Source organism: Leuconostoc suionicum (genome assembly GCF_001891125.1).
GTDB classification, from domain to species: Bacteria; Bacillota; Bacilli; order Lactobacillales; family Lactobacillaceae; genus Leuconostoc; species Leuconostoc suionicum.
The window spans coordinates 1,468,087-1,525,757 of sequence record NZ_CP015247.1 but is presented as its reverse complement, the minus strand read 5'-3'; the positions used below and the strand labels follow the sequence as shown (position 1 = coordinate 1,525,757).

Below are 57,671 nucleotides of genomic sequence, written 5' to 3'. Positions count from 1 at the left end.
TAGCTAAGTATGAATATTCTATTATATTTTACATTTAATAATCTAATGCATGTCATTGACATCGCTATTATATGGTTTATTTTGTATAAGCTCATTCAATTTGTCGAGGGCACCCGCGCTTTGCAGATATTGTTTGGAGTAGGCTTCGTTATTTTGGTTAAGGTAGTGAGTTGGTACCTTGGTTTAGTAACTCTATCGTGGATTATGGATCAAATAATTACATGGGCTCCAATAGCAGTGGTAGTTATTTTCCAACAAGAGATTCGACGGGGATTGGAAAGCTTGGGACGACGTCTGGTCATTCGACGTGCTCGTGTGGATAATTCCAAAGAACATCAACTCATTAAGAGTCTAGATGATGCTTTGCAGTACATGTCTAAACGGCGAATAGGTGCATTAATTACGATAAAACGTGATGGTAGTTTAGATGAATATATCAAAACTGGCATAAAGTTAGATGCCTACATTACTGGTCAGTTATTAATTAATACGTTTATTCCTAACACACCTTTACATGATGGTGCCGTGATTATTGATGATGATCGCATTGCCGTTGCTGCAGCATATTTACCATTATCAGAAAGTACGCGAATACCAAAGGAACTGGGAACACGTCATCGGGCTGCTGTTGGTATTAGTGAAGCAAGTGATGCAATTACAGTGGTTGTTTCTGAAGAAACGGGAGAAATTTCGATCACCCAAGGGGGAGATTTACTTCGCAATATGGACCAAGATTCTTATATGAACTTTTTTGAACATCAATTTTTGGTGCAAATTGACGAAGAAAATGTCAAACACTGGTGTCAAAAGATTGGAGGACGTTCAAAATGAAAAAAATAGGACAGTCTAAAATCGTTAATTTGGTGGTTTCCTTGGTCATCGCTATCTTACTTGCCGCTTATGTTTCCAGTACGAAACAAGGTACTGCCACCAATAGTGGTGGATCAACAAACTTTTCAACGTTGATTCCAGAGAAAAGGGCTACCCTAAAGGTGCCTTTAAATTTACAAGTTGACTCAGATAAATACGTTGTTATCGGTGCGCCGTCGACAGTTAAAGTTGGTATTGAAGGATCAGGGCCACTGGTGACAGCCGCACAAAGTCATAATGATATTCAAGCTAGTGTAGATTTACGTAGCTTAGGTGTTGGTAAGCATAACGTTAAAGTGGCTTTACGAGGTGTTAACTCTTCCCTAACATCTACTGTGACGCCACAAACAGTCACGGTGACAATTTCCCAAAAGAAATCGGCAAAACTACCGGTACAGGTTAGTTTCGATAAAAGCAAGATTGCAACTGGATACGCGGTTGGAGATACAACATCAGATCCAAAAAACGTCACGATTTCAGGACCTAAGGCTAACGTCGAAGCTGTAAGTTATGTAGATGCCAATGTGTCCCTTGATAGTGGCGTTAAACAGTCTGTATCACAATCTGTCAAGCTTGTTGCACGAGATAAAGATGGCAATGCAGTTGAGGTTAATTTCAGTGACCCAACTGCGAATGTCATGTTGGATATTGAACCTGAAGACAGTAAAAAAATGAATTTGAGCGCAACAATAAACAATGGTGACAGTGATGACTATACGATTACATTTGATCCAAAAACGGTGACGGCATATGGTTCTTCTGATATACTTAAATCGGTGGACACTATTAATATACCGGTGGATGTTGCAGATATTAGCAATAAAACAACGCGTACTATAGAGATTCCTACACAAACAGGGATTGTTGAATATAGTGTTTCAAAAGTAAAAGTAACTATTACACCGTCAAACACCAGCTCAACGAGTAGTAGTTCGACGGGGAGCACTAGCAGTAGATCTAGTTCATCATCTTCATCATCCTCTGAATCAACAAGCAGTAGTACTCAAAGTAGTGCAAGCACAACATCAGAAACTAAAGGACAGTAAAATATGTCAGAATTTAATCTTAAATATTTCGGAACCGATGGTGTAAGGGGTGTTGCAAATAAAACACTTACACCTGAGCTTGCTTTTCGTCTTGGTCGTACAGGCGGTGCAATATTAACCAGGCATGCCAACGATGAAAACAAGAAACCAGTTGTTATTGTAGGCCGTGATACTCGAATTTCAGGCGAAATGTTGCAACAAGCGATTATTGCAGGATTTTTATCAGTTGGTATTGATGTGCTGCGATTAGGCGTTATTACTACGCCAGCTGTAGCTTTTCTGGTTCAAAATCTAGAGGCAGACGCTGGTGTGCAGATTACAGCTTCACATAATCCGGCAGTTGACAATGGCATAAAATTCTTCGGAAACGATGGTTTCAAATTATCTGACCAATTAGAATATGAAATTGAACAATTATTAGATGAGTCAGAAGATACACTACCTCGTCCAAGTGCTGATGGATTAGGTGTCGTTAACAATTATCCAGAAGGCGTTCAAAAGTACTTAGAATTTCTTCAAAAAACAATTCCAACAGATCTTAACGGTATGAGGATTGCTCTTGATGGCGCTAATGGCGCTACCAGCGGTTTATTAGCACGATTATTTGCGGATTTGGGAACAGATTTTGTAACATTAGGAACAGAACCAAACGGGCTAAATATTAATGATGGCGTTGGATCTACCAACCCAGCGGCGCTTTCTGAACTTGTAAAAGAAAATGAAGTACAGGCGGGTCTAGCATTTGATGGTGATGGGGACCGATTAATTGCTGTTGATGAAAATGGTGAGATTGTTGATGGTGATAAAATCATGTTTATCACTGGAAAATTTTTAAATGAACAAGGGCGTTTAAAGCATAATGCAGTTGTCTCAACAGTGATGAGTAATATTGGTTTCTATAAGGCATTGGCAGAAAATAATATGACTAGCATCAAAACAGCAGTTGGTGACCGCTATGTTATGGAAGAAATGATTAAATCAGACCATAATCTTGGTGGTGAACAGTCTGGTCACATTATTTTTCGTGATTGGGCCACAACTGGAGATGGTCTATTAACGGCTCTACAATTGTTATATGTAATGAAAGAAACTGGAAAGAAGCTATCTGAACTGGCAGCTCCTGTTCATATTTATCCACAAAAATTAGTGAATATAACTGTCGCTGATAAGGAAGAAATTCAGCATGATCCTGATGTTATTGCCAAAATTGCGGAGGTTGAAGCGCAGATGGCAGGGGACGGTCGAGTGTTAGTTCGCCCTTCAGGAACAGAACCTCTACTACGTGTCATGGTGGAGGCACCAACACAAGAGTTAGTGGAAAAGTATACTGAATCCATCGCAAATGTTGTACGTGAAAAATCTGGACTATAAATCATACGATTACTACTGTGATCTTTAGATGAGTGGCTATAACTTTTCGAAAAGTATGGCCGCTTTTTTGATATAATATACTATAGACTACGCTTTAAAAGGAAAATAACGTGTCACAAGACAGTTTTAAATCATACATTTTAAAAAAATTTAATATCTCATTTAATGACGAAAGCCTATTAACAGAAGCTTTAACGCAACGTAACTATTTGAATGAACATCCGGACGAAAAAGGTCGTGACTACCAGCGCCTGGAGTTTCTAGGTGACTCTGTCATGCAAATGATTGTTGCTGAGTATTTGTTCAAGCGCTATCCTGACTGGCACGAAGGTCAATTGACCGAAATGCGTATTGCAATGGTTCAGACAAGATCATTTGCGCATTTCTCACGCATGGTTCATTTAAACGAAGGTATTCGTTTAGGAAAAGGTGAAGAGATGAGCGGGGCGCGGGATCGCGACTCATTGCTTGAAGATATTTGGGAAGCTTTTATTGGTGCATTGTATCTAGATCAAGGGGCAGGTGTCGTTAGACAATTCTTAAATCAAACATTATTTGCAGCAATTGATACAGACTTTTTTGATCGTTTTATTGATTTTAAAAGCCGACTACAAGAGCGATTACAGACCAAGGGGTCTGTGGATATTGATTATCAGACTGAAAAAGAGGAACAATTATCAGATAATACCCAATTATTTGAAGCGAGTGTCTCCGCTAATGACAAAGAATTAGCGCGCGGTACTGGTAAATCCATCAAAGATGCTGAAAAAGCAGCTGCCAGAGCAGCACTAAAAATACTGGAAGATAATGTCAACTTATGAAACTAAAATCACTTGAAATTAGCGGATTTAAATCATTTGCTGATAAGACAATGATTGAACTAATGCCTGGTATGACCGGTATTATTGGACCTAACGGTTCAGGAAAATCAAACATCATTGAAGCGATTCAATGGGTAATGGGCGAACAATCTGCCAAAGATTTGCGTGGGACAAAAATGTCCGACGTTATTTTTGGTGGTACCGATAAACGTGGTGGATTGAATCGCGCTGAAGTGTCAATCACTTTTGATAATTCTGATCATTATATACAATCTGATTTTAATGAAATTCGAATTACGCGAAAGTTGTATCGATCAGGTGAAAGTTCCTATTTAATTAATGGTGTTGAGAGCCGGTTGAGAGATATTCATGAATTGTTTATGGATACTGGCTTGGGACGTGAAAGTTTTTCAATAATATCTCAAGGGCGAGTTGAAAGTATTTTCAATGCGAAGTCCGAAGATAGACGTGGCATTATTGAAGAAGTTGCCGGCGTGTATAAGTACAAGCAAAATAAAGAAAAGGCGCAAAAAGAATTAACCCAGACAAGTGATAACTTATCACGTGTGGCGGATATTATTCATGAGATTGAAAGCCGAATTGATCCATTAGCGGAGCAGGCGGCAGAAGCAACAGATTATTTAGCTCAAAAAGAACGTTTTGATACGTTAGATAAGGCGCGATTAGCATGGTCAATTCATGATCTCAATGGTCAAATATCATCAACGACTAAACAAGTAGAAACACATGACAAACGTGTTAACCAGACAAAGCTAGTACTAGATGTTATCAATAAAAAATTATTAGATAAACGTCAAGAACGTGTTAGTGCACAATTGTCACGGGATAGTTTACAGGCTACAATTCTAGAGTGTACTCAAGAACGTGAACGTTTGATTGGCGCTAAAAATTTAGGGGCACAGCAAATTTCAACACTAAACAGAGATGTTGAAAGTGCTAAAAAACAGGAGTTTGATTTACAAAATCGTGTTCGAAAATTAGATGAACAAATTAGCCAAGTAGAGAAACAAAAGGACGATTTACAAAAACAACACCAGCAATTAAAAATTAGCCTTGGTCAATTTGATACAAGTGTACAAGTCGAGTTACAACGTGAAATACAAAGTAAAATTGAAGTAAATCGCCATCATTATATTCAAACAATGCAGGATATAGCGACACTGCACAACACACAAAAGAATGACGAAAAGCTATTACAGCAGCTAGAAAGTCGTCAAAAAGTGTTGTCAGCACGTCTTGATAATGAAAACAAAGAGTTAACAGCTATTCAAAGAACGTTTGACAAAAAGGTACCAAACATTGATCATGATGATGTGAACATTACAGAACTTGAAAAAAATGTAGCAGATTTAAAGCAAGACATTGGTGATGCAGCAAAAAAATATAAATCCACAGAGCAAAATTGGTACAAGGTGTTAGATGAATTGAACAAGGTGCGTAGTCATCGCGATGCGCTCAATTCATTAGACGAGTATGCCGGCTTTTATCAGGGTGTTCGCGCACTGATGAAGCCACAAACTTTAGAAAAATTTAGTGGCATTAAAGGGGTCATTGCTGAATTAATGGCTGTTCCCAGTCGTTATGCTTTGGCAATTGAAACCGTATTAGGTGGCGTGTTACAACAGGTTGTGGTAGATAATACATCAACGGCCAAGCAGGTTATTTCTTATTTAACAAAAAACCGGGCGGGACGTGTTACAATTTTACCAATGGATACCATCAAATCACGTCACTTAAGCGGTCTGGAAGCCGTGCGACACATGGATGGCTTTATAGGAGTTGCCGCGGATTTGATTGATATGCCTGAGGAAATGTCTGCTATTAAAGCCAACATATTAGGGACAACCGTTCTGGCGGAAAATCTAGATCAAGCAACTGAAATTGCCAAACGTGGACATTTTCGTTTTCGCGTGGTAAGTCTAAATGGTCAAGTTGTTAATGCTGGTGGCTCTATGACGGGTGGCGCAACGCAAAAACGTGGTGCAACCTTGTTGAGTCGCCAATCTGATATTGCTGAACTAAGTGAACGTGCAGATGAATTATCTGTTCAAGCAAGAACATTAGAAGAAACACTGCAGTTGAAACGTTCGACTGGTGAACAGTTACAAGAAAAACTACTTTTGGCACAAGAATCGTTGCGAGCGGCTCAAAATGATACTAAAAAAATCGATTATGAGTTATCGCGACAACAGGATGCTATAAAGCAACAAAAAAGAGCTGTGCAAGCTACTCAATATGAATTGAAAGAAGTAAGCGAACAACAATTAGAACTAAAAAATCGCATAGCAGAGTTTAGTATTAAAATCGAAAATATTGAACAACAGAAATTGGACCAAGAACAACTAACTGCGAAATTGGCTCATGAGCTAGAAACAGCTTCAATAAAATCACAATCAACAAATGAAGAAAAGGTCACGTTGCAAACTCAGTTTGCAACAGTTGGTGCTCAGCTTGACAGCATTAATGGCCAGTTGAGTTTATTACAGAATCAACGTGATGAACTACAGAGAGAGTATAGTATTGTAGAAGAAAATTTAAAAAATCTGCAAGAACAATTGGCTATAGCGCAAGGTAATGTAGCTAACCAAAGTATAATTGATGATATATCACGTCAACTTGATGACACACAAGAAAAGTATGACAAGATTAACACACAAATCGTGACTTTGGCGAACAGCATCACTGATTTAGAAGAGCAATTTGCAACGCAACAGGAGACTTTGAGAACGCTTATTGGATCACAAAGTCAGTCTGCAGCGCACTTGGCTCGTTTGCAGACGCAGATAGAAAATCTGCAAACGCAATTACTGACGCAGTACGATGTTGGCGATGTGGAAGCTTTGTACCAAAAAGTTGCTGACATGGATTTTCAAAATATTACCGAACAGTTGCGCTTAGTTAAACGTAGTTTAGATGAAATTGGCAATGTTAACATTGGTGCTATTGAAGAGTATGAGTCTGTAAAAACACGATTTGAATTTTTGACAAAACAACGCGATGATTTGAACTTAGCTAAAGAAACACTGCTACAAACAATTGATGAAATGGATAAGGAAGTACAAGTTCGTTTTAAAAAGACTTTTGATGCGGTCGCGGCACAGTTTTCAGATATTTATGCCAAAATGTTTGGTGGTGGTCGTGCAGAAATTAGCTTAACAGATCCCGCACATTTATTAACAACGGGCATTGATATAACAGCGCAACCCCCTGGTAAAAAGTTCCAGCAAATGAGTTTATTGTCTGGTGGTGAAAAAGCATTGACTGCAATTACGCTGTTATTCGCTATTTTGCACGTTCGACCTGTTCCTTTTGTCGTACTTGATGAAGCTGAAGCGGCATTGGATGAAGCAAATGTGGTGCGCTTTGCTAGATATTTACGTGAATTTGCTGGTGATACACAATTTATCGTTATTACGCACCGTAAAGGAACGATGGTGAATGCTAATTTGCTATATGGTGTGACGATGCAAGAAGCTGGCGTTTCTAAAATGGTCTCAGTTGACTTGGACAGAATGGAAGAAGCGGTTTCGTAATTGTATAATTTGCTGTTTAAGAGACAGCTAAATAATCAGAAGCGATTGTTACTTGGATTAGGAGAAAATAAATGGGATTATTTGATATTTTCCGTAAAAAGAAAAATGAAACGGTTGAGCAGGAGGCTGTATCAGAATCCACTGAAATTTTGAGTGAATCTGAATCTAATAGTGATGCTTCTGAGATTGAGCAAAGTACTGCTGTATCTGAAAGTACGTCAACCGTGACGCAACCGATGATGGAACAAGTTGGTTTAGTTAACGAAGACGAAGCCAAAATTTGGCAAGAGGCGCTTGACAAACAAAAAACCAGCACCCCACAATTAACAGAAACAGAAACAGAAACAGAAACAGAAACAGAAACAGAAACAGAAACAGAAACAGAAACAGAAACAGAAACAGAAACAGAAACAGAAACAGAAACAGAAACAGAAACAGAAACAGAAACAGAAACAGAAACAGAAACAGAAACAGAAACAGAAACAGAAACAGAAACAGAAACAGAAACAGAAACAGAAACAACTGAGCAACAAATTTACGATGCAGGATTGAAAAAGTCACGTACTGGCTTTGCAGATAGGTTCAACCGATTTTTGGCTAATTTCCGTTCGGTGGATGAAGATTTCTTTGAAGACTTGGAGGAAACTTTAGTTGGTGCGGATGTTGGCTTTGATATGGCTATAAAGATTAGTGACGAACTTCGAGAAGAAGTGAAATTAAAAAATGCGAAGCGTAAAGAAGACGTTCGCGATGTCATCATTAAAAAAATGGTTGATTTGTATGAGGCTGACGGTATAAATGAAGATGCCACAATGAATTTTGCACCCAAAGGACAAACAACAGTTATTCTATTTGTGGGAGTGAATGGTGTTGGTAAAACAACAACGATCGGTAAACTGGCAAGTAAGTATCAAAAAGCGGGTAAGTCTGTTTTGTTAGCCGCAGCGGACACATTTCGTGCTGGTGCTACCAAACAATTGCAAGAATGGGGTGAACGTGCACATGTACCCGTTGTTGCTGGTAAAGAAAAAGCGGATCCTGCTTCTGTTGTCTTTGCAGCAGTTGAAAAGGCTCGCGATGAAAATTATGATGTTTTATTTGTTGACACGGCAGGTAGATTACAAAATAATGTTAATCTAATGCAAGAACTAGAAAAAATGAAACGTATTATTCAGCGTGAAATTCCTGAAGCACCGCACGAAGTTTTGTTAGTTCTTGATGCAACAACCGGTCAGAATGCATTGCAACAGGCAAAATTGTTCAAAAACTCATCTGATGTCAGTGGTATTGTGTTGACAAAAATGGATGGTACAGCTAAGGGCGGTATTGTTTTTGCCATTCGTAATGAAATGCACTTACCAGTCAAATGGATTGGCTTTGGTGAAAAATCCAGTGATTTACGCGAATTTAAGCCTGAAGAATTTGTTTATGGGCTATTCAAAGAATTGGTTGAATCATGAATTTAGCAAAAAAGACCCACATCAACGAACTATTTGGTTTCTATGAAAAATTGTTGACGGATAAGCAACAAGCTTATTTACGTTACTACTTTGAAGATGATTACTCTATTGTTGAAATCGCTGAAGCGGAGACCGTTAGTCGCCAAGCAGTGTCAGATAATATCAATCGAGCTATTGAACAACTTGAAAAATATGAAAGTATCCTTCATTTGCAAGTCGATTTTGCAAAGCGACAGGCATTAGAAAAGGATGTTGAACAATATATCGAGACACATTATCCAGATGATAATGTGTTAAAATTATTGGTACAGAAGCTTTTAACGACGGAAATTGATAACTAGAAGGGAAATGTGCACAAAATAGTGTGTACAGTTTAATAACCTATGGCATTTGAAAATCTAACAGAACGCCTATCAAAGGCAATTAAAAATTTGACAGGACGTGGCCGTGTTAGTGAGGAGGATTTGCGCGCAACAATGCGGGAAATCCGGTTGGCCTTATTAGAGGCCGATGTTAACTATGACACAGTGAAAAAATTTGTGGCCAATGTTCGCGAAAAAGCAAGTGGCACTGATATCATGGAGGGTTTGAATCCAGCACAACAAATTGTTAAGATTGTTAACGATGAATTGATTGCAACAATGGGTGAAGAAGCGGTGCCGTTAAATAAGTCACCAAAAATACCAACAATCATTATGATGGCTGGTTTGCAAGGTGCTGGTAAAACCACAACAGTCGCTAAACTTGCCTACAAACTCAAAAATGAAAATAATGCCCGACCATTATTAATCGCTGCAGATATTTATCGTCCTGCTGCGATTGATCAATTAGAAATACTTGGTCGTGACTTAGATATTCCAGTTTTTTCAATGGGCACAGATGTCAACCCACGTGATATTGTTCGAGCTGGACTAGAGAAGGCTGCTGAGAATAAAAATGATTATGTGTTCATCGATACAGCTGGACGTCTTCAAATTGATGAAGAATTGATGCAAGAATTAAAAGATATTGCAGAAATTGCCGATCCTGATGAAATACTATTGACAGTTGATGCCATGACTGGGCAGAACGCAGCGGAAACGGCCAAAGGTTTCTCTGCTTCACTTGATTTAACGGGTGTTGTTTTAACAAAGTTAGATGGCGATACGCGTGGCGGTGCGGCATTGTCTATTCGAGATGTCACTGGAAAACCAATTAAATTTGTTGGTCAAGGTGAAAAACCTACTGATTTAGATGTTTTCTATCCTGACCGTATGGCTTCGCGCATTTTGGGCATGGGCGATGTCTTAACGTTGATTGAAAAAGCGCAACGCGATTTTGACGAAGAAGAGCAAACTAAACAGCTCGAAAAAATGCGTCAAAATACATTCGACTTTAATGACTTTGTTGCACAATTAAAACAAGTACAGAGCATGGGGCCAATGGAAGATTTGTTAAAGATGATTCCGGGAATGGCAAATAATCCAGCTTTAGCTAATGTTAATCTTGATGCTAAACAATTCGCTCATTTAGAAGCAATAGTTGGCTCAATGACACCAGAGGAACGTGAGAACCCTGATTTAATCAATCCTTCTCGTCGTCGACGTTTGGCGGCTGGGGCCGGTCGGCCAATTGTTGAGGTTAACCGTATGATTAAGCAATTTGATCAAATGCGTAAAATGATGAACCAAGCAACTAATGGAAACTTTGGTGGTATTGATAAAATGATGAGTGGTTCAGGTATGGATATGTCCTCAATGATGGGGGGCATGAATGGTGGAATGCCTAAAGGAAACTTTGGACAAAAGATGCAAAACTTTGCTGTCAAACAAGCAGCTCGTCGCTTACAAAAGGCGAAAAAGAAACGCGGACGTAAGTAATGAAAAGTTTAGAACGCATTTTACCAATTTTTGTATTTGTCGTGTTACTTGGATCAAATTTACTTAACCTTTCTCATTTTTCATTTGTATCAGTTTTCTTTGCTGTTTTTTGGCCACTGTTGGCAGGTGTTTTTGTCTTCGGACTCATAAAGTTATTGTGGTGGTGGGTTCAAAGATAATATACTTTTATTTTAAATATATCTAATGTTTGTTCGTAATAGACCGTTTATGTATAAAGGAATCGATAATGACACTTAAACTTATAGCATCAGATCTAGACGCAACTTTTTTACGAGACGATAAAACAATTAATGAACCACTTTTTCGAGAAGTGTTGCAAAAAATGAAAGCACAAAATATGCAGTTCATTGTGGCGACTGGCAATCATTTGCAAAAAGTTTTAGAGTACTTCAAAAACTTTGAAGGTGAGTATCAAATTATCGCCAATAATGGTGCTGAGGTGATGCTAGATGGTGAAGTGCAAAATGTCAAATTTTTGCCTAAGGAAGCATTGAAAACTATTTTTTCTGTCACTGAAAAATATCTCGATGATGTTGCGGTGGGATTGGCGTTTAATGGACAATCAACTACATACATGTTAAAGTCACAGGCAGCAATTGGTGACACCTTCAAAATTTCCTCAGAATATTTTGAAAACTTAACATTAGTTGACAGCATTGATGATGTGGTCGAACCAATTTTGAAGTCAACAATTGTTTTATCTCATAATGAAGTAGCCTATATGAACGATCTCAAATCTATTTTAGGTAAAATTGTCCATGTCACCACTTCAGGATATGGTGCGATTGATATTGTTGATTCTGATGTAAACAAAGCTAATGCATTAAAGTATATTGCTGATGCATTACATGTTGAGGCGAAAGATATTATGGCATTTGGCGATGGACTAAATGACATGGAGATGTTGGAATATGTTGGGCATCCGGTTGCGATGACTAATAGCGACCCAGAATTATTAAAGCACGATTTTGCTGTGTCTGTAGCTGATAATCAAAATGATGGTGTCCTAAAGACAATATTAGAAAACGTTTAACACACTTGGCGTGTGTTTTTTTGTTATAGTAGAAAATAAGGTAATTATAATGATAAAAAAAGACGGACACACACACACACGATTTTCTCATCACGGAAGTACAGAGCAACTTGATGAATATATTGAGCATGCTATAAAATTAGGTTTCACAGAGTATGTTGTGACAGAACACGCACCATTGCCTCAAAAGTTTTTAGAGACATTTGTTGGCCCTGATGATGCCCGTGATAATTCAGCAATGGCGGCTGATGAATTATTACTATACAAATCAGAAGTTGAGCGGATTCAAGTTAAATATGGTGATCAAATAACAATTAAAGCTGGGTTTGAGATAGACTACCTTAAAAACTATGAAAGTGACATACGTAGGTTTTTGAAAGAACAAGCTAGTTGGATTGACGAAATTGTTTTGTCTGTGCATTTTTTGCCTAATAATGATGGGATTATTGCACCTATTGATTATGACCCAGAGACCTTATCAGCATACTTTAGTGATGAACGACAAAACCCGCAAGTTCTGTTTCAACGTTACTATGATGCGGTGATGCAAAGTGTAAACTTTGATACTGGGTTAAAAATACCGGTTCGTGTTGGACATATTACCCTTATTCGTAAGTATCAAAAGTTGTTGCAATTACCGCCATTTGATGAAGTAATCAAGCAACAGATTACTGAACTACTACAGAAGATTAAGCAAAAAAATTATCAGTTAGATTTTAATGCTGCTGGTTTTAGTAAGCCATATAATGGTGAGAGTTACCCTACATTTGATATTGCTGAGCAAGCAGTGAAGATGGGGATTAAACTGATTTATGGATCAGATGCTCATAAGGTTGATGCGTTAGGATTGTATTTTGATGAGATGAATCATTTTATTGAGGAGGTTACCAAAGAATAAATTTAGAGGATAGGTATAAATATACAGATGAGTCAAAGAATTAAATATACTTCACTATTTCTAGTGATTGTTTGTAGTGCTATTTTGATTGTGGGAGGGATTATGAAAAGAACTAACCCAGTTTACAAACTATATCATTCATGGCAGTCACATTATGTTAAAAGTGTTAATGAAGGAACTTTCGTCAATGGCAGTGATGAAAAAAATAGCCAAGAGGCACTTTCAGAGTCTCAAGGCTATGGCATGCTAATAACGATGTTAGCTGCAAAAAAAGATTTGGCCACACAGGCTGATTTTAATAAGTTCGTCATATATTATCAACAACACACTATTAGTAAGCAGAATCGTTTAATGGCTTGGAAACAAAACAAGTCAAATAATAATATTCAGACGTTAGCTAAAAATAATACTGATGCTACGGATGGTGATATGGATATCGCCTATGCACTACTAATGGCTGATCAAAAGTGGCATTCGACTGGAAAATATAACTATAAAAAGTTAGCTACTAACATTGTAAACGATTTGATTAAATATAATTACAATGATGAAAATGAGTTATTGCGCGTTGGAAACTGGGCAAAAAATGATGAAAAGTACAATAATCTGATTAGAACATCGGATTTGATACCAAGTTATTTTAAAACATTTTACGAACTAACTGATGATAAGCGTTGGCAAAAAACTTATCTTAAATCTATTCGTATTTTAGAAAAACTAAGTGACAAAAATAAAACTGGATTAATCCCAGATTTTGTTTTGGTTACTGATAATAATGTCTCAAATGTTGCTCCAAATACCTTTGAAAGCGAAGATGACAACAAATATGCTTGGAATGCTAATCGGGTGCCACTTAGGTTAGCATTTGCAACGTCTAACCAAGAACTGAAAAAAATTAATAAAAAAATATTAACATTTTTTAACCAGCAAAACAGTATCAAAGCTGTTTATAATTTGGATGGTAGTTCTTCAAATGATTATAGTTCAATGGCATTCACTGCGCCGATTGCGGTTGCTGCTTATCAACAAAAATCTGAATTCCAGAATCTGTCAGAAAAACTACGAAAACAGGTATATGATGACACACTATCCAAAAACTATTACGCTGATACGTTAAAAGTATTGGCTGCATTAATGATTGACAACGAATTGAAATAACCACCAGGAGAATCTATGAGTACATTAATTTTAAGTATAGAGGGGACACTGTTACTCTTAACAATTGTTTGTTTTGGCTTAGGCAGAAAGTATCATTTTTTAAAGCAAGTATTAATCATTATATACATTATAACTATGATGATTTACTTGGGCTGGCGAATTGGTTGGACAATTCCAACGAACAGTATTTTCAGTATAATACTCGGTGTCATTTTAATATTAGCGGAAATAGGTGGATTTTGTTTGTCTTTAGTTTTCTACAGAATATTTTACAAAAAATTTCATCGTCCGATTCAGAAGCTAGATGTTTATAAAGACGGCCATTATCCGAGTGTTGATGTTCTTATTGCGACCTACAATGAAGAAGTTACTATTTTAAAGAGAAGTATTGTTGCTGCACTATCAATGAAATATCCTTCTCAAGAGTTAGTGAATATTTATGTTTGTGATGATGGTAGTCGTGGTGAAGTAAATCAATTGTGTCAGGAGTTGGGAGTTCACCATGTTGTGAGGGCAACACATGAACATGCCAAAGCGGGCAATCTTAATCACGCATTAACGGTTTCTCAAGGTGAACTTGTTGTGACTATGGATGCCGATATGGTACCGCGTACCGACTTTTTAGAAATGACAATAGGTTATTTCCATAATCCTAAAATGGGGTTTATTCAAACACCACAGACTTTTTTTAATGATGATCCTTACCAATTTAATTTATTTGCTACGAACACAATTGGAAATGACCAAGACTTCTTTATGCGTGGTATAGAGCAGCAAAAAGATGCGTTTAATGCCACCATGTACGTTGGCTCTAACGCTATATTTAGAAGAGTAGCTTTAGATAGTATTGGCGGTTTCGCAACAGGAGTCATCACTGAAGATATGGCAACTGGTATGTTGCTACAGGCTAAAAAATGGGAAACAGGTTTTGTCAATGAAAACTTGGCAAGTGGATTAGCCCCTGAAACCTTTGGAGACTTGATTAAACAGCGTGATCGTTGGGCTCGTGGTAATATTCAAGTTGCAAAAAAATGGCACCCTTGGCGTGTCAAAGGGCTCAATTTAATGCAGCGAGTTATCTATACTGATGGTATTCATTATTGGTTTTCTGGTGTATATAAGCTTGTATTTCTCATGTCACCAATCTTTTTCCTAGTATTTGGGCAATATAGTCTGCAGACAAGCTTTAGTCAAATATTAGTCTTTTGGTTACCATCATTTGTAGCGTCTCAATTAACATTTAACTTAGTAAGTGAAAAAAGGCAAACAGTTATGTTAAGTAATATCTATGAGACAGCTACTGCTCCATTCATGGCATACGGTGTATTTAATGAATTATTCTTCAAATCTAAACAAAAGTTTGCTGTGACACGTAAGGGTGTAAATAGTGAGGATAGCTTCTATAATTGGCGTACTGCTTGGCCAATTATTGTTTTGTTAGTTCTGTCTTTGCTCGGCCTTGTTAGGGGAATTTTATTTATATTTGGCGTATGGGATAGTCCATTTCCAAAAGAAGGAATTTATATTAATATATTTTGGTTGTTCTATAATTCTTTTTCTTTGATTTTGGCAAGTTATCTCTCTAATGAACGTCCTAGACTGCGTAAATCAGAACGTTTCATAGCAAATCAAACTGTGTTGATTAATTTTAATGAACAAAAGAATATCCGAGGGGAAATACTTGATTGGAATGAAGATGGTGCTCGTATCGCTTTGATGACAGAAAATGTAAGCAAGTATACTCATGGCATATTTGAAATTAATGGTATTCAATTTAATTTTAAATGCGTTTGGCAACATCAAAATAAAGACAGTCCTATTATTGGTATTACTTTTGAAAACCTCGACATATTGGCGTATGAATATATCATACAAAATACGTATGCTCAAGCATCGACGAAATATGAAGATCCACAGTATTCAAACAGATTATGGCATATTGTTGTGAAGTGGTGGATAGATACACTTCGCAGACGAAAGGCACATTAAAAATAATTAGGTACAGGATAAACTAATTTGAAACCATCGGAGAGCAGCCATGACTGACTATCACGAACAATTAAAAGTAGTTGACGATTTATATCTTGTGATGCAGCCTGTTGTCAAAGTCACTGCTAAGCAACAAAAAACAATTGAATTTTATGAAGTTTTGTTACGTTCAAGGAAAACAAAAAAATTTCCTGGAAACATATTTTTTGATTTGCTAAAAACCGCTTCAGGTAATGAAATGGTATTATCTTTTTTTGAAAGTCATTTAACAGAAATGCTTCAAAAAAATACGCGTACTATATTTTCAATTAATTTAGAAATTATACAATTTAAATTCCCAGAAACACTGCAATTTTTCGAAAATATGGGCAAATGGTCTTCAAGGATTATTGTTGAAATTACCGAAAGACCTTATAGTATAAGCGAAAAAGACATTTTTTTTAATAATGTAAAAGAAATTCGAAGAATTGGGTACAGAATTTTTGTTGATGATATTGGCAGTGGAAGAAATACATTATCTTGCGTGCAGGATAACATAGACTTAATTGATGGTATAAAATATTCTTGGGAAAACTTTAAATATATGCCGAGAAAAATAGGTATTTCACTTTTAAAAGAATGGGCACATTTAGCTCACACTAATAGTATAGTCTTTATTTTTGAGGGTGTTGATAGTATTGACAGTTTAATATTTTTACAAAATATAGGAGTAATACATCAACAAGGGTGGTATATTGGCAAACCAAAAGAGTGTATAAATGAGGCATATAAATGATAACCTATTTATTTAGTTATATAATTTTAATGGTAATCATCATGAATTTGGCGATTTCCACGCTAATCAGTATGAAGTTTTTAATGTATAGTGATTCTGGAAGCCGTTATGAACAGTGGATAAAACCTATAATTTACGTTGCCATGCTTTATACTGCAATGTCCGTTTCGTATCATTTTATTGGTGTTGTAGCTCATGAATATTTATTAGCACTTCTAATTTTTTATTTAGTAGATAAAAAACAAGCTATCATCTTAGTAATTATTACACCGTTTGTGCGAATGTTGTATATGTTGTTTGTTGATGGCCATTTAACGGTGATAAATATTGTGGCTTCATTGGCAGTCGCGGTAATGGTTATTATTTACATGGAAGTATCCGATAAGTTGATTGCTAATCAGACACTTTCTATGATTATTTCTGAAGTGCTTATTGTAGCAACAAATCTGTTCCTTGCACCATATATTCCGCATGTTGTTATATATAGTATATTTAACCAACCGACAAACTGGATTATCCGCGCTAGTGTGGCCGTAATTACACTCTTAATTGTTCGCAAGGTTTATTTTCAAGTTACAACACTGCAAAATAACAATACTGAATTGCAGAAAGAAGTATTATTCGATAAGTTGACTGGTTTCTTTAATTATAAAAAATTTGAACAAGATGTGTTAACAAATGCTGATGAAAATGTTGATGTTGGAATTGCCATTCTTGATTTAGATTATTTTAAAAATGTTAATGACACATATGGGCATGAAGTTGGAAATCAAGTACTGAGGCAGTTTTCAATTTTTTTAAGAGAAAATTTAGCTTATAAACTAAGTCCGACCGATTTGGGTATATATCGGTATGGTGGCGAAGAATTTGTATGGATATTTAATCCTAGCATGTTTACTGATGTTAAACACTTCCTGAAAAATATTCAAAATGACTTTTTGGAAATACCTTTAGGAGACAAGGGACATCATATGAGTTTTTCAGTAGGAATCAGTTTTTCAAGGCACCACAAGTATAATTTGAAGTTGACGTTTGATGCCGCTGATGACTTGTTATATCGTTCCAAAAAGAATGGTAGAGGGCATATAGTAGTTGAAAACGATTATTAAAATAGCAACCATTTATCGATTATTTATTTGATTCAATAGTAATAGCGTACTATGAAAAAGATTATATTAAAATAAGTATTGACATATATAATAATTGTTGTAAAATGAAAATAACTTAATAAATTATTTAGCTGAAGTTGGAAAAGTAGTTAATAGTCATACTGTACAGGAAGTGTTCAAGCTAACGCATTGAGATGAACGCCAGTATTATTAATGAAAACACACCAACGAGCTGAGTGGTTACAAAGCCATTCCGGAAATTCCCGATACCGAATAAGCCTGTGTTAGCAGGCTATTGAGCTTTTTTACGTAAGTAAAATTGAAATCAAGGTGGGAACACGTGAAGACGTCCTTGCAAACTAATTTAACAGTTTGTAAGGGCGTCTTTGTGTTATATGGCATTTAGGAGATAAAAATGAACGATAAAGTATTAGCGGCCGGTTCGCGAGACGAATTTGGTGAAAAATTACAACAAAAACAGAAAATTTCACAGATGATAACTACGATCCTAAATGAGGCTGATTTTACGCCGATTAATACACCATTGATCGAGCGGGAGAGTACATTTGATAAATATCAAAACAAGAATGTTTTTCGTTTGTTTGATCAGGTTGGTGAAAACTTAGTTTTACGTCCAGACCTGACCTTGCCAATTGCGCGTTTTTTATCAGCCAATCGACAACAAAATAGTATGTCCAGACTTTATTATATAGGGGATGTCTTTAGACGAACTGATAGCTTGTCGGGCGATTACAATCAAGAAACTCAGGCCGGCATTGAGCTTATTGGTGATCAAAGTTTTGATGCGGAAATTCAAGCACTAGACACGATGCTCAAATTTGCGCAAGAGTTTGGAATTGTTGATGTACAGGTGGTTTTGAGTGATGCTCGTTTTATTGATGTGGTTTTAGAAAATTTGCAATTAGATCAGGACTTGCGACAACGTATGAAGCAAGCTATTGAGCAAAAAAATGTATCGGTCTTTGAGGAACTGCGGGCCACTATTCCTGATTTCCCGGAGGGGTTAGCTGGCTGGCCCTTAGCATTTGGTGAAGATGGCGAAACAGTGATGTGGCAACTGCAAGAAATACCGGCAGTTAATGATATTATCAATGGCTGGTTGAAATTAGCTGAATATACGCACAAACATTATCCAGCAGTTGCAGTTACGGTTGATTTGGCAGCGGCTTCACCACAACCATATTATACGGGCACAATTATACGCGGTTTTGTTCCAAGTTTAGGCCGTTATTTATTTAGCGGCGGTCGTTATGATCGTTTGTTAGAAAACTTCCAGAATAAATCATTACCGGCAGTTGGTATGGGATTAAATATTGAAACAATTTTAGCTGACTGGCGACGTAAGCCTGAGGAAATGAAACCACAAGAACCTATTGTGATGGTACTTGGCAAGGGACGTGTTGAAAAAGATGCACGACCGTTATTGAAAGCGGCTGGTATTGATACTTCGCTATTAGAAAACCCAGCACGTAAATTAATATTTGATAGTGCTGACGGAAAATATCGCTTTATTTTGGTAAAACCGAGTGATGTCGTTAAATATCTTGACCGTGGCATTGGTGATGTTGGTATTGTTGGTTCTGACACGATAGCTGAGCAGGTACAGAATCATTACGATGTGCTTAATTTGCAGACAGGAAAAGCAGAATTCGTTGTCGCTGCGCCAGACGGCTTTAGCCTTGATACGCCAACGCGAAAGCGAATTGCCACAAAATACCCCAAAATTGCGACCGAGTACTTTAGTAATCGTGGGGAAGATGTCGAATTAATTAAGTTAGAAGGTTCAGTTGAACTTGGACCACTTACTGGTCTATCGGATGCCATCATTGATATCACACAGACAGGAAACACACTGCGCGAAAATCATCTGCACGTTTATGATGCTGTTGGCCCAGTAGCTACCCACATGCTCGTTCGTGCTGGCGCTCTGCTGCGTTTCCAATTAGAGCTTACGAAAGTCATTAATAACCTTGTTAATATTTTGAAAGAAGAAGAACAATGAATATTATTAAAAATGAATCACTAGAAGTAATTAAAGCACGTATTCGTCAACAAACTGAAAAAACAGTAGACCCTCAAGTTGAAGCACGCGTTGCTGACATTATTAAAAATGTTCGTACCAATGGGGACGCTGCTCTGAAAGAATATGGAGAGAAATTTGATGGCGTTAGTCTGGATAAATTAAAGGTAACAGATGAACAAATAGAAGAAGCATTTAATCAGGTTGATCCAGATGTTATTAAAGCATTAGAAAAAGCTGCTCGTAATATTCGAAGCTTTCACAAATTAGAGGTTGGTGAATCATTTGAGGATAGCCCCAGTGATGGGGTCATTCGAGGTACAAAAGTAACGCCACTATCTGCTGTTGGTATTTATGTACCAGGAGGAACTGCTGCTTATCCCTCATCAGTTTTAATGAATGCTATTCCGGCTAAAATTGCTGGAGTTGAAAACATCATTATGGTGACACCACCGCAAAAGGATGGGTTAAATCAAGCAGTGTTGGCCGCTGCAAAAATAGCCGGCGTTGATCGTATTTATCAAGTTGGGGGAGCACAAGCGATTGCAGCATTGGCATATGGTACTGAATCAATTCCACAAGTTGATAAAATTACTGGTCCTGGGAATGCTTATGTTGCTACTGCTAAACGTGATGTTTACGGACAAGTAGATATTGATATGATTGCAGGACCATCTGAGATTGGCATTTTAGCTGATGATTCAGCCAGAGCAAAAGATGTAGCAGCAGATTTGTTATCACAAGCAGAGCATGATGTAAATGCACGAGCAATTTTGATTACGAATTCTGAAACACTAGCATACGAAGTATCTGAAGAGGTTGAGGAACAATTGAAAATTTTACCTCGTGAAGCAATCGCTCGTAAGGCAATTGAAAACAATGGATTTATTTATTTGGTTGATACAGTTGATTTGATGATTGATTTGATGAATGCCGTAGCACCAGAACACTTGGAAATCCAGCTAGAAAATGCATATAACTATATTGCTAAGATTAAAAATGCCGGATCAGTATTTTTAGGTAAATATGCTTCTGAGCCCCTTGGTGATTATTTAGCAGGTCCAAATCACATTTTACCAACAGGTGGTACAGCAAGATTCAGTTCACCACTTGGTGTTTGGGATTTCCAAAAGCGTATACAATATTTGCAATATTCTGATAAAGCTTTAGCAGCCGATGCATTAGATGTTACGGTTTTAGCACGTGAAGAGGGCTTAGAAGCCCACGCCAGAGCAATTGAAAGTCGAGAAAAATAATATGTCAAGAACAGCAACTATTAAACGAGACACTTTTGAAACACAAATTGAATTAACCTTAAATCTTGATGAACAAACACCCATTAAGGTTGATACTGGAATTGGTTATATCAATCATATGTTAACCTTGTTTGCTAAACATGGGCGTTTTGGTTTACAAGTCGATGTGAAAGGTGATTTACAGGTTGATAGTCATCATACGACTGAAGATGTTGGCATCGTATTGGGGGAAGCTTTCACACAAGCGCTCGGTGATAAAGTTGGTATTGAACGATATGGTGCACAATTTGTACCTATGGATGAAACTTTAACAAGAGCTGTGGTTGATTTGTCTGGTAGATCCTATCTAGTCTTGAAAGCTGAACTTGCTGCTCCGACATTAGGCACGTTTGAAACAGAAGTTGTTGAAGACTTCTGGCAAGGTTTTGCCGATCAGGCCAAGGCCAATGTGCACATTGAAGTCCTATACGGGCGAAATACACACCATAAAATTGAAAGTATGTTTAAGGCAGTCGGTCGTGCAATGCGCCAAGCAGTTACTATTAATCCGGAAATTAAAGGGGTTAATTCCACTAAGGGGCAAATTTAAAATATTAGATGATTTTGTGAAGTTAAATCGTATAATACAAAGGAGAAATATATGGCGATTATTATCGTAGACTATGGCGCGGGTAATATTAGAAATGTCATGAAAGCAATTGAATATACAGGATTAGATGCTAAAGTTTCACAAGATCCTGCCGATATTGCTTCTGCTGATGGTCTTGTAGTGCCAGGAGTTGGCGCTTTTGCTTCAGCAATGGATAAGCTTCGAGAACGTAACTTGGTTGAACCAATAAAAGAGTTTTCAAATAGCGGTAAACCATTGTTGGGTGTTTGCTTAGGGATGCAGTTACTTTTTGACTCATCAACTGAATTTGGTGAAACGACAGGTCTTGGGCTAATTCCCGGGCAAGTAGTTGAATTACCTAAACAAGAGAATTACAAAGTACCGCAAATGGGCTGGAATCAGAACAAAGTGAGCCAAATCAACCAAATCACTCGAACAATGAATGATAAATATACTTACTTTGTACATAGTTATTATGCGGTAACGGACTCTAAATATATTGCGGCAACTGTTAATTATGGACAAGTTGATGTACCAAGTGTTGTGGTTAACAAAAATGTGATTGGTGCCCAATTCCATCCAGAAAAATCTGGACAAGATGGATTAGAAATTTGGCAAAACTTTAAGGAAATGGTAGAAAACGCATGATTTTTCCAGCAATTGATTTATTAAATGGTCAATCAGTTCGCCTTTATCAAGGGGATTATGAAAAAGAAACCACAATTAACCCAGATCCATTGAAGCAGGCAAAACAAATTGAAAGCGCTGGTTTAAAGCATTTACACTTGGTTGATTTAGATGGTGCCAAGGAAGGAAAACCAGTTAATCTAAATGTCATTCAATCTTTGCGAGAACAAACAAACTTGTTTATTGAACTTGGTGGCGGTATCAGGACTCTTGAACAGGTTAATCAATACTTAAATTTAGGCATTAATCGTGTGATTATTGGATCAGCAGCGTTGGCTCATCCGGAACTTGTGCGAACGGCGGTTGCAAAGTATGGATCCGATAAAATTGTCGTTGGTGTTGACGGCCGTGATGAAAAAGTTGCCATACAAGGTTGGCTCGAAAATTCTGATACGAGTTTTGATGATATTGTTGAAGCTATGTTATCAGTAGGTGTTTCGAATTTTGTTGTCACCGATATTGCCAGAGATGGAACCCTTTCAGGCCCTAATATTGAGCTACTATCACGTTTACAAAATAAATTTCCTAAAAGTAATATTATAGCTAGCGGGGGTATTGCCAATATTAAAAACGTTACAGATTTACAAACGAGCGGTATTCACGATATTATTGTTGGTCGAGCACTTTATGATGGCGATGTGACACTAGCTCAATTGAAGGAGGTGGATGGATGACTTTAGCCAAACGAATTGTTCCAGCATTAGACATTAAGAATGGTAAAGTAGTTAAAGGAGTTAATTTTGTCAACTTACGTGAAGTAGGTGATCCCGTTGAATCAGCGAAAGCATACCAGGCTGCTGGCGCTGATGAGCTAGTGTTTTTAGACATTACAGCAACTTTGGAAGAGCGGGATACCATCATGTCAGTCGTCGATGCTGTTTCTAGAGAAGTATTTATCCCCTTGACTGTTGGCGGTGGTATTCGAACGACAGAAGACATGGCTCGTTTAATTAAAGCTGGAGCTGATAAAATATTTGTTAACTCCGAAGCAGTAAAGAACCCAGCGTTAATTACGGACGGGGCTAAAATATTTGGTTCCCAGGCCATCGTCGGCGCTATTGATGCTAAGTGGGATGAGTCGGCTGGCATTTATCGGGTCTACGTTTCTGGTGGATCTAAGCCTACAAGTCTTGATGCTATTGAATGGGCTTCTGAATTAGTCGCTCGTGGTGCTGGTGAATTACTAGTAACAAGTATGGATGCTGATGGAACAAAAAAAGGGTACGATATTCAACTTTATAATCAACTAACAGATGCTGTGAATGTACCAGTAGTAGCCTCAGGTGGTGCTGGTTCAACACAAGATTTCATTAATTTATTTGAGAAAACTAAAATTGACGCAGCACTAGCTGCTTCGGTGTTTCATTTTGGTGAAATTAAAATACCAAATTTGAAACGGACATTGAAAGATGATGGTGTGGAGATACGCATATGATTGGAACTGAACCGGATTTCAACAAGCAAAGTCAAAATGGTTTGATCCCTGCTGTCATTGTCGACACGGAGACGAAGGCATTTTTGATGCTAGGCTATATGAACAAAGAAAGTTATTCATTAACCAAAAGTACTGGTCAAACTTGGTTTTGGTCTCGTGAACGACAAGAATTGTGGCATAAGGGGGAGACTTCGGGTAACATACAACAGGTCGTTAGCATGACATTAGATTGTGATTTAGATACCCTGCTTATTCATGTGAATCCTGCAGGGCCAGCGTGTCATACTAATGCTTACTCATGTTTTTTTAACACGATAAAGGGTGAAGGGTTAGCAGACGCTAATCAAGCAACAATTGCAAATAAATGGACTGATGGTTATTTTCCAAAAGAGTAAATACCACACCAAAAAGGAGAAATGATGCCACAACAAACAATTGAAGAACTTTATGAACAAGCACTTGATCGCAAACAAAATCCCCAAACAGGATCCTATACTGATTATCTATATCAAAAAGGATTAGATAAAATCCTAAAAAAAGTAGGAGAAGAAAGCACGGAAGTAATTCTCGGCGCCAAAAATAATAATGAAGAGTTAATTTATGAAACTTCAGATTTATTGTTTCATTTAATGGTCTTATTAGTTGAAAAGGGTGTCAGTTTAGATGATATTAAAGATGAATTAGGGTCACGTTTAGGAAAAAAATCATTATTGCATGAACGAGCTGATTGGCGAGGAGACAAGAAAAATGAAAAAGACAGTTAAAGCTTTAGCAGCTTATCAAGCAGAATTACCAGTAGAAACTGTAAAAGCAAAGTACGGCTTGCAACATTTAGCTCGCTTATCAGCTAATGAGTCTGTATACGGTCCATCGCCAAAAGTTGCTCAAGCTGTACGTGCTGTTTCAGATGATATTTTAGGTTATTATCCAGATGGGCAAGCGACAGAACTACGTGAAGCAGTAGCTAAGTTAAATCACGTTGATCCACAACATTTGGTGTTTGGCGCTGGCGCAGATGAATTGATTGAGCTGTTGACTCGTGTTGTGTTGGAACCAGGATCAAATATTATTATTCCTAATCCAACATTTGGTGAATATGCGATGCATGCACAAATCGAACAGTCTACAACAAAAAAAATACCCGTTAATGTTGACAATGGGCATGTTGATTTTGATGCGATTTTAGATGCTATTGATGATAAAACCGCTATGGTATGGATAGCTAACCCCAACAATCCAACGGGGGTATTCGAAACAACTAGCTCCATTAAGCGCTTTTTGGACAAGCTACCAGTAAATATTACGTTAGTAGTAGACGAAGCCTACTATGATTTTGTAGATGAACCTGATGCTACTATGGCACCTTTGGTAGCTGAGTATACAAACTTGGTTGTGCTACGTACCTTATCAAAGGCTTACGGTCTAGCTAATTTACGTGTTGGATATGGCATTATGCAAGATCCCCTTTATAGTGCGATGCAAGCAGTCCGTTTACCGTATAATTTATCAACCTATCAGATTGCTGGCGGCACGGCTGCTGTATTGGATCAAGAATACTTACAGAAAAATGCCCAACGTTTTCAAGTAGAGCGCCAAAAGTTCCAAGAATTTTTGACTCAAAACAAGTTTAAGTTTTATGAATCACAGGCTAATTTTATTTGGATAAAGGTTGGCGAGACGAAAAAGGTTGGTCAAAAATTATTAGAACAAGGTTTCCAAGTCAACGATCGACTTAATCCTGAGTGGATTCGTATTGCGTTAGGTACACCAGAAGACAATGCTGAATTAAAATTGGCTTTTTTGAAAGCTACAAACAAATAATTTTGTGTTATTAAATTTCACTTCTTTACATCAATATCCTTACAAAGTGTTTGCCTGATTTAATACATCTTTGAAGCGCCAGTCTTCTTGGTGGTAGGCTTGTTCCCAGAACTGCCATTCTAATTCACAACTTTTAAGAAAAAACTGTTTTGCCTGTTGGCGTTGTTGAGTTGTTGCATTTTCTGCCAAGCGATCTATCCATTCAAAGATTTTGTCGGATAGTGAAACTTCCGAATCATCATCTGCATTATCGTAAAAATCAATCCAGCTTTTGAATGGGTTATCATTTGTGTTCGCTTTCTCCCGAACTTGTTTTTTTGCAATTTCATTATAGGTCCAAGGGCACGCCTGAAAAGCAGCTAGAATATTTAATAAGGATCCGGTGTCAGCCGCACGATACATATGTGATTCGTATAGATATGCTTTAGGTGTTGGCGTGGCGTGTTGTAATCTTTCATATTCGACACCGGCAACCTCACAAAAAACATGATGGGGATGAATTTCGCTATTTAAAATAAAATCAATTGAATCAGCAAAAAATTTCATTTCATTACGATCAGTTAATTTGGTAATGGCATTGGCATAAATTTTGATAAATTCACTAAGATATTGGAAATCTTGTTCGACGTAAAAAATCAAAGCTTCTCGGGGGACGTATCCGTCCGCAATGCCACGAACAAATGCGTGATCATGAATGGCTGTCATAATTGGCGCAGCTTGGGTGCGCAGTTCTTCTGAAAACATAATTTCTCCTAAAATGTTTACATGTCCAACAAAAAAACTCTCTCTTGACTAGGCAAAAAAGAGTATCTTTTGTAAAAAGAATACCACTTTCCTACGCTAGCATTGACTAGATCAGGTTCGAAGGGATTGATAAGTAATATCATCTCAGCCAAGAAGGCACCCCTAGTGGACAGCATATATTTTTTTAATGAGATTAGCATAGCACTGAAATATTAAAATTGCAAATGGTTTTATAGCTCAGTTAATGGGCTAAAAATTTTTGCATTTAAAATTAGAATGGGTTATACTGATCCACGAAGTTAATATTTTATCTGGGGTACCGTAAGGTTGAGATAATACCCATTGAACCTGTCAGGTTAATACCTGCGAAGGAAGAATAAGTTAGATTAAGATGTCTTTTTGATGCCATCAATCACTAAATTCTTTTGTGGTTGGTGGCTTTTTGTATAGACACTTATAACTATAAAAGGTATTTTATCGAAACATACGACCTCGAAACAAGAGGAGAGATGTTTATGGAACAAGTAGAAACAGTAACAGCGGGATCAAAAGGGAAGTGGTCTTTGCGAGAAGTAATTTTAATGGCGTTGATTGGTATTGCCTTTGGTGTGATTTATTTTATTATGGATCCAGTGTACACAGCACTTGATGCTGTCTTAGTTCCACTTGGGTTACACCAATACACCATCGCAATCACTATTGGGCCATGGATGATGGCAGCCCCATTGGCTAGTTATTTATTGAAACGTGTTGGTGCGGGATTAATAGGTGAATTGCTTGGCGCCACTGGAGAAGCCTTGTTGGGCGGCTATTGGGGTGTTGCAACACTAATTTCTGGATTTATTCAAGGTATCGGATCAGAACTTGGTTTTACCTTGACAGGATATAAAAGCTGGAAAATGGGTTTGATTTTATCAACATTTACCGGAACATGCGTGACATTCATCTGGTCATTATTCCACGACGGATATCTACAATTTAATTTTGGTATGCTAGTTGGGTTGTTTATTGTTCGCTGGATTTCAATTGCATTTTTTGCCGGTCTATTAGTTTACTGGATTGTCAACTTGCTAGAGAAGTCTAAATTATTAAAAACAAATCGATAAGGTCAATAAAAGTATGACGGAATTAAAGGCCAATCATTTAGATATTAAATTTGACGATGAAATTATCTTAGAAGATATTTCACTCGAGATTAGACCAGAACAATTTATATTATTAGTTGGTTCATCTGGATGTGGTAAATCAACTTTGATGACTGCCTTAGCTGGATTATATCCTAAATATGGCGGCGAATTGTCACAGAAGGTGTCTTTGAATCATCAGTCAATTGCTCAAATCAAAGCGAACCATCGTGCTAAAAAAGTTGCCATGCTATTTCAGCATCCAGATCAACAATTTGCCATGGATCACGTAGAAGATGAATTGATTTTTTCGTTAGAAAATTTATCTTTAACTACCGAGGAAATTGATAAGAGAATTAATTCTGCTTTATCAGAAGTAGGAATTGAATCGCTACGACACCGAGAACTTTCATACTTGTCAGGTGGCGAATTGCAAAAGGTTGCTTTAGCTGAAACATTAGCGATGGGCGCAGAAATTATTTTATTGGATGAACCTTTTGCGGCCGTTGATCCAGAACATCGACAGGAGTTACAAGTATTGCTAAAAAAATTAGTTGATCAGGGGCATGGCATTTTAGTTTCAGATCACGACACAAGTGGATATGAAAACCTTATAACAGATTTATATCGTATTGAAAATCGACATATAGCACCTGTTGATTCTACAGTTTGGTCTTCTTTTTTTAAACAAGATGTAAATGATGGTATTGTTACTAATAATGACTTTAATGAGTCTGTGTTTAGTATGGCACATGTGACGGTAAACAACGGTAAGCAATCCATTTTGAAGAATAGCAGTTTTGAGTGGGCAAAAGATAAAATCACCTTAATTACTGGACCCAACGGTATTGGGAAATCAAGCTTACTGCTTACTTTTGCAAAATTACACGATTATGAGGGTTTGTTGTTGTATCAAAGGAAGCTACTCAATAAACTTCGTAAGAAAATATATGCTAGGAAAGTTGGTTTAGTATTTCAAAATGCAGCTGACCAATTTTTAAACATTACTGTTTCTGAAGAGGTTGAGCAGGCTAGAGCCCATGGCCATCACGCTGATTATTGGACAACTGAGAAGATTGACCAGTGCATCCAAAAGTTAAATTTAATAGGTCTTGGAAAGCATAGTGTTTACGAATTGTCAGGTGGACAACAAAAAAAGCTACAAATACTGATTATGTTAATTATTGCACCCGATACCTTGCTGTTAGATGAGCCATTATCAGGATTGGATACGAATTCTATTCAACATCTCATGCAAATCATTAAACAGTCGTCAAATGACCTTGAACAAAGTATTATCATGATTTCACACCAAACACACGGCATTATTCAATATATTGATTATCATGTTCACTTTAATCAAGATGGTTTGAAATATGAAAGTGTAGTTAATTCATGAATGAAACACAGAAATTACTATTAGTGTTGCTTATTTCGATAGAAATTGCGTTCACAAAATCAGTTTATCTCAATCTGTTTTTAATTATTGTTAGTATTTTGATTTTAATAGTGACTAAAAGCCATTTGAAAACTTTTGCTCGATTATTGATTGTATCAATTTTGCCGGCAGTCGGATCATTCACATCATTTTATTTTTTTGGTGCAGGAGACGAATCACAACGATTACATTTTGCACTAGTAATGACCACACGTGTAGGTGCTTATATATTCATGGGTGCGGCATTTATGTCGACTATGGTTTTGTACGAATTATTACGTTCTCTTGAACAAAATGTCAAAATGTCCGCAACCTTTGTATATGGCATTCTGGGTGCATTGAGTTTTATTCCCAAAATTATAAATTCAGTTAAAAAGATTCGGGCAGTGGGGCTGATGCGAGGCGAGATCTTGAGTTTTTGGTCGCCTAAACTTTATTTTAAAGCCATTAGTCAAGCATTAATATGGTCAAATAATTTAGCGATGGCTATGACCTCTCATGGCTTTGAAGAAGGTGAAAGCCGTAGTTACCACCGACTATTTCCAACAAAAGTTTCTGGGTGGCTAATCATTGGCGTCGTTATGCTACTTATTCAATACTGTTTATTTGTTATTAAGCTTTGGTAAATAATTGTGTTAAACTGTGATTATGAAATTAAAACAAGCAGATTTACTTTTTGTAAAAAATGGACATAGCGATTTGGATGAAGGTATTGCAGAATCAACGGGAAACTTTGTTCATGTCGCGATATTAGCCGACGAAGAAACTGTCATTCATGCAACAGCTGATTCAGGCGTTTGTTTACAATCGCTTCACCGCTTTTTAGAGAAAAATAAAAGTGCTGATGTTTACCGCACAAATGTTAAAAATACAAAGCAAATTATTATTAATGCTAAAAAGCATTTGGGTAAACCTTATAACTTTTCTTTTCAGCCAGGTACGGACAGCTTCTATTGTTCACAGTTGGTAGTGATAGCCTTTGAAGACTTTGTCAAATTTAGTGAGCAACCAATGTTTTTTGGAGACAGACGAGAACAAATTTCTGACTTTTGGGCTGCTTACTATAAGAAACTAAACGAACCTGTGCCAGTCAATGTTTTGGGAACAAATCCCAATGACATGTCTCACGATTCGCAGTTACATTACGTTGGAAAAATTGACTTATAATTTAAATTACTAAATACTAAAAAAGCCACAATACATAATGATATTGTGGCTTTTTTAGTGGTTATACGGGAATATAACGATAAAATTTTAGAGTTAATAGAACCAAGTGTCATAAATAGTGATTGGTTCGTGACGCTTTTGTTGCGTTGTCAGATACATTTCTTCTATTCGTTCGGCATCAGTGCTTGCCACATCTTTGCCTTCCAAATAATCGTCAATGACATCGTATTTAACGCCCAGCGCAACTTCATCAGGCAACTGTGGGCGTTCATCCTCAAGATCTGCAGTAGGTACTTTGTCGTATAGATGCTTTGGGGCGTGTAATGCTTCGAGAAGTTGCTTTCCTTGTCGTTTATTTAGACGCCACAAAGGGTTAATGTCTGTGCCGCCGTCACCATACTTGGTGAAGAAACCAGCTACGGCTTCAGCTGCGTGATCAGTTCCGATAACGGCACTATTATGCTCGCGAGCAACAGCATACTGGGCAATCATACGTACTTTTGGTTTAATTGAGCCGCGACTCATGTCATCAACGGTTAATCCACCAAGACGCAGTGAATCTACCAGAGCATCGGTTGCATCTTTGATATTTGTTGTTACTATTAAATCAGGTTGGATAAAATCGAGTGCGTCTTGGGCATCATTTTCATCTTGTTGCTCACCGTATGGCTGCCTAATGGCAACAAATTCGAATTTTTGATTAGTTTCAGCCCGTAATTCAGCAATAGCGAGTTGGCCAATTTTACCAGCAAGTGTGGAGTCTTGCCCACCACTTACTGCAATAGCTAAACCGGTGTAAGTGCTGTGAGTGAGATACTGTTTCAGAAAATTCACAGAGCGCTTGATTTCAAGATTTGGGTCAATAACGGGCTGAACGTGCAGATCAGCAATTATTTTAGATTGTAAAGGTCTCATTTGGTCATCTCCTGTATATTGTTTCGAATGTCATGAATTAAATTCATTTTAGCATCATATAGCTTTTGAGATAAGTCAACAGGATAGGTTTCAGGATTCAATATACGTTTATACTCATCCCATAGATCGTTTAACGAATGTTTGGCGTAGTTTTTAATTGTAATAATATCAGGCAAATCATAAACTAGGTCGCCTTTAACAAAAATATCATGTAGCATCGGTTGTGCATCGAAATTTTTAATGTTCTTAGAAATAACAGGATGATTGGGATCAAACATGTGCAACGTTTCCAATTGGCTTGGATTTTCATCATCGAAAGTCAAATAATCACCCTCAGATTTGCCATCTTTACTATCTGTTATTCGCCAAACTTGCTTTTTTCCAGGGGTTGAAATTTTTTCAACGTTGTTTGACAATTTAATCGTGTCGTCGCCGTCGATACTAACCATCTTGTATACCGCACCTAAGGCAGGTTGATCATATGCTGTGATTAATTTTGTGCCAATTCCCCAGACATCAATTTTTGCACCCTGAATTTTAAGATTTAAAATAGTGTTTTCGTCTAAATCATTTGATGCATAAATTTTTGCATTAGTGAATCCTGCTTCATCTAACATGATACGAACTTTTTTAGATAGGTACGCCATATCGCCTGAATCAATTCGAACCCCTTGGAAATTAATCTTATTTCCAAATTCACGGGCTACTTTGATAGCGTTTGGAACACCAGATTTTAGTGTATCAAATGTATCTACTAGAAAAACAACATTTTTATGTGTTTCTGCGTAGGCATGAAAAGCATCATAATCGTTGTGGTAAGCTTGAACAAGCGCATGAGCATGTGTGCCGGAAATAGGAATATTGAATAGTTTTCCTGCACGAACATTAGATGTAGCATCAAAGCCACCAATAAAAGCAGCACGGGTACCCCAAAGCGCAGCGTCCAGTTCCTGAGCGCGACGTGTACCAAACTCTAATAGAGGGTCACCATTTGTTACACTAGCAATACGAGCCGCTTTAGTAGCAATCAATGTCTGAAAGTTGATAATATTGAGCAGTAAGGTTTCCAACAATTGAGCATCTACCAGAGGTCCTTCAACTTGCAAAAGCGGTTCGTTGTTGAACATCACTTCACCTTCATAAGCCGAGCGTATTGTTGCAGTCAAATGCCAGTTTTTGAGATATGTTAAAAATTCGGTGTCGTATAGGTCTAATGATTGTAAATAATCAATATCATCATCAGTAAATTTCAGTTGATTTAATATTTTGACAATTCGTTCTAAACCACTAAAAATAACATAGCCATTATTAAAAGGCATTTTACGGAAATACGCCTCAAAAACAACGGGTTTTTGATCAATGCCTTGTTTCCAGTAAGTATAAATCATATTAATTTGGTAGGCATCCGTATGGAGCACCAGAGAGTCATCAGAATACATGTTCAAGTCCTTTCCTTCCATTATAACAATATTTTTTAGTTGTTACTTAAATTAATAAGTATTAATTTAAGTAACGACTTGATTGAAGTGACATACTCAAATATTTAATTCTTGTAATGATTTTACAAGATGATTAAATTTTATAATGCCTTAATTCTTTTAGGACTATTGAACAGTGGATTTCTAAATTAAATTTCAAAACGGGACACTCTTTGTCCTATTCTAATTGAAAAAATAGTTGTAGTATTTAAGTTATAGCAATTCAAAAAAATAGCACTGGAGGAAATAGTTTAGTAATGAACAATATGATTAAACTTATGAAGTTACCTGATTTAACAGTAATCAAGCATAGCGGTGAGGGAACACAATTCTATGCTTATAAAATTAATTTTATTTTAGAGAAGCTCAATTTATCAGAAAATATTATCAACGATATCAACCGTGATTTATATCAAATGTTGGCGAACCAAGCGAGTATCACAACAATAGAAATTCGCAATTTGTTAATTTCCTTACTTAAAAAATATGAACAGTTGGATGCTGTGGATGCTTATAATTCATACTATGTAGCAGACCAACAAAAATTCTCCGATGCTTCAGATGTTCAAAAACGCATAGAGAAACTTTTTGCCCAAGATGAGAGTGTCGTCCATGAAAATGCCAATAAGGATAGTCGCGTATTCAACACGCAACGTGATTTGGAAGCGGGAGCAGCAAGTCGTGCGTTAGGATTACAAATGCTGCCACCTTTGGTAGCCAAAGCACATTTACGTGGGGATATTCATTGGCACGATTTGGATTATTCACCAGTCACACCAGCTACCAATTGTTGTTTGATTGATTTTGAAAACTTGTTAACAAACGGCTATAAAATTGGAAATGCGTGGGTAGATTCACCACATTCTATTCAAACTGCTACTGCGCAAATGGCTCAAATTATTGCCAACGTCGCATCTTCACAATATGGTGGTTGTTCAGCTAATCGGATTGATCAGTTACTTGCGCCTTATGCACAAATGAACTATGATAAGCACCTTGTTGACGCCAAAAAATGGATTGATGCTGACCGACAAGAAGAGTACGCCAAAGAAAAGACTTGCAAAGATATTTACGATGCGATGCAAGGATTGGAGTATGAAATCAATACGTTGTACTCTTCCCAGGGGCAAACACCATTTACAACTGTTAATTTTGGATTGGGGACAAGCTGGTTAGAGCGGGAAATCCAGAAAGCTATTTTACAGATTCGTATCAAAGGACTAGGGAAAGAACGGCGCACGGCCATTTTCCCAAAACTAATCTTTACTTTGAAAAAAGGGTTGAATTTTAGTCCAGAAGATCCAAACTACGATATTAAGCAATTAGCTTTGGAATGTTCAACCAAACGTATGTATCCTGATTTATTAATGTACGATAAAATTGTTGAATTGACAGGTAGTTTCAAAACACCAATGGGTTGCCGTTCATTCTTACAAGGTTGGGAAGATGAAACAGGCGTTGAAGTTAATTCTGGACGTATGAATTTGGGTGTTGTTTCCGTTAACTTACCACGTATTTCTCTGTTTGCTAAAGGTGATATGAATCTATTCTGGAAGATTTTTGATGAAAAAATGGCATTATGCCATGATGCGCTAGCTTACCGGATTGAACGTACCAAAGAAGCTGTACCAGAAAATGCACCATTGCTGTATATGTACGGTGCCTTTGGCAAAAGATTGAAGGCTACTGATAGTGTTGATGAAGTGTTTAAAAACGGTCGCGCTACGATTTCATTAGGATATGTGGGCGTTTATGAAACATGCATTGCATTCTTTGGTCCAGACTGGGAAAAGAATCCGGAAGCACATCAATTTGCTGAAGCAGTTGTTAAAAGAATGCATGATTATTGTCAAGAATGGGAAGCAGAGAGTGGTTATCACTATAGTTTGTATTCGACACCAGCCGAATCTTTGACCGATACATTTTGCCATCTTGACCAAGAAAAATTTGGGGATGTGCCTGACATTACTGACAAGCAGTACTATACCAATAGCTTCCATTATGATGTTAGAAAGCATCCAACACCATTTGAAAAAATATCATTTGAAGAGACGTTTCCAAAATATGCGTCGGGCGGTTTCATTCACTATTGTGAATATCCTAACTTAAAGCAAAACCCGCAAGCCTTAGAAGCCGTTTGGAATTGGGCCTACGACCATGTCGGCTATTTAGGTACCAACACATGCATCGACAAGTGTTTCAAGTGTGGCTTTGCTGGTGAATTCAAGTCAACAGCGCGTGGCTTTATGTGTCCTGAGTGTGGTAACCATGATCCTGAATTGTGTGATGTGGTCAAAAGAACGTGTGGCTATCTAGGGAATCCTCAGCAACGACCAATGGTTCATGGTCGACACGTTGAAATAATTTCACGTCAAAAGAATTTAACTAAGGAGATGATTGAAAATGTCGCGACCTTTGCGAAAACCAAACAATCCGATGCCCAAAGAATGGACCGCACAAAAGTATAGTCAAAATTATGTCGCTGACTATAAAGCCTTCAATTTTGTTGATGGCGAAGGGGTTCGTTGTAGTTTATATGTGAGTGGTTGTTTGTTTTTATGTCCCGGTTGCTACAACGTTGCCGCGCAAAATTTTCATTTTGGACAGCCCTACACACAAGAACTGGAAGACCAAATTATTGAAGATTTGAGTCAAGACTATGTCCAAGGGCTGACGTTGTTAGGTGGGGAACCATTCTTAAACACAGATGTATGTCTACAGCTCTGCCGTCGGATTCGGAAAGAATTTGGCCATTCGAAAGATATTTGGTCGTGGACTGGGTATACATGGGAAGAGCTGGAACAAGAGACCTATGATAAGATGCGGTTATTATCCTTACTAGATATTCTGGTGGATGGTCGCTTCTTGGAAGAAGAAAAAGACTTAACATTACAGTTTAGAGGTAGCGCTAATCAAAGAATTATTGATGTACCTAAATCGTTGGCACAAAATGAGGTTGTGATTTGGGATAAGTTAGTGCGATGATTTATTAATAGTAATTTTTGGGAGATGTGTACACTCGTTTTTTATAAAACGAGTGTACACATTTTTTTATTGATTAATATTTACAAATGAAGTTCTTCATCAAAAAAGTGTTGGCGAAAATGATTAGGAGTTATTCCGGTTATCTCTTTGAAAGTTTTGACAAAATAGCTTGCAGTTGAAAAAGATAGCAAATTTGAAATTTCTAGTAATGTGAGATTCGAAGCAATTAACAACTCTTTTGCCGTATCTATTTTGGTTTGCCTAATGAATTGAGTAATCGTTATTTTATACTCTTTTTTGAAGGCTGGATTAAACGTCTTTTTTGAAGCATTCAGTGCCGTAGCAATGTCATCAAGTGTAATGTTTTCGCTAATATGCTCCTTTATATATTGTTTAATTCTTTGATGAAGCGGTAAGAAATTGTGAATTCTATGGTTCTGCACAATTTTAAAATAATGCCAAGTAACTTCTCTAATAACTTGAAAAAAATTCAGAAACTGAGGAGATAGTTCAATTTCTTGCACAAGCTCATTGTGCAATTGAAATGCTGATTCGACGGGGTACCCCCATTGTATAATCGCTCGGTTTAAAACGGAAACATAGGAAATAAGCGTATCTTTTTCGCCTCTAATCATGTTGTTGGAAGCAAAACGTTCACCAATTATTTTTAAACGTGACAACTTTTCAAGCGCTGTGATTAAATTGGCTTTACGTGAATAAACAATTGACTTGATAATATCGGTTTCTGTATTAAAAAATATTTTTGGATTAAAGGGTTCATTGCTCTCTTTTTTGATGTGGAGTTTATCTGAAAACTTTGTAATGTGGACCTCTTCTTCTGGCGCATCGTTAGAATTATATAAAGTATAGATAATTTGAGAAATGGATTTTAGATTTGAAAGAGAATGTAACATCATTAGCTCACTACTCGTTGATAGTGGGTCGTCGTATTTAAAAGAGAAGCAAACGATGCTTTCTTCATTGACATGGCAAGTTAAAATATGACCAGAATTATAGTCTAGCGATTGATAAATGTGATTTGTGAGCAGCTCAATATTATCAATTAATAAATTCACAACATTTTTATTGGAATTATTAGTAGATTCATCTAAGTAATTTACTTGTTTTGTGGCAATGTCAATCAAAATAACATCAGCATTTAAAATGTTTGCTAACTTTTTAATATCTTTCATTACTTCTCCCGGAAATTACATTTAATCGTTAAACGTGTGGTTAAGATTTGTTCTCTCTTTATAAAATATTATTATTCATAATTGTATAAAAACTATTAAGTAATAAATATAACATCAGGAGGCAAAATATCTTTTTTTGATATAAACTACCTTTTTTTATCATGAAATCATAAAAGAATTCATACATAATATGAAGTACTTGTGATCATACAGCTTAATTTAGAGAGAATAATCACATGTAATTTGTAGAGAAAGGTGGATGACTAATAGAGAATCATATTTTATATTTACAGATTCTTTAATTGGTGAAAGTCATAATATATTTTAGCCTGTACTAAACTTTTATCAAAAGAGTTTGCGTTTTTAAAATTGCGAGTCTTAATACAAATTTGCAATTTTAACACTTTGTGAGAGAAGTGATGTTTTTTAAAACAAGAACACTGAAGAGTTCTTAGAAGGGAGAAATATGAAAAATAACATTCACAAGATTGTGAACGGTTTATTTCTGCGTGTCTTTGGGATTTTGTTGATATTGTCAACATTAGTAGTAAATGCGTTGATGATACCATTGACTACAGTATCTGCTGCGAGTGATATTACGCCACAGTATACGAGTAATAGTACAGGCGTATTTCCCACTAATTCGTGGACTATTCCAGGTCAAAATACGGTGATAAATCATCAAGGTGGAGATACTAGTAATAGCTGGGACAAGAACAGCAGTTGGAATGGGGATTCATCTGATACATCAAAATCATATTTGAAATTTGGTACGGATACTAGTAACCCAGATTATCAAATTCGGAAGTATGCTAAAGAAACATCTACACCAGGATTATACGATGTCTACTTGAATGCTAAAGGCAATGAAGTTAAGAACATTAAACCGATCGATATTGTTTTAGTTGTTGATATGTCGGGATCAATGAACTCATCTGTAAATGGTGGAAATGACCGAGTTGGTGCAGCTCGTCAAGGTGTTAAAAATTTCTTGAAAACCATTAACGATGCCGGAATCGGTCAGTACGTTAATGTCGGTGTAGTTGGCTTTTCCAGTCCAGATTATATAAGTAGTTCAGGAACGCTGTCTGAAAATATTGATGCATCTGATAATCAAGCGCATATAACGAGAATTAATAATTTATTAGCTAACGACTTTACAGGTGGAACTTTCACACAATTAGGAATTCGTACAGGTCAAAGCATGCTCGCTAGTGACAGTAATGATCACAAGAAAATGATGATCTTGTTAACTGATGGAGTGCCTACATTTTCATACAAGGTTACTGGGGCAACGACTATTAATGGAACAGATTATGGGACAGCATTCGGTACAAATCGAGACGAACCAGGATTTACTTCTCAGTTATGGAAAGCAAGTGGAAATAGTAGAACACCCTCATCGTATAACGTTTCTGGGAAAACTATTAAGGATACTTGGCCAGCAACATTAGGTGAATCATTAATTGCAAAAAATCAAAGTACCGAATTACATGCATTGGGCATTCAGTTATCCAAAGATGTAGGTTATACAAATAATAATAGCTATACATACTTAACTGATAGCCAAGTACGTGATCGGATGAAGCTATTGGCCTCTCCTGGTCTTTATCAAGATGCTAACAGTGCAGCTGATGTAGAAACGTATTTGAAAAATCAAGCAAAAGATGTTCTGAGTCAATTCAACACGGTCAACCAAGGCAGTATTTCAGATCCGTTAGGTTCTCAATTTATCTATGGGGATGACACGCCGACTGTTAAGAGTGTAGGAAGTAGTGTTGTTCAGAATTTACCAACAGTTACCAAATCAAACGGAAGTATCTCTGTAAGTAATATTAATCTGGGGAAAGATCAAGAAATTCAAATACATTATCAGGTTCATTTAAATACTGAATCAGATAATTTTAAACCGGATTACTGGTATCAGATGAATGGCAAAACAACATTTACACCGACAAAGGATAGTAATGCTGTCGAATTTGGTGTTCCCTCTGCTAAAGCACCTGGAACGGAGCTAAAAGTTACCAAGCAATGGCAAGAATTGCTTGATTCATCGAAGCGACCAGATAGTATTAATTTTGAAGTAACGCGAACTGCGAACAACCAATCAAATGATTGGCGGGCCACTGGTACTTTGGGTAAATCGGATAATTGGTCTAAAACTTTCAAACAGTTGAATAGAAATAATCAATTGATTTCGTTACCAGCTTATGATAACAAAGGTGGAACGTTCAATTATCAGGTGCTAAACGAAAGTACGGATGGTTATGTTTCAAGCATTACTAACAAAACAAATGAGTCAACGATAACAAATACACAATATGGTTTGATTATTGATAAGTATGCAAGTAACTCGAAAAATAAACTCACTGGAGCTGAATTTATTGTTAAATCAGCAGATGGCAAGCAGTCCTATACATTAACAGATAATCAGTTACAGCAACTGACACCAGGGGATTACACCATTCAAGAAACTAAAAGTCCATCTGGATATCAACTTGATTCTACGGTTTATCCAATAACACTATCGCAAGATGGGAAATGGTCAAGTAGCGGTCAAGGTATTAATGTGAAATCACCAACCACTGATGGCAACGGCTATAAAGATGGTTTTTCTATTGCTACTGATAAATCAAACAATACTGATAATAATAATGTTGTTAGATTTGTCAAAAATGATGCTTTCAAAAAGTTTGATCTGACAGTTAATAAAGTTGACAAAACAACTGGAAATGCGCTAAAAGATGCTAAATTCACATTAACTGACTCTGATGGCAAAACATCAGTTTACAAAGAAACCGATCCAACGTCGACTTTCACTTTTGAAAATCTTTCATCAGGAACATATACTTTGAAAGAATCAAAAGCTCCTGATGGATACATTGCTAGTAAAGATGTCACAATAATAATTTCTGATGATGGCAGTGTTAAGATAACTAACAATAATGGCGATTGGAAATCAACTTTACAAAATGATGCAGGTAACAATCAGATTAGCCTAACGGTCAACAATTCAAATAAAACTGTTTTTCCATCTACAGGTGGTACTGGTATTGTGCACTACATGTTGATAGCTGGTGCCTTTATATTAATTGCCTTGGGTGCTAGCGGTTATTATATTTTCCGAATAAAGAGGGGTAACCGATCATGATTAAAAAAATGATTGTGTTTATCATTACCTGTATTTCATTTGGGCTGCTTAGCTTGCAACAAGACAATTTAAAGGTTTTAGCCGATACTGATAACCAATTTACGATAGAATTGCATCATCAGTTGAGTGTGTATGAATCAAATCCAGTATCCTATACTCCTGGCAGTCACGTAACATTTCAATTGTATGATTTGACGGCTGATTACCAGAAGCATGAAGATGATGAAAATTATTTTGAAGATTTGAAATCTCAAAATCAGGGTATTCAAAATTATATTCAAGATCATCATATTCGTTTAATTGATACTAAAAGTACTGACGCCAATGGACAGGCAACATTTCATATTTCAAAAGAATATGGAAAAGCTTATCTTATTGTACAACAAAAGAGTAGCCAACTTGAAAATAATGGATTGTCCTATGAGCAGGTTAGTGATCCAGTTGCATTTTCGCTAAGCAACCAAGATATAGATAAAAACAAAATTGAAATCGAGACCAAATCTGCTATTGTCACACGCATACCATATTTTTTTAAATATGGAAAAACGCTTGACCATAAAGAATTACCATTAGCAGGTGTCAAATTTGTGTTGTATAAAACAGTTGACAACCAAAAAAAATATTTGACTAATGATGATAGTTGGAAAACTACTGATGACCCACTACATGAGAAAGAAGTAAAGAAAGTCGTATCTGATGATACCGGTTTAGTTGCTTTGAATAATAGTAAACTACCCGCGGGTCAATATTATTTTCAAGAGGTTCAAACATTAAAGAACTTTGAAATATCTTCTCAGGCACAACACATTAGTGTTAATATTCCAGCAGTCACTAGCTTAGCTAATGTGCCGCCAATTACTGTTAATGGCGAGCCGTTGTCTAAAGTAGCTGCTGGTATGATACCTAATGACGTGTATCAAAATGCAAGTCCGAGAGTTTTGAATTACCAACAGAAGCAACCTACTAAGAAAACACAGTTTAGCTTGCCATTCTTACCAGAAACGGGGATAGCAATTGGTTCAATTTCTTTAGTCGGTTTGTTGATTATTTTATTGGTAATATTGATAAAAATTTATAAGAAGAAATTACAATTAAAAAGGAGTTTTAAAAATGAAAAGTAAATCATGGTCACAAATGGCTAATGCGATTTTACTCGTACTTCCTCTTTTAGTATCAGCCTTGTTTGGTGTTACTAGTGTATCTGCGGACACAACAGATAGTGTTAATGTTACATTGCATAAAAGGGTCTTTGATGAAGGGAAAGTACCGGATAGTAAGACCAACACAGGTGAAGTAGATAATAATTTTGGTGGAACGCCATTAGCTGGTGTTACTTTTACGGCTTATGATGTAACTGACCATTATTTGAACTTACGTTCTAATGGGGACACTGCTGAAAAAGCATCCCAAGAGGTCCAATCAGATGCTACTGATGCTGCACCAAGTTACGCCACAAAAGTTGCAGAAGGTGTAACAGCTGGAGCCGATGGCACAGTAACTTTTTCAAATTTGAAGTCTAAGGACGGCGATAAAGACAAGGTTTACTTGTTTGTTGAAACAAATTCACCAACAAATGTTACACAAAAAGCTGCTCCAATTGTGTTAGCTTTACCCGTTTATAAGTCAGGATCAGACTCAGAAATTAATTCTGATGTTCACGTTTATCCCAAGAACGAACAAACTGATGCTATTACAAAAGATTTAAGTGACGAAAGTAAAAAAGATTTGATTGTGACATTGCCTGATGGATCAAAGGTTTATAACGCCACTTATGGCCAAAAATTTGGTTATCAATTACAAATAGCAGTACCATGGAACATTGCGGATAAAGATACATTTAATGTAGTTGATACACCCAACTTAGGGATTGATGATGATGCTACTACAGTAAAGGTTGCAGGATTAACTGAAGGAACTGATTATACAGTTTCAGCAACTGATGCAACTGACAAAAATGGTAAAGGTTTTAAAATAACGTTTAATCCAACTGCAGCTGCTGTTAAGGCTGCTGCCGGTAAAAAGTTAACAGTTACTTATGATGCTACCTTGACTAATGCTGCTGTTCCTGACAAAGCATTGAACAACACAGCTACGTTAAATATTGGTAACGGAACAGATGTTACTTCTACACCAGTTCAAGGACCTGAAATCTACACTGGTGGTGTGAAATTCGTTAAGCAAGACAAGCAAAGTGCTGCAAAGCTTGCTGGTGCAGAATTCCAGTTGGTTAAGTTAAATGCAAATGGTGACAAAATTGCCTATGCAACGCAAGCAACTGATGGTTCATACACATGGGCATCAAATAATGACTCAGCGACAATATATACATCAAATGATCAAGGATCAGTTGAATTAAAAGGTCTTGAATATTCAACCAAGTTAACGGGTGGTCAAAGTTATGCCCTTGTTGAAACAAAGTCTCCATCTGGTTATGCACTTTTGACAGCTCCTGTTAAGTTTACAGTTACTAAAGGAAGCTATGCTGACAATCAAACAATTACTGTTACGAACATCAAGAAGGGTATCTTACCATCAACTGGTGGTTCTGGTATCTACTTGTTCTTGATTGCAGGTGCACTTTTGATGAGTGGCGCATATGTTTGGAATAAGCGTAATAAAAAGAATCAAAATATTTAATTACATTTGAAAACTAAAGTGCAAACCATATTCGTGGTAAGCACTTTTTTTATAAAAATGAATACCATGTTCATAATTCTCTGAAATAATGGTTTTCATTGATTATTATGAGCCTTGGTTCCAAAGGATAACTAGACCGATGGCAGAACAAAAACAAAACAACGCTAATATTTTTCTGAAACTGTTCATTGCATTAATGTTTTTCATTGGTTTTTTGGTGTTTATGTATCCTTTTATTGCTAATGGCGTGAATAACTATGTGGCTCAAAAAGAATTAAGTGCTGTGAATCAACTAAACCAAAGCAATCAGAAAGCCAGTGCCAAGAAACTTGAAAAGTTAATCAAAAAAAACAAACAAAAGTCAAAAGAAAATCAACAACTTGGTATATCACCTGTCAAGAATATCTTGGGGCAAACGTTAGAAAATGTCCCCAAGGAGAGCAGAGAGTACTATCAAAAGCATTCGTTAGGCAGTATATTCATTCCTAAAATATCTCTGAGTTTACCGGTGTTTGATACAACGACCGACAGTCTTTTGTATAAAGGAATTACATTATTGCCTGGCAGCTCTTATCCCGTTGGTGGAAAAAGTACGCATACCGTTTTAATGGGGCACAGTGGTTTGCCTAATCAAGAATTATTTACTCATCTGCACGAATTAAAAAAAGGCGATAAGTTTTTTTTGAAAGTGTATGGAAAACGTTTAGCTTATCAAGTTATTCGAATCAAAGTAGTTTTACCAACAGATTTAAGTGATATCACAATACAAAATAACCAAGATTTGGCAACGTTGGTCACATGTACACCCTATATGGTGAACACACATCGATTGTTGGTTACTGGAAAAAGGGTGCCATTGGATAAAAGTTCATTTGATAAACAAGAAAAAAAGGCAGTATCGTATCAAGGAAAATATTTATTTTGTTTGACGGCACTGATTCTTCTTTTTATGGCTTTAATTTTTTATATCATCAAACGTGAGTTTATTGAACTATTATCACATAAAAGAAATTATCAGTTATCATTTTTTGTTTATGATAATGGGCATCCTATTTCTGGATATAAATTCACTGTAGTCGATTATTTTGGTAAAAGAATACTAAATGATCAAGATGAGTTATGTGAGGCTACGAGTGACTCAAGAGGCTATGTATCATTTGGTGAAATTAGTGGTGGCAGGTATAAAATAGTTCCGATGAATCCAAACATGAACATCAAACCTTTTAAAGCGATAGTTAAACATTTAAAGGTTAAAAAATTCTATATAAGAAAAGTAGTTAAAAATAGTTACCAAATTCAATCAAAAGGTGATGCAACAAATGACTAAGCAAACCAGTAAAAAAAAGAATAAACAAAATATATTTTTAAATATCATTTTTCTTGTAGGATTTTTAGTAGCGTTGTATCCTTTTTATGTCGGTGCATTGAATCATTTTATTGACCAGCAACGGATCAAAACAATTCAAAAGGAAACTAATCAAGATATATCAGCAAAAGAAGCACGTATGCAACAGAAAAATGCACAGTTAAGGAAAGATGGCATTCAACCTGGGAGTGATCCATTCTCTGGTTCCACTTACAAAGAGCACGTTGTATTGAAAGAGCATTTAATTGGTACAATTAGTATTTCTAAAATTAATGTGCATATTCCGCTTTTTGATACGACAAATGAAGAAACACTTAACTATGGTGCAACCGTCTTACAAGGAACATCTTTTCCTCTGGGTGGGAAAGGCACGCATAGTGTTATTTCCGCGCACCGTGGCTTGGCTTCACGAATGTTATTTACGAACTTAAATCATGTTAAGAAAAACGATATTTTTGTATTAACGGTATTTCATAAAAAATTGGCTTATAGAGTTTTCAAAATTGAAGTTGTCAAACCTGAAGATTACCAAGGGCTGCAAGTTGAACCTGATAAAGACTTGGTAACGCTAATAACCTGCACACCTTACATGGTTAATTCACATCGTTTGTTGGTGACAGGATATCGAGTTCCTTATAATAAAAATATGGCAAAAAATATTGAAAACGCTGATAAGTTCAATAATATTAAGCAAGCTCTTACTATTATTGGTATTATTTTATTAATTATATTGCAGTTTTTCTTTTTGTATAAACGCATCATACGTATCAAGTTAGCCAAGAAAAAGTTTGATTTATCATTTTATCGCTTAGATTCAGATGGTAATCCTGTTCCATCTGTTGCCTTTCAGTTGTTTTCTAAGAACAAAAAAATTGCTTTAAAAAGAGATGGCGAACCATTAATTCGCCATTCAAATGATGAAGGGCTTGTTACATTTGATGCTATTCCAGGCAGACTCTACTATGTTAAAGAGGCTACAACTAACAAAAATAGCGGGGTTATTGCTGGCGTAAAAAAGCTAAGGGATAAGAATATGACCTTTTATCCAACTAAAAAGTCAAAACCTTTTTTCCATTCGGATAACAATAAACTGTGGATTATTAGATAATGTATGAACTCAAAAAAGTAAATATATTTCGATTTAATCTTACCAATTCTCTCGTGCTATAATAAAACAATGAAAGAATTTTTAACAAACAATTTTGAACAAACTCAAAGTTTAGCTAGTAGAATAGCGTCATTTGTCTATCCTGGTTTAGTGATCACGTTGAATGGTGATTTAGGGGCGGGCAAAACTACCTTTACCCAAGGGTTTTCACGCGCTTTAGGGGTAAAGTCACGGGTTAAGAGTCCAACATTTAATATTATGAATACTTACACAGCGCGCGATTTTCCTATTTATCATTTTGATGCTTATCGGTTGGAAATGACAGGTGCTGCTAATCAAGGATTCGAGGATTTTATCGGTACGGATGGTGTAACGCTTATTGAGTGGCCGCAATATATGAATGATTTGTTGCCAAATAATCGATTGGACATCACATTTACTCGAGGTGAGGATGATAACGAACGAACAATAAGTATCGCAGGTGTTGGTTCAGTTATTGAAATTGAGGAAAAACTATGACATTTGATATGAGCCAACCGATTGCGTTCAGCTTAGAGGAAGCCAGCTTAGCCAGAGCTGCTGAATGGCAACAATTAATTCAAGCATTAATGGCGGAAACAGATACATTTTTGATCGCAAGTATGCGTGATGGTGATGAAATACCTGTAAAAAACGACGCACCGGCGATTACTTTGTTGTTAATTGCTGAACAAGGGGAACAATCATTACCAGTTGGAATAGGATCTATCGAAAATGAAGAAATCGGTGTGGCTATTTTGAAACAATTTCACGGTGCTGGTCTTGGTCAGGATTTAATGCGAGCACTTCTGGATTGGGCCAAATTTAATGGGCTATCAAAGGTATGGCTAGATGTACAAATTGATAATGACATCGCCGTGCATATTTATCAGAAATACGGGTTCTTAAGTATTGGTGAAAAAGAGCACTTTACGTTACCAAATGGGCGTGATACAGAGTTACAAAGAATGATCTTGGAGTTATAACTATGAATTTTGTAGCAATGGATTTTGAAACAGCAAACCGTGAAAAGCATTCAGCAGTTTCTATTGCCTTAGCGGTTGTGCGTGATAACCAAGTAGTTGATAAATTTTATTCATTAATCAAGCCGGAAACAACGTTTAGCTCGTATAACACAGCTATCCATGGTCTTCATCGACAAGATGTAGCTGACGCGCCAAAGTTTCCCGAAGTTTGGCAAACAATTTCACCTTTTTTCACAGAAAATAAATTAGTGGTGGCTCACAACGCATCATTTGATAATGGTATTTTGAAAGGAACATTGCAATATTACGATATTGATGAACCGCATTATTTGTTGTTGGATACAGTTCAAACTAGCCGCAAATTATTTCCAAATTTCGAAAATCATAAGTTAAGCACTGTTGCCGGTAATTTAGGGATTACGTTGGATCATCACCATAATGCGCTTGATGATGCAGTAGCTGCAGCCAATATCTTAATTTATGAATCTAATCATTTTGGAGTAGAAGTACTTAAGCCATACGTTAAAAATAAATAAATAAAAAGCCGTGCAATTTATGCATGGCTTTTTATTTATACATTAATTTCGAGAAGAATCGGTGCGTGGTCCTGACGCGCACCGGTATCTATAACGCAGGACTCTGTGACATTTTCAGCGATTCGATCACTAACCAAATAGTAATCAATTCGCCAACCAGAATTATTGATCTTACTTGTTTTACTGATTTGTGCCCACCAAGTATAAACACTTGGTGTGTCTGGATTTAATGATCGAAAAGTGTCTGTAAATCCAGCATCTAATAGTGCTGAAAACTTTTCACGTTCCTGGTCAGTAAAGCCAGCAGAATGTCGATTTGTTTTTGGGTTTTTCAAATCAATTTCTTGGTGCGCGACGTTCATATCACCACTAAAAATAACTGGTTTGGTAGCGTCTAGGCTCTTGATATATTCACGATATTTATCATCCCACTCACCACGTTCAGGTAGACGTATCAACGAGCTTCCTGAATTAGGTGTATAAACAGTTGATAGGAAAAAAGTTGGAAATTCTAAGGTAATAATGCGTCCCTCTAAATCCATTGGACCCGGCGCACCAATGGTAGGATATTCCACCTGAGTGGGTTCCACTTTTGAAAGTACCATCGTGCCAGAGTAGCCAGAGCGCGCAGTACTAGAATTTACATACAAATGATATTCTGGGAAAAGTTCTGCAATGGCTGTCGCTTGTTTTTTAGTTAATCCCGTTGATTTTAATTTTGTTTCTTGAATGGCAAAAACGTCAGGGCGTATGGTCGCAATTTCGTTTAATGTGCTCCAAGTCATTTCACCACGGACACTTTTGTGTTCAACTGCAGCATTGATGGAATCAATATTCCATGAGATAAATTTCAAATTTTCGTCCCCCTGAGAGTTATATAATTATTTTAACATACTGTTAGTTTTCATTTATTACCGAGCATATCGATGCATAAATTCAGGTATTGAGGCACTAATTTCTGTGGGTAATGTGATGTAGCGGGTTTCAGCTAGTTCATCAGCGATAGCAGAGTGGGCATAGACCGCTGCTAAAATTGCTTCGGAAAATGACAACATAAACTGTGCCGTAAATCCAGCAATCATTCCGGCGAGTGTGTCACCCATGCCTCCTGTGGCCTGATAAGGTCCACCAACAGGTATTTCAAAAGCGCAGTCATTGGTATAAATTTGAGTATGATGTTGTTTTAAAACTAAAATCGGTTCAACATTCATTCTTTGTTGCGCTAGCATATTAAACGCTTCAAAAGCTTGTTCATTGATAGTCACACCACTTAGGCGTTGCCACTCCATCTGATGTGGTGTTAAAACGAGTCGCGATTTTGGCCACTTTAGTTTATGTTCAGCAACTAAAGTTAAGGCAGACCCGTCAACGATGAGTATTTGACGTGGCAAAATAGCATAGAAGGTATGTTGTACTAAATCAATACGATCGCCTAAACCTGATCCGATTAAAACAACGTCTGATTTTTTAATGTATTCGGTTAGATCCTCATTAAAATCGACAACCATTGCTTCGGGTAGGTGACTATGTAGAGCGGTAAAGTTTGATGGATCTGTGGCTACGGTTACTAGTCCGGCACCAGAATTAACTGCAGCCAATGCGTTCATAATCACTGCACCACCAAATTGTGCCGTACCACCAATGATTAAAACACGGCCATAGGTTCCTTTGTGTGAGTCCTTAGCTCTTTTTTTAATAACTCGGTATAAAATATCTTCAGTTAATGTTTTCATAGTTTAATCCTTAACATTATTCTACACGATAGTTTTGTTTAATGCACAAAGAAGGTGATAGGAGTGCTCATCTAGCGCGACTTCTTATGCGACTCATTATGTAAATAGTGTACAATATGTTTATGGAAAAAAATAGTTTTATTCTCTCTGATGAGGAAAAATTGTCAACTGAACAAGCGCATTTGATTCAAAATGTGGTTGACTTTGCAAATCAGGGTTTGAAGCAAGAAAAAAAGAAAGTATTTATTATTGAAGGCGGCGCTGGTTCTGGGAAAAGTGTTGTACTGTTTGAAATATTTAAACAACTTCAACGCGCTGTTTTAAATAATGAGTCGTCAGCACTTTATAAAACCAATAACTACTTACTGGTCAATCATGCTGAAATTTGGAAAATATATCGTGATTTAGCAGGAAAAACTGAAGAATTAAAAAAGAAACAGTTCCTAAAACCCACAACTTTTATTCATCAAATGGATAAAGAACAACGCCGTGCAGATATCGTATTAATCGATGAAGCACATTTACTCTTGACTGAACCTGATCGCTACAATAAATTTAATCAAACCAACCAACTGGTTGAGATTATCAAACGTGCCCAAGTCATCATTTTAGTTTTTGATAGCCATCAAGTCTTAAAATTCAAAAGTATGTGGACTAATCAAAGGTTGGAAAAAATCGTTTCACAGTACGCACCAACGCGTTATCAATTAAGTAATCAATATCGTATGCTAGGTAATAATGAGCATGTTGTTCAATGGATTGACAATCTAACGCAAAATAAAGAAATTTCAACATTAGGCCTCGTTGACGGATTCGATTTTCAGATTTTTTCCAATGCTAATGATCTCTACAGAATGATTCAACAACAAAATAAGCGGGTAGGAATGTCACGTTTGTTAGCAACAACGGACTATCCGTATACCGTTAATCGCGGTACCTGGTATGTGACGGTTGATGATTTCAAATTACCTTGGGACCAGTTAGATACAGGTATAACACCATGGGCATTGAGGCCAGAAACAATTAATGAAGTAGGATCAGTGTATACAATTCAAGGTTTTGATTTGAATTATGCTGGTGTGATCATTGGACCTAGTATCACATTTGATGAAGAAAAAAATAAAATCGTGGTTCATACCGAAAAATATGAGGATAACGCCGCTTTTCGACAAACAAAGGGTCATTCATTTAGTGAGCAAGAGAAAGAAGCTATTATGCTGAACGCGCTAAATGTCCTATTAAAGCGTGGCCGACAAGGGTTATATATTTGTGCTGCGGACCATGCATTGCGTAGAAAGTTAGCCATGATTATTAAAAAATAGTGGTTATAGCCCGACAGAGTATATGGATAATTTGATTATTTAATCCGTGTTCCTGACATGAATATTAGAAAAAAATGCCATAACAGGGTATAATAACTCTATGAGTTACTAGAAAGGTTAAAAAAATATGACAGTTGATTGGAAACAAGAAACAGAGAAACGTAAAGCAGCCTATGTCGAAGATTTAAAAGCCCTATTGGCTGTTGAATCTGTTCGTGACGATTCACAAGCAACGCCTGATGCACCTTTAGGTCCTGGACCAACAGCTGCCTTAGTTAAGATGTTGGCTATTGCTGAGCGAGATGGTTTTACTACCAAAAATATTGATAACATTGTGGGCTATATTGAAATTGGTCCCAAAGATGCTGATGAATATGTCGCTATTTTGTCTCATGTTGATGTGATGCCCGCAGGTGAGGGTTGGGATACTGAACCATTTGAGCCTGTTGTGACGGAGGATAAGATTATTGCCCGTGGTGCTTCAGATGATAAGGGGCCTGGAATGTCAGCCTACTATGCTTTCAAAATTCTGTCAGATTTGAAAGTGCCGTTGAAGCGTCGGGTTCGTCTGATTTTTGGGACTGATGAAGAGAATGATTGGACGGGGATGACTCGCTATTTTGAAGTTGAGCCAGAACCAGTATTCGGTTTCTCACCTGATGCCGAATATCCAATCATTAACGGTGAAAAGGGTAATGTTCAAGTAATCATCAAGGGCGAGGCCACGAACGGTGGTACTGTTAAGCTGGTTGATTTTGAGTCCGGATTACGGACTAATATGGTACCTGGTATTGCTCGTGCAACTGTTAAATCATCCCATGCAGAAAAAATTGTGACAGAGTTCCAAGAATTTTTGGTAGAAAATCCAAAGGTATCTGGTTCAACTGAAACTGATGGTGAGATTATCAAATTTGTTCTAAATGGTAAACAAGTTCATGGGGCAATGCCTGAAACAGGGGAGAATGCTGGAACTTATTTAGCAAATTTCCTTCAAGACTTTGATTTTGGTGGCACAGCCAAATCATTTTTGACTTATTTAGGAACACCAGCCCATGATGACACTGTCGGCGAAAAGTTTGGTGTTAAGTATACTGATGATGTGATGGGGCCATTGTCTATGAATGTTGGGATTCAAAAGTTTATTGATGGTGGTGAGGCATTTATTAATTTTAATTTCCGTTATCCAAAGGGCATCACACCTGACGAAATTGTTGCCGGACTTTCTTCGAAATTAAATGGTTGGGATGTAACGCCCACTATTGGTGGGCATTCACAAGCTCCTCATTATGTTGCACCAAGTGACCCAATTGTAGAGACGCTTCTGCGTGTTTATCATGATCAAACAGGCTTACCAGCCCATGATCAAGTCATTGGTGGCGGTACGTATGGTCGCTTAATGAAACGCGGTGTCGCATATGGTGCATTATTCCCTGACTCACCAGATACGATGCATCAAGTTAATGAATTTGCCCTACTTGATGATTTGTATCGCTCAATTTCGATTTATGCACAAGCAATTGCAGAAATTACTAATTTGGATTAAACAGCTTCGGCTGTTTTTTATTTTCATTTAATTGATTTAAATTTAATATTGAAAGATTAGAATAATGGGCAATCAAACAAAGGAGAAATAACTATGACACTATTAATTATTGCTGCAGTTGGGTTAATCGGTATTTCATTGAAAAAGGTTTTACGTTTCGGACAACCTGTTCATGTGAAAAATGACCGTTAAAAATATTGTTACTTAATGTATATGTGATAAGTTAATTCATTAAGCCATTAAAAAAATATATTATATATTAAAAAAATACATAACAATGTTAATTAAACTAACATTGTTATGTATTTTTGATGAGAAATATATTAAAATACTAATTAATGTACTTCCTAAATATAATAAGGAGAATGGCTACTTATGTTAATTCAAGAATTTCTCACGGAACTAAAAAAGAAAAAATGGGTAGATTTATCGCATGAATTTGGGGAAACTTCACCTCATTTTCCAGCTTTTAACGCAGCTTCCGCAAAAACAATATTTACAAGCGAAGAGGACGGCTTTTTTGTTAAAGAGTACAATTTTGTGGGTCAATATGCTACGCACATTGACCCACCAATTCATTTTGGAGCTGAAAGCGGAGAATGGGTTTCTGATATTCCCCTAAAAGATTTGATAGCGCCGTTGGTTGTCATCAATAAATCAGAAGTAGTTAAGGAAAACCCAGATTATTCACTAACAGTTGATGATATTAAAGAATGGGAAAAGGAAAATGGCAATATACCGGAAGGTGCGTTTGTTGCCTTGCGGACAGATTGGTCTAAACGATGGCCTAATCAAAAATTAATGGAAAATCCAGATGATGAGGGACAAAATCACTATCCAGGATGGTCAGTTGAAGCAATAGAATATATTTATGAAACGCGACATGCAGTTGCTAATGGTCATGAAACTTACGATACGGACACTGCTGTGAATCAACCAACAGGAGGATTTGCGGCTGAGGCATTGGCTTTGCAGTCAGGACACTATCAGGTTGAAATGTTAACTCATTTAGACGAGGTACCTGCTACTGGCGCAATTATTTCTGTTATGACACCTAAGTTTGAGAAATCTCCAGGGTTTCCAACAAGGGTCATTGCTTATTTGCCATAACTAATTACTAAAAGCATGGAGAATTGAGTACATGGAACAAAATAATAATTCGTTAAAGCGTACGTTAACAACCAAAGATTTAGTTATTTATGGCATCATATTTATGATTCCTGTGGCGCCCATGGCTTATTACGGATCTTTTTTGGCTCCTGCTCATGGGATGGTAGGACTTGCATACTTGATTGGTATGGTAGCCATGCTTTTTACAGGCTTTAGCTATGCTACTATGTCCGGAAAGTTTCCTTATGCTGGATCAGTCTATACCTATGTTCAAAAGGGGGCTAGTGCACCGCTTGGATTTATAGCAGGATGGGGAATTACGTTAGATTACATTTTGTTGCCAACAGTTTGTATGTTGGTTTCGGCTTCTTTTGGTTCCTCGCTTTTTCCAAATATACCCAACTATGTTTGGATTATTGGTTTAGTCATTATTAATACTGTTATTAATATGATTGGTGTTGATTTCGTTTCTAAAGTAAGTTGGATTCTTTTTGGATTACAGTTATTCGTATTAATTGCATTCATTATTGGTGCAATTAAATTGTTACTTGATGGTTCAATTGAATTTAATACAATTTCACTTTATAATCCCAAAGAATTTCATATTTCTGGAGTATTATCCTCAACAAGTTTAGTTATTGTTTCTTATTTGGGATTTGATGCTATTTCAACATTAGCGGAAGAAACATCGAATCCACAACGTTCAGTTGGTAGAGCGGTTATTCTATCCATTCTGTTAGTAGGAACGTTATTTGTTGTAACAGCCCTTTTTGCAGGGTTTGTCATGCCAAATTATGCTTCTTTGAATCCTGACACAGCTTTCATTACGATACTTGATAAAGTAGGTGGTACTTGGTTAACGCAATTAGTTCAATGGACGATGATTGTCTCATTTGGTTTGGCCAGTGGACAAGAGTGTCAAACTGCTATTTCTCGAATTTTATTTGCTATGGGGCGTGATGGCATATTGCCTAAAGCGTTAGGACAATTGAAGCCTAAGTATCGCACACCCTGGACCGCTATTATTTTGGTTGGCGTTGTTTCCTTAGTATTATCATTGTCGTTAGATTTGACAACTGTTGGAAATTTGGTTAGCTTTGGCGCGCTATTTGGTTTTATGTGTTTAAATGGCGCAGTTATTTGGAAGTTTTTTATTAAGGATTTTACATTTTCTGCTGTGAAATTTATTAAGTATTTGATTTCACCATTAATTGGCTTCGGTGTCAGCTTGTGGATTTTTGTCAGTTTGGATATGGCATCCAAATTTACTGGCATAGCATGGCTAATTATTGGACTAGGTATACTTTTGTATCAAACAAAGTTTTTCAAATTAGCCACACCACAATTCGATTTTGGGGAGAAATAGTAAAGGAATTACACATATGCTCACGACAAGAGAAAAATTTAAATCTTTTTACTACCAGGATGATGTTTTTCCAGAAATCAAAATAAATAAAAGCACGACAGCACTACTAATTGTTGATATGCAGAACGAATTTATTTTAAGGGATTTTGGTGAAGCACAGCAATTTAAAGATGCTGGTGTTTGGGAAAGATGGATACCATTTCATGATCGATTGGATGAAATAGTGATTCCGAATAATGTGAAGTTGTTACAACATTTTCGAACTCGTCATATGACTGTGACCTATGGTCGTATTGCATCGTTGCGTGAAGATGGTGCAGACCGTTCAGCAGTTCAAAAATCAGATGGTTGGAATGGAATTAATTTACACGTTGATAGTTTTGCGGCGCAAATGATTGATGAGCTAAAACCACACAAAAATGAAATCGTTGTTAATAAGACAACAGACAGTGTGACCACAGGGACTAATTACTTGCAACTTTTGCGTAATATGGGCATAAAAACAGTGGTTGTAACTGGAATTGTGACGGACCAGTGTGTTGCTTCTACCGTAAGAGGACTAGCTGATGATGGGTTCCAAGTCATCTGTGTCGAAGATTGTTGTGCTGCTGGATCAATGGCACTGCATAATGCTGAATTAACTATCATGAATGGCGTGTATTGTAACGTATTAAATACAGATGAAGTTTTAGAATTAATCGATAGTAGCGCAGAATAATATATTTTAAATAAATAGCTGTATTTCTCTAACTTGTAGTGAGAAATGCAGCTATTTATTTAAAATAATTATCGCAAATAGCTATTTTTAGTGAATAGTGATAGCCATATAAGCGACGGCATTGTGCATAAGGTATTTTAAGCGATAAAAATAGATAAAATGGTTGTGATATTCTTGAATTTAGTCTAAAATTATATAGTATTGAAAACTCGGAGGAAATAACATGTCTAAGTGGACACCAGCTGCGGATGAAAAAAACCAAGGCACATTAGAATTTGAAATCGCGCGTGCGCAAGTTGAAGAAGGTTTGGAACAAGCTTTCCAACGTAACAAGAACGAAGTTAGTATTCCTGGATTCCGTAAGGGCAAGGTAACTAAGCAACTCTTCTTCCAAAAGTTTGGCGAAGAGGCTTTGTACCAACAAGCAATGGATATTGTTTTACCTGCTGCTTATGAAGCTGCAATTGATGAAGCTGGAATTACACCAGTTGGTCGTCCAAACATCGAACCCGTTTCAATGAATAAGGGTGAAGCTTGGACTTTAAAGGCTGTTGTTAAGACTGCTCCTGCTATTAAGCTGGGTGAATACTTGAATCTTGAAGTTGAAGCACAAGACGAAGAAGTTACTGACGCTGATGTAGATGCTGAAATCAAGCGTTTGCAAGATGGCCAAGCAGAATTAGTTTTGCAAGAAGAATCAGTTAAGGCTGAAAACGGCGATACTGTTGTGATTGATTTTGACGGTTCAGTTGATGGCGTTAAGTTTGATGGCGGACAAGGCAAGGACTTTTCTCTAGCTTTGGGATCAGGTCAATTTATTCCTGGCTTTGAAGAACAATTAGTTGGTCACACAGCTGGTGAAGATGTCAATGTTAACGTAACATTCCCTGAAGACTATCAAGCTGCTGATTTGGCAGGCAAGGAAGCTTTGTTCGAAGTAACAATTCACGAATTGAAGCGCAAGGAATTGCCTGAATTAGATGATGAATTTGCCAAGGATGTTGATGAAGAAGTTGAAACATTGGCTGAATTGAAGGAAAAGACATCTAAGAAGTTAGCTGATGAGAAGTCACAAGCTGCTAAGGCTGCGTTTGAAGACGCTGTTATTTCTAAGGCAGTTGATAATGCTTCAGTTGATGGTGATGAAATTCCAGCAGAAATGATTGATGAAGATGTTCATCGTCAAATCGACCAATACTTGGGACAACTTCAACAACAAGGTATTTCACGTGAAATGTTCTTCCAAATTTCAGGTCAAACTGAAGATGATTTGCACAAGCAATTTGCAGAAGGTGCCGAAACTCGTGTGAAGACTAGTTTGGTGTTGGAAGCAATTGTTGCAGCTGAAAAGATTGATCCTTCAGCAGAACAAGTTTCTGAAGAAGTTGCTAATTTGGCTTCACAATACAACATGGAAGAAGATAAAGTGCGTGCCGCTATCTCTGAATCAATGTTGAAGCATGACATTGCTATGCGCGAAGCTATCAAGAAAGTTACTGATTCAGCTAAAGCAGTTTAAATTAGTTTGATTTTTAAAAACACTTCAGTTTGAAGTGTTTTTTTGTGTACCTATTATCTGTAATTACAAAATGATATTTGATAATATCAAAAATGGTGAATCTTATGCCTTACGCTGAGCCTGAGCGTAAGGTATAATGAAAAGGGTAGTGTCATTCATAACAGGGTGGAGAAAGTAATGGTACAGACAGAATCAAAGCTTGAGAATCAGTTGATTGCACAACTCGGGAAATCTGGTTGGCAGTTTCGACCGGAATTAAATCATTATAGTTTGATTGTTAATCATTTTCGTGTGCTTTTAAATCGACGGAATATTGACAAACTAGATGGTACACCACTGACTGATCAAGAATTTCAACGATTTTTAAATGAAATTGTGGGATCTAAATCAATCTATCAGTTGGGACGCTATTTACGTGGCGATGATCAATTTCAAGGTGGAAGAGCACAAATACAGCGTGACGATGGATCAGACATAACGTTGTCGTTTTTCGATCCTCGTGATGCGGGAAATAATATTTATGAAGTTGCTCATCAAGTTGTTGTGAATGACAAATATGAAAATCGCTATGATGTCACATTGCTAATTAATGGTTTACCACTGGTTCAAATTGAGTTGAAACGTCACAGTGTTGAAATGTCACAAGCATTTCAACAAATATTGCGGTATCGTCGTGAGTCATTTAATGTTGGTGGTAGTTTATTTCGATATTTACAGATCTTTGTAATCAGCAATGGCATGTCATCACGTTATTTTTCTAATAATGATGGTGAGTTAAATAAAAATTTCATTTTCAATTGGTCTGATGAAAATAATAGGTGGATTGATGAAATAGAACCTTTTACTGCCAGTTTTCTATCTCCTCTGAATATCCACGAAATGATTTCAAAATACACAATTTTTGATGCGGATCAAAAAGTAATGAAAATTATGCGCCCATATCAGGTGTATGCGCAAAAATCTATCATGAGTCAGGCTGAAATACATCCCGATATAAACGGGTATGTTTGGCATACAACCGGTTCTGGCAAGACAATCACAGCTTTTAAAGCCGCATCTCAGTTGGCACTTCATACAGACGCGCAGAAAATTATTTTTCTCGTTGATAGACGTGATTTGGATTCGCAGACAATTAATAATTTTAATGCCTATCTACCAAAGCGTGCGGATGGGCAATCGTCAATTGACCGCACAGATAATACGTTCGTTTTGGTCGAGCAACTTAAAAACTCAACGGACACGTTGATTGTGACAACCATTCAAAAGCTTGCTAATGCTGTAAAAAATGAACGCTATCGGTCAGTGTTAGAGCCATACAAAGAACAACGTGTGATTTTTATTGAAGATGAGGCACACCGAACCCAATTCGGTGAAATGCGTAAACAGGTCAATAGCTGGTTTAAAAATGCGCAACATTTTGGTTTCACTGGAACGCCTATATTTAAAGAAAACATAGGGGCAGATGGGCGTACAACTGACGATATTTATGATACCCGTTTGCATACTTATTTGATAAGAGACGCTGTACGCGACCATAATGTATTACCGTTCAATGTCACCTATATCAATACTATTCATAGCAAAGAAGACATTGAAAATTTAAACGGAGAAGTTGAAGCGCTCAATATTAAAGAAGTGTATGAGAATGAAAAGCGCCTAAATCAAATTGCACAACATATTATCCTCAATCATAGTAGCAA

Annotated in this window: 52 protein-coding genes and 2 riboswitches (2 of these 54 only partly in view); of the genes, 46 read left to right on the top strand and 6 right to left on the bottom strand. The window is 36.8% G+C overall.

All coding sequences use genetic code 11. The features are described 5' to 3' along the window. From A6B45_RS07585 to hisC, 25 genes are all read left to right on the top strand, one after another. A protein-coding gene (locus tag A6B45_RS07585) for a Na+/H+ antiporter (RefSeq protein ID WP_072614036.1) crosses the window boundary here: on the top strand, positions 1-3 show its 3' portion. It extends 2,094 nt beyond the left edge of the window; only the last 3 of its 2,097 coding nucleotides appear in the window; its start codon lies off the left edge, out of view; it ends in the stop codon at positions 1-3. Between the two features lie 6 nt (positions 4-9). Next, on the top strand, positions 10-831 hold the full coding sequence (gene cdaA / locus A6B45_RS07580; RefSeq protein WP_072614035.1) for a diadenylate cyclase CdaA: 822 nt from the start codon (positions 10-12) through the stop codon (positions 829-831). Further along, entirely contained in the window at positions 828-1,916 is a 1,089-nt protein-coding gene (locus A6B45_RS07575) for a CdaR family protein (RefSeq protein WP_072614034.1), read from the top strand. Before cdaA ends, A6B45_RS07575 begins: the two co-directional genes overlap by 4 nt. A 3-nt stretch (positions 1,917-1,919) precedes the next feature. Continuing rightward, positions 1,920-3,287: a phosphoglucosamine mutase gene (gene glmM, locus A6B45_RS07570; protein WP_072614033.1), complete on the top strand. Its 1,368-nt coding sequence runs from the start codon at positions 1,920-1,922 to the stop codon at positions 3,285-3,287. Positions 3,288-3,397: 110 nt separating this feature from the next. Continuing rightward, a complete protein-coding gene (gene rnc, locus A6B45_RS07565) occupies positions 3,398-4,108 on the top strand; it encodes a ribonuclease III (RefSeq protein ID WP_072614032.1) in 711 nt (236 codons plus the stop codon). Further along, the gene (smc, locus tag A6B45_RS07560; RefSeq protein WP_072614031.1) at positions 4,105-7,662 is read left to right on the top strand and encodes a chromosome segregation protein SMC; all 3,558 of its coding nucleotides are present in this window, start codon (positions 4,105-4,107) and stop codon (positions 7,660-7,662) included. The genes rnc and smc overlap by 4 nt, the downstream gene beginning before the upstream one ends. Before the next feature lie 71 nt (positions 7,663-7,733). Beyond that, positions 7,734-9,122 carry a signal recognition particle-docking protein FtsY gene (gene ftsY / locus A6B45_RS07555; protein ID WP_072614030.1) on the top strand — a complete coding sequence of 463 codons (1,389 nt, stop codon included), beginning with the start codon at positions 7,734-7,736 and terminating at the stop codon, positions 9,120-9,122. Further along, positions 9,119-9,463 carry a YlxM family DNA-binding protein gene (gene ylxM, locus A6B45_RS07550; protein ID WP_072614029.1) on the top strand — a complete coding sequence of 115 codons (345 nt, stop codon included), beginning with the start codon at positions 9,119-9,121 and terminating at the stop codon, positions 9,461-9,463. Before ftsY ends, ylxM begins: the two co-directional genes overlap by 4 nt. A gap of 42 nt (positions 9,464-9,505) precedes the next feature. Beyond that, on the top strand, positions 9,506-10,981 hold the full coding sequence (gene ffh, locus A6B45_RS07545; protein ID WP_072614028.1) for a signal recognition particle protein: 1,476 nt from the start codon (positions 9,506-9,508) through the stop codon (positions 10,979-10,981). Beyond that, positions 10,981-11,160 carry a hypothetical protein gene (locus A6B45_RS07540; RefSeq protein WP_072614027.1) on the top strand — a complete coding sequence of 60 codons (180 nt, stop codon included), beginning with the start codon at positions 10,981-10,983 and terminating at the stop codon, positions 11,158-11,160. The genes ffh and A6B45_RS07540 overlap by 1 nt, the downstream gene beginning before the upstream one ends. A 68-nt stretch (positions 11,161-11,228) precedes the next feature. After that, entirely contained in the window at positions 11,229-12,035 is an 807-nt protein-coding gene (locus tag A6B45_RS07535) for an HAD family hydrolase (protein WP_072614026.1), read from the top strand. Between the two features lie 49 nt (positions 12,036-12,084). Continuing rightward, positions 12,085-12,933 (top strand): histidinol-phosphatase HisJ, encoded by an 849-nt coding sequence (hisJ, locus tag A6B45_RS07530; protein ID WP_072614025.1) that lies wholly within the window; start codon positions 12,085-12,087, stop codon positions 12,931-12,933. Between the two features lie 102 nt (positions 12,934-13,035). Then, positions 13,036-14,091, top strand: coding sequence for a glycosyl hydrolase family 8 (locus tag A6B45_RS07525; protein WP_072614024.1), 1,056 nt, complete (start codon positions 13,036-13,038; stop codon positions 14,089-14,091). 15 nt (positions 14,092-14,106) lie between these two features. Beyond that, positions 14,107-16,080, top strand: coding sequence for a glycosyltransferase family 2 protein (locus A6B45_RS07520; protein ID WP_072614023.1), 1,974 nt, complete (start codon positions 14,107-14,109; stop codon positions 16,078-16,080). A gap of 49 nt (positions 16,081-16,129) precedes the next feature. Next, a complete protein-coding gene (locus A6B45_RS07515) occupies positions 16,130-16,855 on the top strand; it encodes an EAL domain-containing protein (RefSeq protein WP_072614022.1) in 726 nt (241 codons plus the stop codon). Continuing rightward, on the top strand, positions 16,852-17,964 hold the full coding sequence (locus tag A6B45_RS07510) for a GGDEF domain-containing protein (protein WP_072614021.1): 1,113 nt from the start codon (positions 16,852-16,854) through the stop codon (positions 17,962-17,964). The genes A6B45_RS07515 and A6B45_RS07510 overlap by 4 nt, the downstream gene beginning before the upstream one ends. A gap of 415 nt (positions 17,965-18,379) precedes the next feature. Next, positions 18,380-19,987, top strand: a complete 1,608-nt coding sequence (gene hisG, locus A6B45_RS07505; RefSeq protein WP_072614020.1) for an ATP phosphoribosyltransferase — start codon at positions 18,380-18,382, stop codon at positions 19,985-19,987. After that, on the top strand, positions 19,984-21,261 hold the full coding sequence (gene hisD, locus A6B45_RS07500; protein ID WP_072614019.1) for a histidinol dehydrogenase: 1,278 nt from the start codon (positions 19,984-19,986) through the stop codon (positions 21,259-21,261). Before hisG ends, hisD begins: the two co-directional genes overlap by 4 nt. Position 21,262: 1 nt before the next feature. Beyond that, positions 21,263-21,850 carry an imidazoleglycerol-phosphate dehydratase HisB gene (gene hisB, locus A6B45_RS07495; RefSeq protein ID WP_072614018.1) on the top strand — a complete coding sequence of 196 codons (588 nt, stop codon included), beginning with the start codon at positions 21,263-21,265 and terminating at the stop codon, positions 21,848-21,850. 51 nt (positions 21,851-21,901) lie between these two features. Then, positions 21,902-22,519 (top strand): imidazole glycerol phosphate synthase subunit HisH, encoded by a 618-nt coding sequence (hisH, locus tag A6B45_RS07490; RefSeq protein ID WP_072614017.1) that lies wholly within the window; start codon positions 21,902-21,904, stop codon positions 22,517-22,519. Next, positions 22,516-23,232, top strand: coding sequence for a 1-(5-phosphoribosyl)-5-[(5-phosphoribosylamino)methylideneamino]imidazole-4-carboxamide isomerase (gene hisA / locus A6B45_RS07485; protein ID WP_072614016.1), 717 nt, complete (start codon positions 22,516-22,518; stop codon positions 23,230-23,232). The genes hisH and hisA overlap by 4 nt, the downstream gene beginning before the upstream one ends. Continuing rightward, positions 23,229-23,993 carry an imidazole glycerol phosphate synthase subunit HisF gene (gene hisF, locus A6B45_RS07480; RefSeq protein ID WP_072614015.1) on the top strand — a complete coding sequence of 255 codons (765 nt, stop codon included), beginning with the start codon at positions 23,229-23,231 and terminating at the stop codon, positions 23,991-23,993. Before hisA ends, hisF begins: the two co-directional genes overlap by 4 nt. Continuing rightward, positions 23,990-24,388 (top strand): phosphoribosyl-AMP cyclohydrolase, encoded by a 399-nt coding sequence (hisI, locus tag A6B45_RS10370; RefSeq protein ID WP_014325020.1) that lies wholly within the window; start codon positions 23,990-23,992, stop codon positions 24,386-24,388. The genes hisF and hisI overlap by 4 nt, the downstream gene beginning before the upstream one ends. Before the next feature lie 24 nt (positions 24,389-24,412). Further along, entirely contained in the window at positions 24,413-24,757 is a 345-nt protein-coding gene (gene hisE, locus A6B45_RS10365) for a phosphoribosyl-ATP diphosphatase (RefSeq protein WP_072614014.1), read from the top strand. Then, positions 24,741-25,814, top strand: a complete 1,074-nt coding sequence (hisC, locus tag A6B45_RS07465; protein ID WP_072614013.1) for a histidinol-phosphate transaminase — start codon at positions 24,741-24,743, stop codon at positions 25,812-25,814. Before hisE ends, hisC begins: the two co-directional genes overlap by 17 nt. Before the next feature lie 39 nt (positions 25,815-25,853). On the opposite strand, the gene tenA is transcribed toward hisC, so the two are convergent. After that, on the bottom strand, positions 25,854-26,558 hold the full coding sequence (gene tenA / locus A6B45_RS07460) for a thiaminase II (RefSeq protein ID WP_081371182.1): 705 nt from the start codon (positions 26,556-26,558) through the stop codon (positions 25,854-25,856). 71 nt (positions 26,559-26,629) lie between these two features. After that, positions 26,630-26,732: riboswitch (TPP riboswitch) on the bottom strand. Positions 26,733-26,860: 128 nt separating this feature from the next. Then, positions 26,861-26,950: riboswitch (TPP riboswitch) on the top strand. A 123-nt stretch (positions 26,951-27,073) separates the two neighbouring features. Here tenA and A6B45_RS07455 point away from each other — a divergent pair. From A6B45_RS07455 to A6B45_RS07440, 4 genes are read left to right on the top strand one after another with little or no spacing between them, the layout of a single operon-like run. Continuing rightward, positions 27,074-27,664, top strand: a complete 591-nt coding sequence (locus A6B45_RS07455) for an ECF transporter S component (protein ID WP_072614011.1) — start codon at positions 27,074-27,076, stop codon at positions 27,662-27,664. 13 nt (positions 27,665-27,677) lie between these two features. After that, positions 27,678-29,081: an ABC transporter ATP-binding protein gene (locus A6B45_RS07450; RefSeq protein WP_072614010.1), complete on the top strand. Its 1,404-nt coding sequence runs from the start codon at positions 27,678-27,680 to the stop codon at positions 29,079-29,081. Then, entirely contained in the window at positions 29,078-29,746 is a 669-nt protein-coding gene (locus tag A6B45_RS07445; protein WP_072614009.1) for an energy-coupling factor transporter transmembrane component T family protein, read from the top strand. The genes A6B45_RS07450 and A6B45_RS07445 overlap by 4 nt, the downstream gene beginning before the upstream one ends. A 22-nt stretch (positions 29,747-29,768) precedes the next feature. Further along, positions 29,769-30,287: a YiiX/YebB-like N1pC/P60 family cysteine hydrolase gene (locus A6B45_RS07440; protein WP_072614008.1), complete on the top strand. Its 519-nt coding sequence runs from the start codon at positions 29,769-29,771 to the stop codon at positions 30,285-30,287. A gap of 93 nt (positions 30,288-30,380) precedes the next feature. On the opposite strand, the gene nadE is transcribed toward A6B45_RS07440, so the two are convergent. After that, entirely contained in the window at positions 30,381-31,202 is an 822-nt protein-coding gene (gene nadE / locus A6B45_RS07435) for an ammonia-dependent NAD(+) synthetase (RefSeq protein WP_072614007.1), read from the bottom strand. Beyond that, a complete protein-coding gene (locus tag A6B45_RS07430; protein ID WP_072614006.1) occupies positions 31,199-32,641 on the bottom strand; it encodes a nicotinate phosphoribosyltransferase in 1,443 nt (480 codons plus the stop codon). The genes nadE and A6B45_RS07430 overlap by 4 nt, the downstream gene beginning before the upstream one ends. A gap of 296 nt (positions 32,642-32,937) precedes the next feature. Here A6B45_RS07430 and nrdD point away from each other — a divergent pair, with 296 nt between their 5' ends. Both nrdD and nrdG read left to right on the top strand, forming a co-directional pair. Further along, positions 32,938-35,148 (top strand): anaerobic ribonucleoside-triphosphate reductase, encoded by a 2,211-nt coding sequence (nrdD, locus tag A6B45_RS07425; RefSeq protein WP_072614005.1) that lies wholly within the window; start codon positions 32,938-32,940, stop codon positions 35,146-35,148. After that, positions 35,084-35,665, top strand: a complete 582-nt coding sequence (nrdG, locus tag A6B45_RS07420; RefSeq protein WP_002815265.1) for an anaerobic ribonucleoside-triphosphate reductase activating protein — start codon at positions 35,084-35,086, stop codon at positions 35,663-35,665. Before nrdD ends, nrdG begins: the two co-directional genes overlap by 65 nt. 80 nt (positions 35,666-35,745) lie before the next feature. Here the strand turns inward: nrdG and A6B45_RS07415 are convergent, their stop codons facing one another. Further along, a complete protein-coding gene (locus A6B45_RS07415; RefSeq protein ID WP_072614004.1) occupies positions 35,746-36,858 on the bottom strand; it encodes a helix-turn-helix domain-containing protein in 1,113 nt (370 codons plus the stop codon). Between the two features lie 466 nt (positions 36,859-37,324). Here A6B45_RS07415 and A6B45_RS07410 point away from each other — a divergent pair, with 466 nt between their 5' ends. The 8 genes from A6B45_RS07410 (at position 37,325) to A6B45_RS07375 (ending at position 46,660) form a co-directional block, all read left to right on the top strand. After that, complete coding sequence (locus A6B45_RS07410) at positions 37,325-40,009, top strand: SpaA isopeptide-forming pilin-related protein (RefSeq protein WP_072614003.1); 2,685 nt, start codon at positions 37,325-37,327, stop codon at positions 40,007-40,009. Then, complete coding sequence (locus A6B45_RS07405) at positions 40,006-41,130, top strand: prealbumin-like fold domain-containing protein (protein ID WP_072614002.1); 1,125 nt, start codon at positions 40,006-40,008, stop codon at positions 41,128-41,130. Before A6B45_RS07410 ends, A6B45_RS07405 begins: the two co-directional genes overlap by 4 nt. After that, complete coding sequence (locus tag A6B45_RS07400) at positions 41,120-42,646, top strand: SpaH/EbpB family LPXTG-anchored major pilin (protein WP_072614001.1); 1,527 nt, start codon at positions 41,120-41,122, stop codon at positions 42,644-42,646. The genes A6B45_RS07405 and A6B45_RS07400 overlap by 11 nt, the downstream gene beginning before the upstream one ends. A gap of 139 nt (positions 42,647-42,785) precedes the next feature. After that, on the top strand, positions 42,786-43,973 hold the full coding sequence (locus A6B45_RS07395) for a class C sortase (protein WP_072614000.1): 1,188 nt from the start codon (positions 42,786-42,788) through the stop codon (positions 43,971-43,973). Then, positions 43,966-45,120, top strand: coding sequence for a class C sortase (locus A6B45_RS07390; RefSeq protein WP_072613999.1), 1,155 nt, complete (start codon positions 43,966-43,968; stop codon positions 45,118-45,120). Before A6B45_RS07395 ends, A6B45_RS07390 begins: the two co-directional genes overlap by 8 nt. A gap of 69 nt (positions 45,121-45,189) precedes the next feature. Continuing rightward, positions 45,190-45,639, top strand: a complete 450-nt coding sequence (gene tsaE, locus A6B45_RS07385; protein ID WP_002815260.1) for a tRNA (adenosine(37)-N6)-threonylcarbamoyltransferase complex ATPase subunit type 1 TsaE — start codon at positions 45,190-45,192, stop codon at positions 45,637-45,639. Then, on the top strand, positions 45,636-46,124 hold the full coding sequence (locus A6B45_RS07380) for a GNAT family N-acetyltransferase (protein ID WP_072613998.1): 489 nt from the start codon (positions 45,636-45,638) through the stop codon (positions 46,122-46,124). Before tsaE ends, A6B45_RS07380 begins: the two co-directional genes overlap by 4 nt. A 2-nt stretch (positions 46,125-46,126) precedes the next feature. Next, on the top strand, positions 46,127-46,660 hold the full coding sequence (locus A6B45_RS07375; protein ID WP_072613997.1) for a 3'-5' exonuclease: 534 nt from the start codon (positions 46,127-46,129) through the stop codon (positions 46,658-46,660). A 35-nt stretch (positions 46,661-46,695) separates the two neighbouring features. Here A6B45_RS07375 and A6B45_RS07370 read toward each other — a convergent pair whose 3' ends face one another. Together A6B45_RS07370 and A6B45_RS07365 are read right to left on the bottom strand one after the other, a co-directional pair. Continuing rightward, positions 46,696-47,514 (bottom strand): exodeoxyribonuclease III, encoded by an 819-nt coding sequence (locus A6B45_RS07370; RefSeq protein ID WP_072613996.1) that lies wholly within the window; start codon positions 47,512-47,514, stop codon positions 46,696-46,698. A 57-nt stretch (positions 47,515-47,571) separates the two neighbouring features. Continuing rightward, entirely contained in the window at positions 47,572-48,393 is an 822-nt protein-coding gene (locus tag A6B45_RS07365; RefSeq protein WP_050892063.1) for an NAD(P)H-hydrate dehydratase, read from the bottom strand. Between the two features lie 116 nt (positions 48,394-48,509). Here A6B45_RS07365 and A6B45_RS07360 point away from each other — a divergent pair, with 116 nt between their 5' ends. The 7 genes from A6B45_RS07360 to A6B45_RS07330 all read left to right on the top strand — a co-directional run. Further along, positions 48,510-49,715, top strand: coding sequence for a DUF2075 domain-containing protein (locus A6B45_RS07360; RefSeq protein ID WP_072613995.1), 1,206 nt, complete (start codon positions 48,510-48,512; stop codon positions 49,713-49,715). 127 nt (positions 49,716-49,842) lie between these two features. Beyond that, positions 49,843-51,258, top strand: coding sequence for a dipeptidase PepV (gene pepV, locus A6B45_RS07355; protein ID WP_072613994.1), 1,416 nt, complete (start codon positions 49,843-49,845; stop codon positions 51,256-51,258). A gap of 375 nt (positions 51,259-51,633) precedes the next feature. Then, on the top strand, positions 51,634-52,368 hold the full coding sequence (locus tag A6B45_RS07350; protein WP_072613993.1) for a cyclase family protein: 735 nt from the start codon (positions 51,634-51,636) through the stop codon (positions 52,366-52,368). A 31-nt stretch (positions 52,369-52,399) separates the two neighbouring features. Beyond that, the gene (locus A6B45_RS07345; protein ID WP_072613992.1) at positions 52,400-53,734 is read left to right on the top strand and encodes an APC family permease; all 1,335 of its coding nucleotides are present in this window, start codon (positions 52,400-52,402) and stop codon (positions 53,732-53,734) included. Positions 53,735-53,750: 16 nt separating this feature from the next. Continuing rightward, on the top strand, positions 53,751-54,452 hold the full coding sequence (locus tag A6B45_RS07340) for a cysteine hydrolase family protein (RefSeq protein ID WP_072613991.1): 702 nt from the start codon (positions 53,751-53,753) through the stop codon (positions 54,450-54,452). 223 nt (positions 54,453-54,675) lie between these two features. Beyond that, a complete protein-coding gene (gene tig / locus A6B45_RS07335; RefSeq protein ID WP_072613990.1) occupies positions 54,676-55,971 on the top strand; it encodes a trigger factor in 1,296 nt (431 codons plus the stop codon). Positions 55,972-56,148: 177 nt separating this feature from the next. Then, positions 56,149-57,671: the 5' portion of a type I restriction endonuclease subunit R gene (locus A6B45_RS07330; protein ID WP_072613989.1), read on the top strand. Its footprint extends 1,339 nt past the window's final position; 1,523 of the gene's 2,862 nt are visible here — the first part of the coding sequence; it begins with the start codon at positions 56,149-56,151; its stop codon lies beyond the right edge, outside the window.

Bases quoted from the DNA above. Each gene is read 5' to 3' on its own strand.
- cdaA (WP_072614035.1), top strand. From the start codon at position 10: ATGAATATTCTATTATATTTTACATTTAATAATCTAATGCATGTCATT.
- A6B45_RS07575 (WP_072614034.1), top strand. From the start codon at position 828: ATGAAAAAAATAGGACAGTCTAAAATCGTTAATTTGGTGGTTTCCTTG.
- glmM (WP_072614033.1), top strand. From the start codon at position 1,920: ATGTCAGAATTTAATCTTAAATATTTCGGAACCGATGGTGTAAGGGGT.
- smc (WP_072614031.1), top strand. From the start codon at position 4,105: ATGAAACTAAAATCACTTGAAATTAGCGGATTTAAATCATTTGCTGAT.
- ftsY (WP_072614030.1), top strand. From the start codon at position 7,734: ATGGGATTATTTGATATTTTCCGTAAAAAGAAAAATGAAACGGTTGAG.
- ylxM (WP_072614029.1), top strand. From the start codon at position 9,119: ATGAATTTAGCAAAAAAGACCCACATCAACGAACTATTTGGTTTCTAT.
- ffh (WP_072614028.1), top strand. From the start codon at position 9,506: ATGGCATTTGAAAATCTAACAGAACGCCTATCAAAGGCAATTAAAAAT.
- A6B45_RS07540 (WP_072614027.1), top strand. From the start codon at position 10,981: ATGAAAAGTTTAGAACGCATTTTACCAATTTTTGTATTTGTCGTGTTA.
- A6B45_RS07535 (WP_072614026.1), top strand. From the start codon at position 11,229: ATGACACTTAAACTTATAGCATCAGATCTAGACGCAACTTTTTTACGA.
- hisJ (WP_072614025.1), top strand. From the start codon at position 12,085: ATGATAAAAAAAGACGGACACACACACACACGATTTTCTCATCACGGA.
- A6B45_RS07525 (WP_072614024.1), top strand. From the start codon at position 13,036: ATGAAAAGAACTAACCCAGTTTACAAACTATATCATTCATGGCAGTCA.
- A6B45_RS07520 (WP_072614023.1), top strand. From the start codon at position 14,107: ATGAGTACATTAATTTTAAGTATAGAGGGGACACTGTTACTCTTAACA.
- A6B45_RS07515 (WP_072614022.1), top strand. From the start codon at position 16,130: ATGACTGACTATCACGAACAATTAAAAGTAGTTGACGATTTATATCTT.
- A6B45_RS07510 (WP_072614021.1), top strand. From the start codon at position 16,852: ATGATAACCTATTTATTTAGTTATATAATTTTAATGGTAATCATCATG.
- hisG (WP_072614020.1), top strand. From the start codon at position 18,380: ATGAACGATAAAGTATTAGCGGCCGGTTCGCGAGACGAATTTGGTGAA.
- hisD (WP_072614019.1), top strand. From the start codon at position 19,984: ATGAATATTATTAAAAATGAATCACTAGAAGTAATTAAAGCACGTATT.
- hisB (WP_072614018.1), top strand. From the start codon at position 21,263: ATGTCAAGAACAGCAACTATTAAACGAGACACTTTTGAAACACAAATT.
- hisH (WP_072614017.1), top strand. From the start codon at position 21,902: ATGGCGATTATTATCGTAGACTATGGCGCGGGTAATATTAGAAATGTC.
- hisA (WP_072614016.1), top strand. From the start codon at position 22,516: ATGATTTTTCCAGCAATTGATTTATTAAATGGTCAATCAGTTCGCCTT.
- hisF (WP_072614015.1), top strand. From the start codon at position 23,229: ATGACTTTAGCCAAACGAATTGTTCCAGCATTAGACATTAAGAATGGT.
- hisI (WP_014325020.1), top strand. From the start codon at position 23,990: ATGATTGGAACTGAACCGGATTTCAACAAGCAAAGTCAAAATGGTTTG.
- hisE (WP_072614014.1), top strand. From the start codon at position 24,413: ATGCCACAACAAACAATTGAAGAACTTTATGAACAAGCACTTGATCGC.
- hisC (WP_072614013.1), top strand. From the start codon at position 24,741: ATGAAAAAGACAGTTAAAGCTTTAGCAGCTTATCAAGCAGAATTACCA.
- tenA (WP_081371182.1), bottom strand. From the start codon at position 26,558: ATGTTTTCAGAAGAACTGCGCACCCAAGCTGCGCCAATTATGACAGCC.
- A6B45_RS07455 (WP_072614011.1), top strand. From the start codon at position 27,074: ATGGAACAAGTAGAAACAGTAACAGCGGGATCAAAAGGGAAGTGGTCT.
- A6B45_RS07450 (WP_072614010.1), top strand. From the start codon at position 27,678: ATGACGGAATTAAAGGCCAATCATTTAGATATTAAATTTGACGATGAA.
- A6B45_RS07445 (WP_072614009.1), top strand. From the start codon at position 29,078: ATGAATGAAACACAGAAATTACTATTAGTGTTGCTTATTTCGATAGAA.
- A6B45_RS07440 (WP_072614008.1), top strand. From the start codon at position 29,769: ATGAAATTAAAACAAGCAGATTTACTTTTTGTAAAAAATGGACATAGC.
- nadE (WP_072614007.1), bottom strand. From the start codon at position 31,202: ATGAGACCTTTACAATCTAAAATAATTGCTGATCTGCACGTTCAGCCC.
- A6B45_RS07430 (WP_072614006.1), bottom strand. From the start codon at position 32,641: ATGTATTCTGATGACTCTCTGGTGCTCCATACGGATGCCTACCAAATT.
- nrdD (WP_072614005.1), top strand. From the start codon at position 32,938: ATGAACAATATGATTAAACTTATGAAGTTACCTGATTTAACAGTAATC.
- nrdG (WP_002815265.1), top strand. From the start codon at position 35,084: ATGTCGCGACCTTTGCGAAAACCAAACAATCCGATGCCCAAAGAATGG.
- A6B45_RS07415 (WP_072614004.1), bottom strand. From the start codon at position 36,858: ATGAAAGATATTAAAAAGTTAGCAAACATTTTAAATGCTGATGTTATT.
- A6B45_RS07410 (WP_072614003.1), top strand. From the start codon at position 37,325: ATGAAAAATAACATTCACAAGATTGTGAACGGTTTATTTCTGCGTGTC.
- A6B45_RS07405 (WP_072614002.1), top strand. From the start codon at position 40,006: ATGATTAAAAAAATGATTGTGTTTATCATTACCTGTATTTCATTTGGG.
- A6B45_RS07400 (WP_072614001.1), top strand. From the start codon at position 41,120: ATGAAAAGTAAATCATGGTCACAAATGGCTAATGCGATTTTACTCGTA.
- A6B45_RS07395 (WP_072614000.1), top strand. From the start codon at position 42,786: ATGGCAGAACAAAAACAAAACAACGCTAATATTTTTCTGAAACTGTTC.
- A6B45_RS07390 (WP_072613999.1), top strand. From the start codon at position 43,966: ATGACTAAGCAAACCAGTAAAAAAAAGAATAAACAAAATATATTTTTA.
- tsaE (WP_002815260.1), top strand. From the start codon at position 45,190: ATGAAAGAATTTTTAACAAACAATTTTGAACAAACTCAAAGTTTAGCT.
- A6B45_RS07380 (WP_072613998.1), top strand. From the start codon at position 45,636: ATGACATTTGATATGAGCCAACCGATTGCGTTCAGCTTAGAGGAAGCC.
- A6B45_RS07375 (WP_072613997.1), top strand. From the start codon at position 46,127: ATGAATTTTGTAGCAATGGATTTTGAAACAGCAAACCGTGAAAAGCAT.
- A6B45_RS07365 (WP_050892063.1), bottom strand. From the start codon at position 48,393: ATGAAAACATTAACTGAAGATATTTTATACCGAGTTATTAAAAAAAGA.
- A6B45_RS07360 (WP_072613995.1), top strand. From the start codon at position 48,510: ATGTTTATGGAAAAAAATAGTTTTATTCTCTCTGATGAGGAAAAATTG.
- pepV (WP_072613994.1), top strand. From the start codon at position 49,843: ATGACAGTTGATTGGAAACAAGAAACAGAGAAACGTAAAGCAGCCTAT.
- A6B45_RS07350 (WP_072613993.1), top strand. From the start codon at position 51,634: ATGTTAATTCAAGAATTTCTCACGGAACTAAAAAAGAAAAAATGGGTA.
- A6B45_RS07345 (WP_072613992.1), top strand. From the start codon at position 52,400: ATGGAACAAAATAATAATTCGTTAAAGCGTACGTTAACAACCAAAGAT.
- A6B45_RS07340 (WP_072613991.1), top strand. From the start codon at position 53,751: ATGCTCACGACAAGAGAAAAATTTAAATCTTTTTACTACCAGGATGAT.
- tig (WP_072613990.1), top strand. From the start codon at position 54,676: ATGTCTAAGTGGACACCAGCTGCGGATGAAAAAAACCAAGGCACATTA.